We start from the raw sequence: 57,069 nt of genomic DNA on the forward strand, positions 1-57,069 counted from the left end.
CTATGTGATCACCGGGGAGGGCCTCGCGGTCAACACCCGCAGGCTGCCGCGTGTGCGGTCGGCAGCCGACCTCGGCGAACTGGCGGTGCGCCGCGGCGACCGCAGTCGGTTGGACGTCGACGTCGCCGACCTGGCCTCCGGCGCCTGCGACGCGCTGACCGCGCTGGCGCCGGTGCTGGGCGAACTGGTGCGCGACGTGCCCGATGTCGAGGTGGTCGAGCGCGGCCTGTCGGTGGACGAGATCGCGGTCGCCGTCGCGCAAGGCAACACCGCGCTGATGGCGCGCCTGCAGGTGGCGCAGGCCGAGCTGGAGGAGGACGGCACCCTGCAGCGGCTGCGCCGAAAATGGTTCGGCAATCCGTACGTCGACCAGGCGTCGGCGGTGCGGTAGGGCGGTCGCGGGGCAACCGCGCGCGCGGGTGACCCCACGCACTAGGCTGACCCCGAGCACTTGAACGATGAAGAACAGTTGACCGACGACGAGCACTGCACCGACTGTGGGCAGTTCCACGACCGAGTAGGAGAATGACGTGACGATCCGGGTAGGCGTGAACGGTTTCGGCCGTATCGGGCGCAACTTCTTCCGCGCTCTGGACGCGCAGAAGCAGGCGGGTAAGAACACCGACATCGAGATCATCGCTGTCAACGACCTGACCTCGAACGCGACGCTGGCCCATCTGCTGAAGTTCGACTCGATTCTCGGCCGGTTGCCCTACGACGTCAGCCTCGAAGGCGAGGACACCATCGTCGTCGGCGACACCAAGATCAAGGCTCTCGAAGTCAAGGAAGGCCCGGCCGCGCTGCCCTGGGGCGACCTCGGTGTCGACGTCGTCGTCGAATCCACCGGCATCTTCACCAAACGTGACAAGGCTCAGGGCCACCTCGATGCCGGCGCCAAGAAGGTCATCATCTCGGCGCCCGCCAGCGACGAGGACATCACGATCGTGCTGGGCGTGAACGATGATAAGTACGACGGCAGCCAGAACATCATCTCCAACGCGTCCTGCACCACGAACTGCCTCGGCCCGCTGGCCAAGGTGCTCAACGACGAGTTCGGCATCGTCAAGGGCCTGATGACGACGATCCACGCCTACACCCAGGACCAGAACCTGCAGGACGGCCCGCACGGCGATCTGCGCCGCGCCCGCGCCGCCGCGGTCAACATCGTGCCGACCTCGACCGGCGCCGCCAAGGCCATCGGCCTGGTGCTGCCCGAGCTGAAGGGCAAGCTCGACGGCTACGCGCTGCGCGTGCCGATCCCGACGGGTTCGGTCACCGATCTGACCGCCGAGCTGGCCAAGCCGGGCACCGTCGACGAGATCAACGCCGCGATGAAGGCCGCCGCCGATGGACCGCTCAAGGGCATCCTCAAGTACTACGACGCGCCCATCGTGTCGAGCGACATCGTCACCGACCCGCACAGCTCGCTGTTCGACTCGGGTCTGACCAAGGTCATCGACAACCAGGCCAAGGTCGTCTCCTGGTACGACAACGAGTGGGGCTACTCCAACCGCCTGGTCGACCTGGTCGGCCTGGTCGGCAAGTCGCTGTAGGGGCGAGCGAAGCGACGGGAGATTGGGTAGCGCGATGGGAATCAAGTCCCTCGAAGACCTGCTCGCAGAGGGAGTGTCGGGTCGGGGTGTGCTCGTGCGCTCCGACCTGAACGTCCCTCTCGACGGCGACACGATCACCGATCCCGGCCGCATCATCGCGTCGGTGCCGACGCTGAAGGCGCTGGCCGACGCCGGTGCGAAGGTCGTCGTGACGGCGCACCTGGGCCGACCCAAGGGCGAACCGGATCCGAAGTTCTCGCTGAAGCCGGTGGCCGCGGCGCTGGCCGACGAGCTCGGCCGCCACGTCCAACTCGCCGGCGACGTCGTCGGCAGTGACGCGCTGGCCCGGGCCGAGGGCCTCACCGACGGCGACATCCTGCTGCTCGAGAACATCCGCTTCGACGCGCGGGAGACCAGCAAGGACGACGCCGAGCGCGGCAAGCTCGCCAAGGCGCTCGTCGAGCTGGTCGGCGATGACGGCGCGTTCGTCAGCGACGGTTTCGGTGTGGTGCACCGCAAGCAGGCGTCGGTGTATGACGTCGCAGCGCTGCTTCCTCATTACGCCGGCACGCTGGTCGACACCGAGGTCAAGGTGCTCGCGCAGCTCACCGAATCGACGCAGCGGCCCTACGCCGTTGTGCTGGGCGGGTCGAAGGTGTCGGACAAGCTCGCCGTGATCGAGAACCTCGCCACAAAGGCCGACAGCTTGATCATCGGCGGCGGTATGTGTTTCACCTTCCTTGCCGCACAGGGTCTTTCGGTCGGAAGCTCGCTGCTGGAAGAAAGCATGATCGAGACCTGTCGCAAGCTGCTCGACGACTACGGCGACGTGCTGCACCTGCCGGTGGACATCGTCGTCGCGGAGAAGTTCGCGGCCGACTCGCCCGCCGAGACGGTGGCGGCCGACAAGATCCCCGACGACAAGATGGGCCTCGACATCGGCCCGGAGTCGGTGAAGCGCTTCGCCGCCCTGCTGTCGAACGCCAAGACGATCTTCTGGAACGGCCCCATGGGCGTGTTCGAATTCCCGGCGTTCGCGGCGGGCACCAAGGGGGTGGCCGAGGCCATCATCGGAGCGACCGGCAAGGGCGCGTTCAGTGTCGTCGGCGGCGGCGACTCGGCCGCCGCGGTGCGTCAGCTCGGGTTGCCCGACGACGGTTTCTCGCACATTTCCACCGGTGGCGGTGCGTCGCTGGAATACCTTGAGGGCAAGCAACTGCCCGGCATCGAAGTCCTGGAGACCTGATATGGCACGTAAGCCGCTGATCGCCGGCAACTGGAAGATGAATCTGAACCACTTCGAGGCGATCGCGCTGGTGCAGAAGATCGCATTCTCGTTGCCGGACAAGTACTTCGACCGTGTCGACGTGACCGTGATCCCGCCGTTCACCGACCTGCGCAGCGTGCAGACACTGGTCGACGGCGACAAGCTGCGGCTCACCTACGGGGCGCAGGACGTCTCGCAGCACGACTCGGGCGCCTACACCGGTGAGGTCAGCGGTGCGTTCCTGGCCAAGCTGGGGTGCTCGTTCGCCGTCGTCGGCCACTCGGAGCGCCGCACCTATCACCACGAGGACGACGCGCTGGTGGCTGCGAAGGCCGCGGCCGCGCTCAAGCACGGGCTGACACCGATCGTCTGCATCGGTGAGCCGCTCGAGGTCCGCGAGGCGGGCGATCACGTCGAGTTCAACGTGACGTCGCTACGTGGCTCGCTGGCCGGGCTCTCCGCCGAGCAGATCAGCAAGACCGTCATCGCCTACGAACCGGTGTGGGCGATCGGTACAGGCCGAGTGGCCAGCGCCGCCGATGCGCAGGAGGTGTGCGCCGCCATCCGCAAGGAGCTGGGGGAGCTCGCCTCCGCGGAGATCGCGGCGGGCGTGCGGGTGCTCTACGGCGGCTCGGTGAACGCCAAGAACATCGGCGAGCTCATCGGGCAGGGCGATGTCGACGGCGCGCTGGTCGGCGGCGCCTCGCTGGACGGCGAGCAGTTCGCCACGCTGTCGGCGATCGCCGCAGGCGGCCCGCTGCCCTGATCGGAACTACGCCCACACCGACGTTTGGGCGCATTCTTTCGAGACGGGCACGCCATTTCGTCGATCTCGGCACGGCCGGGGCGTGATTGGCTGCCGGCGATCGGCGCCCTGTAGTCTGGCGGCCATGGAATTGGCCCTGCAGATCATCCTGGTCGTGACCAGCGTGCTGGTCGTGCTCTTGGTTCTGCTGCACCGCGCCAAGGGTGGCGGTCTGTCCAGCCTCTTCGGTGGCGGCGTCCAATCCAGCCTCTCGGGCTCCACCGTGGTCGAGAAGAACCTGGACCGGTTGACGCTGTTCATCACCGGCATCTGGGTGGTCTCGATCATCGGCATGGCGCTGCAGATCAAGTACAGCTGACACGGCTCACGCCAGCGCTCTGAGCACCGCCTCGGCGGCTCGTCGCCCGCTGACCAGCGCACCCTGAATCGACGCGGTGTCGCGGTGATCGCCGCACACCCACAGTCCCGACGGATCGCGCACCGGCTTGCGCACGACCAGCGGCGGCGGCTGAGGCGGTAGAGCGTCGGGCACCACATGCCGGATCACCGGCTGCCACTGCGTTCCGGCGACCCCCAGGATCGTGGCCGCATGCGCCCGCATCTGCTCCTCCGTCGGCTCCGGACGTCCGGGACCGAGCAAAGCTGACGCGGCGACCAGGTGCCGGCCCGCCGGCGCGTAACTGGGCGCGGCCGCACTGATGACGGCGGTGTTCACCACCGGCCCGGTCGCGCCGGGCCTGCCGTCCACCCACAGCATGGGTGGACCGTGCCACGGCTCGTCGGTGGCCCACCAGTCTGTGACGACGCCGTGCATCGTGACGGGGGTGCCGCCGACCCACTGCGCGGCCTGCGGCGCGTCGGTGGCGACCACCACCTCGCGGGCGTTCACCCGGCTTCCGTCCTCGGCCCGCACCTGCCATCCCGAGCCGGCCCGCGTGATCTCGACGACCCGGCGGTGCGGGACGACGCGCTCGCCCAGCGGGGCGGCCAGCTGGCGGGGCAGCGCCGCCATACCCCCGGCCGGGAGTGCCGGCACGCCCAGCGCGAACGTGCGCACCAGCAGCAGCGCGAAGGCATTCGACGTCGTCCCGGAATCCTCGAGCACGACCCCGGACAGGAACCGGTCGATCACTCGCCGCAGCTCGCCGGAGACCCCGCTTCGGTCCAGCGCGGCAACCAGCGAGGTGTCGCCGCCCCGCTTGAGATGCCCCGGGCGCAGCGCACCGTGGGCCCAGCGCGTCAGCGCCACCACATCTCGCGGCGCCACCGCACGGCGCGCCAGCATGGCCGGCACCCGCGACGGGGACCGCAGCGGATGCGCCAGAACGACGTCGCCGCGCTCGCGCCGTACCCCCACCCCGGCGCCGAACGCCTGCAACCGCAGCGCGGCGACGTCGACGCACCGGCCCAGTTCCGGGTAGGCGGGATTGAGGACCTGAAATCCTCGGTCGCACCGGAATCCGTCGACGACGTCGGTCCGGATCCGACCCCCGACGTCGTCGTCGGCCTCCCACACCTGCACGTCGCGTCCTGCGTCGGCAAGCATCGACGCACACCGCAAGCCGGCCAGACCTGCGCCGACGACGACGACCTCGGCTTCCGTGACTGCGGTGGCTTCGGGCACGCTCATCCAGCCACGCTACCGTGGCCCCTCAACGTCGTGCGGCCCGCGGATACCAACGCCCCCCGTACACGGTGCCGAGCACCTCGATGTCCTTGAGCCGCAACGGTTCCACCGCATAGGGGTCTTCGGCGAGGACCGTGAAGTCGGCCCGCTTACCCGCTTCGATGCTGCCCAGCTCGTGCTCGAGCCGCCACGAGTAGGCCGCCTCGATCGTCACCGCGCGCAGCGCGTCGTGCACGTCGATACGTTGCTCCGGTCCGGCGATTCGTCCCGACGGCGTCGTCCGGGTGGCGCCGCACCAGGCCAGGGTCAGCGGCGCGGCCGGGCCCATCGGCAGGTCCGAGTGGAACGACAGCGGGATCCCGCGTGCCAGCACCGACGCCGCCCTCACCATTGCGTCGGCCCGCCGCGGGCCGAGCCCGTGGGCGGCGTACTTGTCGGCGAAACCCACGGGGTAGTACGAGTTGGCCGACACGATCGCGCCCAGGGCGCCGATGCGGTCGATTTGCTCTTCGGTCGAGTTGGCGAAGTGGACGATGACCGTGCGGTGGTCGGTCCGGGGGTGCTCGGCCATGCAGTTCTCGATCGTGTCGAGGACGAGGTCCAGCGCGGCGTCGCCGTTGACGTGGATGTGGAGTTGCCAGTCGGCGTTCCAGTAGGCACGGGCGAAGGCGCGGAACACGTCGGGCTGCATCATCCACTCGCCGTGGTGGCACAGGTCCGGATGGCCGTCGTCGTCGAGGTAGGGGTCGCGCATCTGCATGAGCTGGCTGATGATCGCGCCGTCGGCGAACAGCTTCACGTGGCGCGGCAGCAGCCGGCACTTGCCGGTGTCGGCCCGCGCAATCTGGCGTTCGGCGTCGGCGACCGCGTCGTGCGGGTCCATCCCCGCATCGGCCTGGCTGCGGGCGTCGACCAGGAACGTCGACGTCATCGGGGTGTCCTCGGCACCCAGGATCTGCTGATAGAGCTCCCACGGTTCGAGGTCCCACAGGATGCCGGGCTCGTTGAACGCGATCACGCCGTTGCCGTGCAGGTAATCGACCATCTGGCGTAGCCCGGCGGCGAGCCGTTCGGGGGTCAGGAAGTGTGGCGACAGCAGCGGCAGCAGCAGGTTCATGCCCATCTCCCACCAGTGCCCGGCCGCGACGTCGACCATCGCGTCGGCCGGGCCGTGACCGGTCATCGACTCAGCTGTGATGCCCAGCGCGTCGATGGCCGCGGAATTGAGGAACCACTCGTGGCAGCTGCGCTGCCACACCGCGACGGGGCGGACCGCGCTGATCCGGTCCAGTGCTGCGCGATCGAGGGGGCCGTGCCACAGCCGGTGATAACCCCAGCTGAACAGCCATTCGCCGGGTGGAGTCGCGGATTCTGCCTCGTCCAGCCGGGTGCGGTACTCCTGCGGGGTCGTGGCCGCCGGGCAGAAACGTGCGGGCAGATCCCAGTCCTCGGTCGCGATGACCGCCGTGACGAGCGTGGTCGCGCCGAGAACGGGGTGCAGGTGCTGGTCGATCAGGCCCGGCATCAGGACGGCGTCGCCGAAGTCGACGGCCTCGACCCCACTGGGGACGTCGCCCACCACCGTGATGCGATCCCCGTCAACGGTGACGGCCGTCGCCCGGGGGCGGGCGGGATCCATGGTGATCACGGTGCGGGCGCGGAAGACGGTCACGCGCCCATCCTCGCCCCGCGGGGTGGCCTCGCCCTGCGGCGCGCCCGGGCGGGTCGGATAATCGGACGATGTCTCACGCACCCAGCGCGCCCGACGCGGCACTCGAACCCATCGGAGCCGTCCAACGCACCCAGGTGGGCCGGGAGGCGACCGAGCCGATGCGGGAGGACATCCGTCTGCTGGGTGCGATCCTCGGCGACACCGTGCGCGAACAGAACGGCGACGAGACGTTCGGCCTCATCGAGCAGGCCCGGGTCGAGTCGTTCCGGGTGCGCCGCTCGGAGATCGACCGCGCCGAGCTGGCACAACTGTTCGACGGCATCGATGCCCGGCGGGCGATCCCGGTGATTCGCGCGTTCACCCATTTCGCGTTGCTGGCCAACGTCGCCGAGGACATCCACCGGGAACGCCGCCGCGCCGTACACGTGGCTGCCGGGGAACCGCCATTGAACAGCACCCTGGCCGCGACCTACCTCAAGCTGGACGACGCCGACCTCGACAGCACAGAGGTGGCCGACGCACTCGACGGTGCGCTGGTGGCCCCGGTCATCACCGCACATCCCACCGAGACACGGCGACGCACGGTGTTCGACACCCAGCACCGCATCACCGAGTTGATGCGGATGCGGCTGCGCGGGCTCACCCACACCGAGGACGGCCGCGACATCGAGCACGAGTTGCGCCGCCACATCCTGACGCTGTGGCAGACCGCGCTGATCCGGTTGTCCCGGCTGAAGATCTCCGACGAGATCGAGACCGGTCTGCGGTACTACCCGGCGGCGTTCCTGGAGGTCATCCCGCGGGTCAACGCCGAGGTGCGGGCCGCGCTGCAGAGTCGCTGGCCCGATGCGGACCTGCTCCGGGAACCGATCCTGCGCCCGGGCTCCTGGATCGGCGGCGACCGGGACGGCAACCCGAACGTGACCGGCGAGATCGTCCGGATGGCCACCGGCAGTGCGGCTTTCACCGCCTTCACGCACTACTTCACCGAGCTCACCGCACTCGAGCAGGAACTGTCGATGTCGGTCCGGCTGGTCCATGTCAGTGACGAACTGGCCGCCTTGGCCGACGCCTGCACGGAGCCGGCCCGCGCCGACGAGCCCTACCGGCGCGCGTTGCGCGTGGTGCACGCGCGGTTGACCGCCACCGCCGGCCAGATCCTGGACCGGCAACCCGAACACCAACTCGACCTCGGCATGACGCCCTACGAAACGCCCGCGGAGCTGTCCGCTGATCTCGCCGCCATCGATGCCTCGCTGCGGGCCAACGGCAGCGCGGTGATCGCCGACGACCGGTTGTCTCGGCTGCGGGAAGCTGTGCATGTCTTCGGTTTTCACCTCAGTGGTCTGGACATGCGGCAGAACTCCGACATGCACGAGGAGGTGGTCGCCGAGCTGCTGGCCTGGGCGGGCGTCCACTCCGACTACGCCTCGCTGAGCGAGGACGAGCGGGTCGAGGTGCTGGCCGCCGAGCTCGCCACCCGCCGCCCGCTCATCGGCCCGGGTGCGCAGCTGTCCGAGCTGGCCCGCAAGGAACTCGACATCGTGATCGCAGCCGCACGTGCGGTGCACGTGTTCGGTCCCGCCGCGGTGCCCAACTACATCATCTCGATGTGCCAGTCGGTGTCGGACATGCTCGAGGCGGCGCTGCTATTGAAAGAGGCGGGGCTGCTGGACGTTTCGGGTGAGCACCCCTACGCGCCGGTCGGTATCGTGCCGCTGTTCGAGACGATCGATGACCTGCAGCGTGGGTCGGCGATCATGGAGGCGGCGCTGGATCGTCCGCTCTACCGGGCCATGGTGGCCGCCCGCGGCGACAGCCAGGAGGTCATGCTCGGGTACTCCGACTCGAACAAGGACGGCGGGTACCTCGCCGCGAACTGGGCGCTGTACCGGGCCGAGCTGGATCTCGTCGAGATGGCTCGCACCGCCGGAATCCGGTTGCGGCTCTTCCACGGTCGCGGCGGCACCGTCGGCCGTGGCGGCGGACCGAGCTACGACGCGATCCTCGCGCAGCCGCCGGGCGCGGTGAACGGGTCGCTGCGGATCACCGAGCAGGGCGAGGTGATCGGCGCGAAGTACGCCGAACCCCGCATAGCCCACCGCAACCTGGAGACGCTGCTGGCCGCCACGCTGGAGGCCACGCTGCTCGACGTCGAAGGACTCGGCGACGAAGCCGAACCGGCCTACGCCGTCCTCGATGACCTGGCTGCCCGTGCGCAGCGTGCGTACGCCGAATTGGTCCACGAGACACCGGGTTTCGTCGACTACTTCAAGGCTTCGACGCCGGTCAGCGAGATCGGCGCCCTCAACATCGGCAGCCGGCCCACCTCGCGCAAACCCACCACGTCGATCTCGGACCTGCGAGCGATCCCGTGGGTGCTGGCCTGGAGCCAGTCGCGTGTCATGCTGCCCGGCTGGTACGGCACCGGCACCGCGTTCGAGGACTACATCGGCGACGGCCCCGACAGCGATGCACGGCTGGAGGTGCTGCAGGACCTGTACCGGCGGTGGCCGTTCTTCGCGACCGTGCTGTCGAATATGGCTCAGGTGCTGGCGAAGTCGGATCTGGGACTGGCGGCGCGCTATGCCGAACTGGTCGACGACGTCGAGCTGCGGCACCGGGTGTTCGACAAGATCGTCGACGAACACGCCCGCACGATCCGGATGCACAAGCTCATCACCGGTCAGGACGACCTGCTGGCCGACAACCCCGCGCTGGCGCGGTCGGTGTTCAACCGCTTCCCGTACCTGGAGCCGCTGAACCACCTGCAGGTCGAACTGTTGCGCCGTTATCGCTCGGGCGACGAGGACGAGCTAGTGCAGCGCGGAATCCTGCTCACGATGAGTGGACTGGCGACGGCCCTGCGCAACAGCGGCTGAGAGCGGCTAGGTCATCACCCCGCGAGAAGGCCCTTCGCGACGTGCGTCACCTGGATCTCGTTGCTCCCCGCGTAGATCATCAGCGACTTGGCGTCGCGGGCGAGCTGCTCGACCCGATACTCGGCCATGTACCCGTTCCCGCCGAAGAGCTGGACCGCCTCCATCGCCACGTCGGTAGCGGCCTTCGTGGAATAGAGCTTCATCGCCGACGATTCGGCCAGTGACGGGATCTTGCCTGCGGCGAAACTCTCCAGCGCGTTGAACACCATGTTCTGTACGTTCAGCCGCGCGATCTCCATCTCGGCCAGCTTCAGTTGGATCAGCTGGAATCTGCCGATCTCTTGACCCCACAGAGTCCGCGACTTGGCGTAGTCGACGGACAGACGGTGGCACTCGTTGATGATCCCCAGTGACAGGACGGCGCAACCGACCCGCTCCACGATGAAACTCGAACGGGCGCTGTCGCGGCCGTCACCGCCCTTGTGATCCTCGGTCTCTCCGAGCAGCCGGTCCCGCGTGAGCCGGACGTTGTCGAAGAACAGCTCACCCGTGGGGGAGGAGTGCATGCCCATCTTCTTGAACGGCTTGCCCTGCGTCAGGCCCTCCATCCCCGTGTCGAGGACGAAGGTCAGCACCTTCCGATCCCTCTTGTCGGCCTGATCGCCCTCGTCGAGCTTGGCGTAGACGACGATGACGTCGGCGTACGGCCCGTTGGTGATGAAGGTCTTCTGCCCGTTGAGGATGTAGTCGTCGCCGTCGCGGCGGACGTAGGTCTTCATCCCGCCGAACGCGTCGGAGCCGGAGTCGGGCTCGGTGATCGCCCACGCCGCCACCTTGTTCAGCGTGACGATGTCCTTGAGCCAGCGCTGCTTCTGGGCCAGGGTCCCGCGGCTCGCGATCGTCGCCGCACCGAGGCCGAGGCTGACGCCGACGGCGGCCACGCTACCGAGGGTGACGCCGGTGAGCTCACTGATCAGCACTGCGGCCATGCTGCCCTGGGCTGCCAGCGGGTTGCCGCCGGACTTGCCGTTCGACGTGGGTTCGGACTCGCCCGCGGCGATCCGGTCGGCCTTCTCCTGTTCCTTGGCCTGTTCTTTCGCGAGCATCTTGTCGACCGTCTCGTCGATCAACGCATCGAGGCCGAACTCCTTGAAGAGCTTGCGCATGATGTCGTACGGCGGCAGGTCGCCGTGCTCGAGTTCGTCGATGTGGGGACGGATCTCCCGGTCGATGAAGGTGCGCACGGAATCGCGGATCATCTCGTCGGTCTCAGACCATTCGAACATTTTCTCTTCTCCTTGTGATTCAGGGCAGCCGAGCGGCGATGTCGTCGATGGCCCACGCCTCGTCGGTTTCGATGGTCTTGACGTCGTGCCAGCCGGCGAGCTCGCTGATGGCACCGCCCTGCACGGCGAACACCTTGCCCGTGATCGGGCACTGGGCGGTCGCGAGGTACGCGACCAGCGGGGAGATGTTGGCGGGACTGAAGGCGTCGAAGCCACCCTCGGCGTCGGCGTCGGCCGCCTCAGCGGCCATCAACGCGCCCATGCCCGGAGTCGCCAGCGTCAGCCGTGTGCGGGCGATCGGCGCGATCGCGTTGGCCCGCACACCGTAGCGTTGCAGCTCGTCTGCGGCGACCAGCGTCAGGGCAGCGATACCCGCCTTGGCCGCACCGTAATTCGCTTGTCCCGCATTGGGAACGGTCACACCCGATGCCGAGGCTGTGTTGACGATCGCGGCGTCGGGCTGGCGCCCGGCCTTCGACTCGGCCTTCCAGTAGGTCGCGGCGTGCCGGATGACCGAGAAGTGGCCCTTGAGGTGCACGGCCACCACGGCATCCCAATCGGACTCCGCCAGTGCCGGGATGAACCCGTCGCGGAGGATGCCCGCGTTGTTGACCACGACGTCGAGCCTGCCGAACTCGTCGATGGCCTGGGCCACCAGCGCCTCGGCGCCCGCCCAGGTCGCGATGTTTCCGGTGTTCACCACGGCACGTCCGCCGGCGGCGACGATGTCGTCGACGGTCTCCTGTGCGGGTGTGACGTCTGCGCCGTCCCCGCTGTTGCTGCCACCGAGGTCGTTGACCACGACGGCGGCACCTTCGTGGGCGAACAGCAGAGCGTGTTCGCGACCGATACCGCGACCGGCGCCGGTGATGACGGCCACGCGACCTTCCAAGGCCCCCATGTCTTCTCCTTCGATTCACTACTTAGGTTTCGCCGTCACGATCGGGTGTGACACGTGATGGCGGGATCAGTCGGTGATCTCGGCGATGCCGTTGCTCAGTACCACGTCGTCACCGCGGACCGTCTCGAATGCGTATGTGGTCACGCCATTTTCGGTGTCGACGCGCCAGATCCGGGTCGACAGGTCGTCGCCGGGGAAGACGAACTTCGAGAACCGTACGGCCAGGCGCTTCACCCTGGCCACGTCAGAACCGGCGACCTCGGAGACGATTCCCCAGCCCGCCATCGCCATTGTGCACAGGCCGTGGGCGATGATGCCCGGAAGACCGGCGTCCTTGGCGATCTCCTCGTCCAAGTGCAGCGGCACCGGATCGCCCGAAGCCGGTGCGTACCGGAAGGTCTGGTCGTTGTCGACGTGGGCGGTCACGGTCGCCGCCGGCGCCCCCTCCTTGACCTCGGTGTGCGACGCGATCACGGGGATCGCTTCGCCGACCTTCTCGCCCGCGTCGACGCCGCGGAAGAAGCCCGAGAGGTACTGCTCGTTGACGAGGTCACCCGAGACCTCGTCGTGGCAGGTGAGGTGGATGTAGACCAGTGCACCGGTGGACTTGGTCTCCCAGCCGATCACGCGCCCCCGAGCCACCAGCGTGTCACCCGGCGTGATCGGACGGTGAAAGTGGAAATCCTGCTCGCCGTGCGTGATCCGGCCGAAGATGCTCATCGGGACCACGTCCACGGCCGGTGCCATCAACGCGTCGAACGCCGGCACGATGGCGAACACCGGCGAGCCGACGTCGCCGGCGAGGTGCGCGGGGATCGGGTCATTGGTCGCCGCGGCGTACTCCGCGAGCCGTTCGCGAGTGACCTCGAAACGCTCCTCGTCGGACCACAGGTTGAGACCTGCGCGGTCGAATTCGTGCCGATCGCCCACCTCAGGCACCGGTGGCGAGCGCGGCGAGCTTGTCGAGCGACTCCTGGATCTGCTTGGTGCCGTCCTTCTCGACCGCCTTGCCGAGTGCACCCTTGATCAGCGCGCCCTCGAAATCGCCCGCCACCCGCACGTCCGTACTGTCGCCGGACGGTGTCAGTTCGAAGGAGAAGTCTGCCTTCACTCCCGCCATGCCGGTGCCGGACAGGACCAGCTTGTTGTCCGTCACCTCCTCGACGACCCACTCGATCTTGTTCGCCATGCCGAGCATGAAGATCTTCGCGGTGAGGTTGGCTCCGGCGGTCAGCTTGGCAGGCGGCTCCACCATCCAGCGCTCGTGGATGGTGAACCACTCGCCCCACGTGTTCGGGTCGCTGATCACCTCGATCAGTGTGGCCGAAGATGCTGCGAGAGTGGCGGTCTGCTCGATGTGGCCCATGTCGATGGTCTCCTTGTTCTCGGAAATCTGATTGGTGTGTCGGTGGGGCAGTGACGTCGATCAGCGATCAGCGCGTTGGTAGGCGGTGACGACGGCAGCACCGCCCAGGCCGATGTTGTGCTGCAGCGCCGCGGTCACGTCGGTGACCTGACGCTTCTCGGCGGTGCCCCGCAGCTGCCAGGTCAGTTCGGCGCACTGCGCGAGGCCTGTCGCTCCCAGCGGATGTCCCTTGGAGATGAGGCCGCCCGAGGGGTTGACGACCCACGTGCCGCCGTAGGTGGTCTCGCCGGCGTCGATCAGGGTGCCCGCCTCACCGGGTGCGCACAGACCCAACGCTTCATAGAGCAGCAGCTCGTTGGCCGAGAAGCAGTCGTGCAGCTCGATGACCTGGAAGTCCGCGGCCCCCAGACCGGACTGGTCGTACACCTTCTGTGCGGCTTGGACATTCATGTCATAGCCGATGATGCTCTTGCAGCTGCCGTCGAAAGTGGATATGAAGTCGGTGGTCATCGCCTGACCGACGATCTCGACCGCCTGATGAGCAAGGCCGTGCTTGTCGACGAAGTCTTCGCTCGCCAGGACCGCCGCGGCAGAACCATCCGAGGTCGGCGAACACTGGAGCTTGGTCAGCGGGTCGTAGATCATCCGGGCATCGAGTATCTGGTCGAGGGTGTACTCGTCGCGGAACTGCGAGTACGGGTTGTTCACCGAGTGCTTGTGGTTCTTGTGTCCGATCTTGGCGAAGTGCTCGGCGGTGGTGCCGTAGGTCTGCATGTGCTCGCGACCGGCGGCTCCGAACATCCACGGTGCGGGCGGGAAGAGCACCTCGGAGATCTCTGCCAGCGCCTGCATGTGATTCGCGATCGGCTGTTCCCGGTCGTCGTAGGTGGTGCCCAGCGAACCGGGCTGCATCTTCTCGAAACCAAGCGCGAGAACACAGTCGGCCAGACCGCCCCTGATGGACCGCGCACCGAGGTACAGGGCGGTGGAGCCGGTCGAGCAGTTGTTGTTGACGTTGACGACCGGGATGCCGGTCAATCCGAGCTCGTAGACGGCACGCTGCCCCGAGGTGGACTCACCGTAGACGTAACCCACGTACGCCTCCTCGATCTCGTCGTAGGAGATCCCGGCATCGGCGAGCGCCTTGGTGCCCGACTCCCTCGCCATGTCCGGGTAGTCCCACGCGCTGTCGTCGTCGTTGCGCCGTCGGCCCGGCTTCTCGAACTTCGTCATGCCGACACCGACAACGAAAACCCGTTCTGCCACTGAAGTTTCCTCTCGACAGGTCAGCTGATGAGCTTCTCCGGTTCGAGGCTAGGTCGCCCGCCGCGCCCCGACGAGGACCCCGACAGGCGTCTTGGGGGACCGAAACGATCATCGGTAATAGGATCGGAGGCTGATTCGATCGCAGGTCACGCGAAGGGCGTCCGCCGAGCCATGGCACACACCATCCCCGTCCAGTTTCTCCGCGCCACAGTCGAGGCCATGGTCAAGCGCGGCTTCGACGTACAGCGCGCGCTGCAGGAGACCGGGCTCGACTGGCAGCGCTACTCCCTGGAGCGGACCAGGCTCACGCCGGAACAGACCACCGCGGTGATCCGGCACTTCTGGGACGTCACCGACGACGAATTCCTCGGCCTGGGGCCGCGACCCGTTCCGCGCGGCACGCTCCGCCTGTCGGGCTTCACCCTGATCCACAGCCGTGACCTGCGCGCGGCATTGACCCGGATGCTCGAGCTCAGCTCGGTATGGGTCGGGGTTCGCGGCGAGTACGAGGTCGACGACGATGTCGTCACCGTCCGCCAGCTCGACGATCCGGATTCGCCAGTCGACCCGTTCATCGCGTTCACGCTGATGAGCAGCCTCCAGCGGTTCGCGGGTTGGCTCACGGGATCATCACTGCAGTTGCGCCACCTCGATTTTCGTGTCAACGCAGACCATCTCAGTGATGACTACCTGGCGATCTTCGGTATCCGGCCGGTGTTCGGCGCGGCCCAGTACACGATGTCGTTCGACGCAGAGGCGCTCACCCGACCCGTGGTCCGCTCCGAGGCCGATCTCAAGGACTTTCTCCGCGATGCACCGGGGGTCCTGTTCTACGCACATGAGCACACCACCACGATCACCACCCAGATCCGGCTCATCATGGAACGAAACCCGAACGGGCCGTGGATGACTGCCGACGATCTCGCTGATCGACTGTCGATCAGCCCGCCCCACCTGCGCCGACTGCTCCGAGAGGACGGCACCTCGCAGCGCCGGATCCGCGACGAGGTACTCCGGGACCGAGCGGTCCAGGCTCTGGTGCACGGCGACGAGACGATCGCCGACCTCGCCACGCGCCTCGGGTTCTCCGAGACCAGCGCATTTCGGCGCGCCTTCCGCCGCTGGACCGGCGCTGCGCCAAGCGATTACCGCTAGCGGTGTTGAGCGGGCTCAGCGGGGTAGGCCACCGGCACATCGAAGTCGTTGCCGTCGCTCACGACCTCGATCCGCCAGCCGATGCCGGGGCGCGGTGACCCGACCTGCGACCAACCCTGGGCCACAACGGAAGTAGCTTGCCGCGGGCGACTGCAAGCAAGGTCCTCGGTTCGCTCGGGCACCCACGTCGATACGCGTTGGCTTGCTCGACGGCGTCCGCGTAACCGCGGGCACCGTCGATCATGACGACTCGGGGACAGGAGTTGCGCAGCAATTCGGGGAATCCACTGTCGAGGTGGTCACCGAGCGCCCCTGCTGCGTAGTCGTCCATCAGGTGTTCGGCCGCGGCCTCGGCACAGCTCCGGTTGATGCCGATCCCGCCGTTCGGCCCGCGTGCGATCCACCCGGTGGCGTACACGCCCGGGATCACCGCGCCGGTGTCCGGATCGACGACCCGGTTGTCGTCATTGGGGATCGTGCCCGTCTCGATCGAGAAGGGCACGCCCACAATGGGTGTGCCCCGAAAGCCAACGGCCCGCAAGAGCACGGTCGCGTCGACGATGTCGGTCTGACCCCCCGGCGCGGCAAGTGTCACCGAGACTCCACCGTCGTCCGATGGGGTCACTCGTTCGACGACCGTGTTGAACCGCAGGACGATTCGACGGGCGCCGGGCGTGGATGCGGCGGCGGCCGCCGCGCGCAGGAGGTCGACTGTGGCCGATGGCGGTGCACCGACGAGGTCGGCCGGGTCGACCACCACGTCGATACCCCCGGTCTGCATCAGGCCGTGCAGTTCGGCGGCGGTGAATGCGGCGTCGGTGGGACCGCGGCGGCCGACGATCACCACCTCCTCGACGAGCGAGTCCCGCAGCTCAGCCAGCGCACGTGGGGCGATCCCGGTACCGGCGAGCGCGTCGGGGGCGGTGGCGAGGATCCGCGCCATGTCCAGCGCCACGTTGCCGTTGCCGACGATCATCGCGCGCCGTCCGCGCAGGTTCGGCGTGAAGTCCCCGGCGTGCGGATGGTCGTTGTACCAGCTCACGAAAGACAATGCACCGGTGACGAATTCCTCGCCAAGGACGCCGAGCTGGCGTTCCTGCTGGGAGCCGTGCGCGTAGACGACGGCGTGGTGGTGACGCATCAGATCCGCGTGTGTGAGGTCGGTGCCGACGTCGACGTTGAGGCGCAGTCGGAAGCGGGACTGTTGGTCGCGCATCCACCGGAACTGCGCCATGGCGGCCTTGGTGGACGGATGGTCCGGTGCCACCCCGAACTCGACCAGACCGCCGGGGACGGGCAGCTTGTCGAACATCGTCACCTCGACTCCGGGGTGACGGAGTAAGGAACGTGCGGCGTACCAGGCCGCCGCACCGGACCCGACGACCGCCACGCGGAGCCCGTCGACTCCGCGTCTGATCAGCGGGGTCTTCCGCGTGTCCCAAGTCGGGGACATCGGGTGGTCTGCGAAGTACCGCGCGTTGGCTTCGGCGAACCAGCGCTGGTCGTCCCGCAGGCCGGTGTCGGGCAGGATCGCGTCGACCGGGCACACGTCGGCGCAGGCGCCGCAGTCGATGCAGGCCTCGGGATCGATGTGCAAGATCTCGGCGGTGCCGAAGCCCGGCTCGTCCGGGCGGGGATGGATGCACCCCACCGGGCACGCCGCGAGGCACGAGGCGTCGCTACAGCAGTTCTGGGTGATGACGTAGGCCATGACGGGTTCCTCGCTAGATGTCTGTGGTTCCGGCCAGCTCGGCTGCCAGCGGCAGCGGATAGGGGGATGCTCCGGAGCCGAGGATGTGCGAACCGCCCCACGGGTCGCGGTCGACGAGCACCGCGGATACTGCCGGATTGGCTCCGACTGTGATCGTGATCGGCTGGTTCACGGTGCGGTGCAACGTGTTCAGCAGTGGTGTCGGCTGGATCCGACCGGACCAGCGGATGGCGTTGTCGATCGGTTGGAAGACGGCGAGGACGTGGATGTCGACCTCGTATGTGGTCCCGTTCGCGTCGGTGATCATCGCGGGACCGCGGTAGTCGCCGTCGCTCTCCCGGTCGTCGCGGTGGGTGAACTCGAAGTCGTCGAGAACTGGTCGCTTGCGCACCGAGGGATTGAGGCGCTCCAGGTGCAGGTCGATGTAGCGACCCGCCTGCGACTGAGCGTGACCGCGGATCTCGATCCGCGTGGCGTGCCTGCGGCCGAAAGCCTTCAGGCAACGGACGATGTAGCGTGCCGCGTCGCGATCACCGGCCACGAAGTAGTTGGGAAGGCCGTGCCGCGCCACTCCGAGATACCGACGCGGGCCGAAGCGCGCGCGGGCGTCGCCCTCATCGAGTAGACCGCGCCGATCCGCGGCTTCCGTCGCGTCGATCACGATGCGGGCCTCGTATCTACTTCCGTTGTCTCCGGTGAGGATCCACCGGTCTTCTTCGGCATCGAAGGTCATGGGGAGATCGGCAGGCAGGACGATGGGCTCTGTCGTGGCGGCCCGACGGACACGACGCGCGAAGTGCTCGATGCCGGGACCGGCACCACGTACCGCGACATCCACCACGGTGGTGGTGCGTGCGGTCACTCGAGGAACCCCTGTTGACGCCACATCAGCCGGGACACCCAGCCCATCAGGCCGTTGTCCACCAAGAAGTGGTACAGAGGCGCGAATGCCTCGCGCCGGCTCGCGTTCACCGGCTCGTTGGCACGCGCCTGCCGCATCGCCTCCCTGGGGTCCAGGCCCGCGCGGCGGTAGACCTCCTTGTTGTACATGATGCGGCGCAGGACAAATGCCGCGATGCCGTTCATCTGGCGCACGAACGCGCGTTCCCACCATGCGGCGCGCTCCAGCCGGCGCAGGACGCCTTCTCGTGCGTACCGGATGTGGCGTGCTTCTTCGGCGCTGTGGATGCGGAAGATCTGCGCGACGATGGGCTGGATGTCGGGATCGTGCGCGGATTTACGCTGCAGATCGTCGAGGATCTCCTCGCCGCACAATGCGGCAACCCAGAGTGCCAGACCTTTGTACGCGATCGGGAACAGCTGCACGGTGAACGCTTCGAGCTTGGACAGCCGGTACGGCTGAGCGCCGATCGCAGTGGCGCCGCGGCCGAACATGATCATGTGCCGTGTCTCGTCGCCGATTTCGGTCAGCGCGTAGTGCACGTCCCGCGCGGACGGATCCTGGTAGAGCATCGCGCGGAAAAGGCCTTGGTTGAGCGTGTTCTCGAACCAGACGCCGCGGCTCAGCATGTTCGCGACCTCTTGCCGCGACAGCTCGACGCGCTGACGATGCGGCATCGATTCCCACATCGGGGTGCCGAAGAGGGAGATGCCCTCTTCCGGCAGGTAGAACACATCCGGATCCTGCGGCGCATCCCAGTCGATGTCGATCGACGAGTCGTACGAGCGTCGCATAGACCCGTCGAGCAACCGGTCTGCCTTCTGTGCGCGATCGCGCCGGGCATCGGATCGAGTCGACGAGGTGGTCGTCATTGTCTGTCCTCCGAAACGCTGGACGAACGGCCGACGTCGTCGACCGACCTGGTGTCTCGGAACCTAACAGTCATACAGACAAATGTCATCTATGTGTCTGTAATTAATTCCACTGGCTGATGGTGCGGCCAGGGTAAACTCCACGGCATGGCTGCTCGTCCAGGCCCCAGGACCGCATCCGGTACGCGTCGCCGGATACTAGGAGCCACACTTCACTTGGCCGAGACCACCGGGTTGCGCAAGGTCTCGATGGACGAGGTCGCGCGTCTCGGTGGCATTGGGCGGGCCACGCTGTACATGCACTTCAAGGGCAAGGATTCGCTGATCCAGGCTCTGGTTTCGGCAGAGTTGCAGAGATTCTTCGCGGCAATCAGCAGGGCCGTGAGCGATGTCGAGGATCCCGACGAACGCTTGATAGTCGGGTTCAGTGCGGCATACCGATGGCTGCGAGACCACCAAGCGCTTCAAACGACACTCAAGGTCAACCCGGACGCATTGAAGCCGTACATCATCGCTGAGCGCAGCGTTGCCCTCGACCGCGCGCGCGAGTTGATCGAATCGCTCGTCCGCAACGAGACCATACCGGTCGAGATGCAGGCGCCGTTCGCAGAACACATTGCCCGGCAGATTCATTCGCTCGTCCTGATACCCGGGGGCGTCGTCGACATCGACGGCCCGATGGGGCCGGAAAACTACGCACGTCGGTTTCTGGTCCCGGCTCTCGTCGCGCTCCGCGCCGAGTCCTACGCGGCACCGGTCGGCTGAAGTCAGCCCAGGCCCGCGCCACGCCTCACCCTGTCCAGGACGCCGCGCACGACCTGGTCGGTGATCGCCAGCGGCGCGACCAACGACTCGCCGATGTCGACGATGCGCTCGACACGCCCGACGACACCCTCCATGCGCTCCACGACGCCGAACAGCGCCTGCGCCAGATCGTTGATCTGGTTGATGGTGTCGTCGAACCGTTCCAAGGTGGCATCCAGTTTGGACGTGGACCGGTTGAGGTCGTCGAGGGTCTCGCTGAGTCCATCGAGCACCGTGTCGACCTGCTCGACGGTGACGTCGGCGTTGAGCGCGGCCTGCGCCAGCTTGCGGATGCGCTCGCCCCCGGTGCGTACGGGTCTGCCGCTTCGATCTGCCATGTCGGCCAGTATGACCCGCCCGGTCGGATACGGTGGTCAAGATGTCCGTATGAGTGTTCGGGTGGCGCTGTTCGCCGCTTGCTACAACGACCTGATGTGGCCGGAGACGCCGAAAGCCGTTGTCCGGCTGCTGCGCCGCCTGGGTTGCGATGTCGACTTCCCGCGCAGCCAGACCTGCTGCGGGCAGATGTTCACCAACACCGGGTACGCCGCGGAGGCGGTGCCCGCGGTACGGGCGTTCACCGACGCGTTCGCGGGCTACGACGCGGTGGTGGCCCCGACCGGATCCTGTGTCGGTTCGGTACGTCATCAGCACCGCGACGTCGCGGCCCGGTCGGGTGACGACCAGCTCGTGGCCCGGGTGGCCGAGGTGTCGCCGAAGGTCTACGAACTCTCGGAGTTCCTTGTCGACGTGCTCGGTGTCACCGACGTGGGGGCGTACTTCCCCCACCGCGTCACCTATCACCCGACGTGTCACTCCCTGCGGATGCTCGGGGTCTCCGACCGCCCGCAACGGCTGCTGGAGGCGGTGCGCGGTATCGATCTGGTCGAGCTGGCCCAGGCGGAGCAGTGCTGCGGATTCGGGGGCACGTTCGCGATGAAGAACGCCGACACCTCGATCGCGATGGGCTCGGACAAGGCCCGTGCCGTCCGCAACTCCGGCGCCGAAGTGCTTGTGGCCGGCGATAATTCGTGTCTGGCCCACATCGGCGGACTGCTGTCGCGCCAGCGCGCGGGTGTGCGGGTCCTGCACCTCGCGGAGGTGCTCGCGAGCACCGAGGAACACCCCGCATGAGCTCGTTTCTCGGCTTTCCTGCCTTTCCCGTCGCGGCTCGCGCCGCGCTGGGCGATACGGTGTTGCGCCGCAACCTCGCTCACGCGACCGGCACCATCCGGGCCAAACGGTCCGCCGTGGTGGGGGAGCTCGCCGACTGGGAGTCGCTACGACTCGCCGCGGCCGCCATCAAGAACGCTGCGCTGCACCGACTCGACGAGCACCTCGAGGCGTTCGAGGCGAACGCGACGGCGGCCGGGGCCACCGTGCACTGGGCGCGCGACGCGGCGGAGGCCAACCGCATCGTCGTCGGTCTGGTGCGCGCCCAGGGCGCCACCGAGGTGGTCAAGGTCAAATCCATGGCCACCCAGGAAATTGAGTTGAACGAGGCGCTGGCCGAAGCCGGAATCGATGCCTGGGAAACGGATCTGGCTGAACTCATCGTCCAGCTCGGTGACGACTGGCCGAGCCACATCCTGGTTCCCGCCATCCACCGCAACCGCGCCGAAGTGCGCGAGATCTTCCTGCGGGAGATGGGCCGGGTCGGCCGGCCCGCGCCCGACGACCTCACCGACGAGCCGCGCCGCCTTGCCGAGGCGGCCCGTCTGCATCTGCGGGAGAAGTTCCTCCGGGCGACCGTCGCCGTCTCCGGCGCCAACTTCGCGATCGCCGACACCGGCAGCCTCGTGGTCGTCGAATCCGAGGGCAACGGGCGGATGTGCCTCACCCTGCCCGAGACGCTGATCTCGGTGGTCGGCATCGAGAAGGTGCTTCCGTCGTGGCGTGATCTGGAGGTGATGCTGCAGGTGCTGCCGCGCAGCAGCACCGGTGAACGGGAGAACCCGTACACCTCGATCTGGACCGGACCGGCGCAGGGTGACGGTCCGCGCACCGTCCACATCGTGCTGCTCGACAACGGCCGCACCGACGTGCTGGCCGACCCGTCCGGCCGCGACGCGCTGCGGTGCATCCGCTGCTCGGCGTGCCTCAACGTGTGCCCCGTCTACGAACGCACTGGCGGGCACGCGTACGGCTCGGTGTATCCGGGGCCCATCGGCGCCGTGCTGACCCCGCAACTGCGGGGGACCGGCAGCGCCGTCGATCAGTCGCTGCCGTATGCCTCGAGCCTGTGCGGCGCGTGCTTCGACGTGTGCCCGGTGCGCATCGACATCCCGTCGATGCTGGTGCACCTGCGCACCCGGATCGTCGACGAACACCGCGGCGGCGTGCCCTCGCCCGAGCAGGCGGCGATGACGGCGGCGAGCTGGCTGATGGCCGACCACCGGCACCTGGAGGCTTTTGCCGCGGCCACCGGACTCGGGGGAAAAGTGTTACGCAGCAGAGTGTTCGGCGGAAAGGACAGGTTGAGGTCGCTGCCGTGGCCGGCACGCACGTGGTCCGGCGCTCGCGATGCGCCGGTGCCGCCCACAGAGTCGTTCCGGTCCTGGTGGGAGCGCACCGGTGGACAGTGACGCACGAGCCGAGATCCTCGGCCGCGTCCGCGCCGCACTGTCCGACCGGCCGACGCCGGCAGACGTGCCGTGGCGCTACGGCGCCGATGTCGGTACCGGGGCACAGGACCCGGTGGAGCGCTTCTGCGACAGGGTGGCCGACTATCGGGCGCAGGTCGAGCGGGTCTCCGATGCTGATGCGGCGCAGGCGATCACCGCGGCGCTGGGCGATGCGCGCACCGTGGTCGCCGACGGCGCGATCCAGGCGGCCTGGCCGTGCGCCGCATCGTGGGTATCCGACACCGGCCTGAGCGCCACCGAACTCGACGACGTCGACGCCGTGGTCACCACCGCGACGGTGGCGATCGCGAACACCGGCACCCTCGTCCTGGACCACGGCTCGGGACAGGGCAGGCGCGCGCTGAGCCTCGTACCCGACCGGCACGTCTGCCTGGTGCGTGCCTCACAGATCGTCGACGACGTCCCAAGAGCCGTTGCGCGGCTGATCGAACTCGGCGTGCACACCCGACCGTTGACGTGGATCAGCGGACCGAGCGCCACCAGTGACATCGAACTGAACCGCGTCGAAGGTGTGCACGGTCCACGGACGCTGCACGTGATCGTCCTCGTGTAGATCGCGCCGGCTAGAGCTTGCTCGCCGCATCCTTGTCGAGCAGCCACACCGTGGCCTCGCGACCGACCGCGCCTGCCGCGGGCAGGTCGACGGGTGCCGCACCGCCGAGGGCGGCGGCCACCGCCTCCGCCTTGCCCTCGCCGGACACCACCAGCCACACCTCGCGGGACCGCTGAATCGCCGGCAGGGTCAGCGTGATTCGCCGCGGCGGGGGTTTGGGGGAGTCCGTCACGCCCACCACCATGCGCTCGGTCTCCTTGACCGCGTCGGTGTCGGGGAACAGCGAGTTCACGTGCCCCTCTGGTCCCATGCCCAGCAGGTGCACGTCGAACTCCGGTGTGGCAGCGGCGCCACCGACCTCGGCCAGTACCCGCGCATAGGCGTCCGCCGCCGCGTCGAGGTCGTCTCCGAATTCGCCGTCGCTGGCTGCGATCGCGTGCACGTTGGCGGCGGGGATGTCGATGCGGTCGAGGAACGCTTCCCGGGCCTGCTTGTCGTTGCGCTCGTCGTCGTCGTGCGCGACGAACCGCTCGTCACCCCAGAACAGGTGGACCTTCGACCAGTCGATCTCGCCGCCGCGTTCGGCGACGCGCTCGAGCAGTCCGATACCGGTGCCGCCGCCGGTCAGCACGATCGACGCGGAGCCGCGTGCGGCCACCGCGGCGACGATCGCATCGACCAATCGGTCACCGACCGCGCGGACCAGTGCATCTTTGTCGGGGTGGCGCTCGACGATCGCGTTCACACGTACTGCACTTTCTCGATGCCCTGCAGGGCCTCGTGGTAGATCTCGTCGGCATCGAGGCGTCGCATGTCCTCGGCGAGACACTCGCGAGTTTCCCTGCGCGCCAACGGGACAAGTGCCTCAGGTGCGGACGTGCGGGTGAGCCGGGCGGTGACCCCCTCCTGAGGGCGACTCAACGTGATCGTCTCGCTGTCGCGGACCAGCTCCACCTTCAGCTCACCGACGGCGCGACGAACCGGCCCGTCGATGCGGTAGGCCAGCCAGCCGGCGAGCACGTCGAGCGCGGGCTCGGTGGCCAGTCCCGACACCAGCGCCGAGGTGATCGGCTCGTGCGGCGGCAGATCCACGGCCGCCGTCAGCAGTGCCCGCCAGTACGTGATCCGGCTCCACGCCAGATCGGTGTCGCCCGGGGTGTAGCCCTTGAGGCGGCTCTTGATGGAGCCCAGCGGATCGGTGCCGTTGGTGGCATCGGTGATGCGGCGCAGCGCCAGCTTGCCCAGCGGATCCTCGGCGGGAACGTCGGGTGCGACATCGGGCCACCACGTCACCACAGGCGTGTCGGGTAGCAGGAACGGCATCACGACGCTGCTGGCGTGATTGGCCAGCGGCCCGGAGAGCCGAAGGCACACCACCTCGTTCGCGCCCGCGTCCCGGCCCACGCGGAGCTGGGCGTCGAGCCGAGCCTTGTCGGAGAGGCGGTCGCCGGGTGCGACGACCACGACGCGGCAGGGATGTTCGCGGCTCGCCGCGTTCGCCGCCTCGATCGACTGCTCGAGCAGTGCCTCGGTGGTGGGAGCGATGACCAGGGTGAGCACCCGGCCCAACGTGATCGCCCCACCCTCTTCGCGCAGCGCGATGATCTTCTTGTTGATGACGTCCGTGGTGGTGTCCGGCAGGTCGAGGATCATGGCCGTCTCCATTCCCGGCCGGTGCGCCGCAACATCTCGAACGCGGAGTCGGGGCCCCACCCGCCCGATTCGTAGGGGTCGGGTTTGCCGTGGGACGCCCAGTAGTCCAACGCGGGATCGAGGATGCGCCAGGCCAATTCGACCTCCTGGTTGACCGGGAACAGTGACGGTTCGCCGAGCAGGACGTCGAGGATCAGGCGCTCGTAGGCCTCCGGCGATTCCTCGGCGAACGCCGACCCGTAGGAGAAGTCCATGCTGACGTCGCGGACTTCCATCATGTTGCCCGGCACCTTGGACCCGAACCGCAGCGTGATGCCCTCGTCCGGCTGCACGCGGATCACCAGAGCGTTCTGCCCCAGCTCCTCGGTCATGGTGGCGTCGAACGGCAGGTGCGGGGCCCGCTTGAAGATCAGCGCGATCTCGGTGACCCTGCGCCCCAACCGTTTTCCGGTCCGCAGGTAGAACGGGACGCCGGCCCAGCGGCGGGTGTCGACGTCGACGGTGATCGCGGCGAACGTCTCGGTGGTCGAGGTCGTGGAGAAGCCCTCTTCCTCCAACAGCCCGACCACGCGCTCGCCGCCCTGCCAGCCCGCGGTGTACTGACCGCGTGAGGTGGTCTCGTCGAGGGGCTCGGCCAATCTGCTCGCCGAGAGCACCTTGATCTTCTCGGCCTGCAGCTCGTCGGGGGAGAAGCTGACGGGTTCCTCCATCGCCGTCAACGCGAGCAGCTGCAGCAGATGGTTCTGGATCACGTCACGCGCAGCGCCGACGCCGTCGTAGTAGCCGCCGCGCCCGCCCAGGCCGATGTCCTCGGCCATCGTGATCTGCACGCTGTCCACGTAGTGCGAATTCCACACCGGTTCGAACAGCTCGTTGGCGAACCGCAACGCCAGGATGTTCTGGACCGTCTCCTTGCCCAGGTAGTGGTCGATGCGGAACACCGACGACTCCGGGAATACGTTGTTGACGATGGCGTTGAGGTCTTCCGCGCTCTTCAGGTCGTGCCCGAAGGGCTTTTCGATGACCACCCGGCTCCAACTGCCCTCCGGCTTCTTGGCCAGGCCGGTGCGGGAGAGCTGTTCGAGCACCTGCGGGAACGCTTTCGGCGGAATCGACAGGTAGAACGCGTGATTGCCGCCGGTGCCGCGTTCGGCGTCGAGCTTGCCCAGCGTCTCGGCCAGGTTCTCGAACGCCTTCTCGTCATCGAAGGTGCCCTGAACGAAGCGGACGCCTTCGGACAACCGGTCCCAGACCTCCTGGCGGAACGGCGTGCGGGCGTGCTGCTTGACCGCGTCGAGGACGACCTGACTGAAGTCCTGGTCGGCCCAGTCCCGCCGCGCGAAGCCGACCAGGGCGAACGACGGCGGCAGCAGCCCCCGGTTGGCCAGGTCGTAGATCGCCGGCATCAGCTTCTTGCGGGCGAGATCTCCGGTGACACCGAAGATCACCACACAGCACGGGCCCGCGATGCGGGGCATGCGCTTGTCGCGCTTGTCCCGCAGCGGGTTCTGCCATTCGGCCACGGCTGGCGTCACTTCTTGTCGTCGAGCTGGCCCTGCGTGGCTTCGAGCAACTCCTGCCACGACTTCTCGAATTTCTCGACGCCCTCGTTCTCGAGCACCAGGAACACGTCGGTCAGGTCGATGCCCACCCCGGACAGTGCGTCGAAGACCTCCTGCGATTCCGCGCCCGTTCCGGTGATCGTGTCACCGGTGACCACACCGTGGTCGGCGACGGCGTCCATCGTCTTCTCCGGCATGGTGTTCACAGTGTTGGGGGCGACCAGCTCGGTGACATACAGCGTGTCGGAGTAGTCGGGATTCTTCACGCCCGTCGACGCCCACAGCGGCCGCTGCACCCGCGCGCCGTCGTTCTTCAGCTTCTCGAACCGCTCACCGCCGAGGAACACCTCCTCGTAGGCGGTGTAGGCCAGCCGGGCGTTGGCGACACCCGCCTTGCCGCGCAGCGCCAGCGCCTCGTCGGAGCCGATGTCTTCCAGACGCTTGTCGATCTCACTGTCCACACGGGAGACGAAGAACGATGCCACCGAATGGATCCGGGACAGATCGTGGCCCGCCTCCTTGGCCTTCTCCAGGCCCTTGAGGTAGGCGTCCATCACCAGGCGGTAGCGCTCGACGGAGAAGATCAACGTCACGTTGACCGAGATGCCTTCGGCGAGAACGGAAGCGATCGCCGGGACACCCGCCTCCGTGGCGGGGATCTTGATCAGCAGGTTGGGCCGGTCGACGATCTTCCACAGCTCGATCGCCTGCAGGATCGTCTTGTCCGTGTCGTGCGCCAGGCGCGGATCCACCTCGATCGACACCCGGCCGTCGACGCCGTCGGACTGCTCGTAGATCTTGGCGAACACGTCGCAGGCGTTACGGACGTCGTCGGTGGTGACGGTCCGGATCGTCGCGTCGACGTCGGCGCCCCGCTCGGCGAGTTCGGCGATCTGGTCGTCGTAGGCGTCACCCTTGGACAGCGCCGCCTGGAAGATCGACGGGTTGGTGGTCACCCCCACCACGGACTTCGTGTCGATCAGCGACTGGAGGTTGCCGGTCTGCAGCCGTTCGCGGGACAGATCGTCGAGCCATACGGAAACACCCGCAGCGGACAGGTCCGCCAGGTTCTTGTTCTGTGTCATGTCAATTCCTTCGCTGGCTAGTTCGCAATGCTGCGTTCCGCGGCGGCCACCACTGCCTCTGGAGTGAACCCGAATTCGCGGAACAGCGTCTTGTCGTCGGCCGACTCACCGAAGTGCTCGATCGAGATGATCTCGCCGGTGTCGCCGACGATCTTGTACCAACTCTGCGCGACCGCGGCTTCGATGGCCACGCGCGCCGAGACCTGAGGCGGCAGCACGCTGTCGCGGTATTCCTTGGGCTGGGATTCGAACCATTCCAGGCACGGCATCGACACGACATAAGCGTTGATGTTCTTGTCGCGCAACGCCTTCTGCGCCTCGACCGCGATCTGCAGTTCGGAGCCCGTCGCGATCAGGATGACGTCGGCATCGTCGGCGGGGGAGCCACCGCCGAGCACGTATCCGCCCTTGCCGACGCCCTCGGAATCGGTGCCCTCCAGCACCGGGATGCCCTGGCGGCTCAGGATGAAACCGACAGGGCCGCTGCCGTTGCCGCGCGCGATGATGCTCTTCCACGCGTATGCCGTCTCGTTCGGGTCACCTGGGCGCACCACCGACAGATTCGGGATGGCCCGCAGCGCCGCCAGGTGCTCGATGGGCTGGTGGGTCGGCCCGTCCTCACCCAACCCTATCGAGTCGTGGGTCCAGATGTAGATGGTGTCGATGTCCATCAGCGAGGCCAACCGCACCGCGGGACGCATGTAGTCGGAGAACTGCAGGAACGTCCCGCCGAACGCGCGCGTCGGGCCGTGCAGCACGATGCCCGACAGGATCGAACCCATCGCGTGCTCGCGGATACCGAAGTGCAGCACCCGGCCGTACCAGTCGGCCTCGAAGTCCGAGGTCGAGATCGACGGCGGGCCGAACGACTTCACGCCCTTGATGGTCGTGTTGTTGCTGCCCGCCAGGTCGGCCGAGCCGCCCCACAGTTCGGGCAGCTTCGGCGCGACGTCGTTGAGCACCTGACCGAAGGCGGCGCGGGTGGCGACGGCCTTCGAACCGGGCTCCCAGTACGTGATGTCGGAATCCCAGCCCTCCGGCAGTTCCTCGGCGGTGAGCCGGTCGAGCAGCTTCTTGCGCTCCGGCTCCCGTTCGGCCCAGGCGTCGAAGCCCGGCTGCCACTTCTCGTGCGCCTCGCGGCCGCGGTCGACCAGCTTGCGGGTGTGCTCGAACACCTCGTCGCTGACCTCGAAGGTCTTGTCCGGGTCGAAGCCGAGAACCTTCTTGGTGGCGGCGACCTCGTCGTCGCCGAGCGCCGAGCCGTGCACCCCGCCGGTGTTCATCTTGTTCGGAGCCGGATAGCCGATGATCGTGCGCAGTGCGATGAACGACGGCTTGTCGGTCACCTTCTTCGCCTCGGCGATGGCCTGCTCGATCCCGACGACGTTCTCGCCGCCCTCGACCTCCTGCACGTGCCAGCCGTACGCCCGGTAGCGCGCGGCGACGTCCTCGCTCAGGGCGATGTCGGTGTCGTGCTCGATGGAGATCTGGTTCTTGTCGTAGAACACGATCAGGTTGCCCAGCTGCTGGGTCCCCGCCAGCGACGAGGCCTCGCTGGTGACGCCCTCTTCGATGTCGCCGTCGGAGGCGATGACATAGATGTAGTGGTCGAACGGGCTTTCGCCGGCCGGTGCATCGGGATCGAACAGGCCGCGCTCGTAGCGCGACGCCATCGCCATGCCGACCGCCGAGGCCAGACCCTGACCCAGCGGGCCGGTGGTGATCTCCACGCCCTTGGTGTGCCGGAACTCGGGGTGACCGGGCGTCTTGGACTTGAAGGTCCGCAGCGCCTCGATGTCGGAGAGTTCGAGCCCGAACCCGCCGAGGTAGAGCTGGATGTAGAGCGTCAGGCTGGAATGTCCGCACGACAGCACGAACCGGTCGCGACCCAGCCAGTGCACGTCACTGGGGTCGTGGCGCATCTGGCGCTGGAACAGCGTGTAGGCCAGAGGCGCCAGACTCATCGCCGTCCCGGGGTGACCGTTGCCCACCTTCTGGACGGCATCGGCGGCCAGCACGCGGACGGTGTCCACCGCGCGGGAGTCCAGCTCGGTCCAGTCGTCGGGATGGTTCGGTCGGGTCAGTGAAGAGATCTCTTCGAGCGTGGTCACGAGGCGCACTCCTTGGACTTGGTGGGGCGTGTCGATCCGCACCAACCACCCTAGTGCTCACCCACGCCGAGACGCAGGGGTGATACCCGCCGTACCGGGAACCACCCGTAACCACCCCGCGAATTTCGGTGATTGCCCCCCGCGGTCTACCATCGCCTGTAGTAGACGCGGCGTGAAGGAGTTGGTTGGGTGAGGATCCGCGAAGGCGACCTCGTCGGGAATTCGGCCGACGCCGCGCCGCACGGGTTCCGCACCACTCTGCTCGGCTATCTGGCGCTGACCAAGCCGCGCGTCATCGAACTGCTGCTCGTCACCACGATCCCGGCGATGCTGCTGGCCCACCGCGGCAGCGTCGACCCGCTGCTGATCCTCAACACGATGTTCGGTGGCCTGCTGGCCGCCGCCGGCGCGAACACGCTGAACTGCGTGGCCGACGCCGACATCGACAAGGTGATGAAGCGCACCGAGCGTCGGCCGCTGGCACGTGCGACCGTGCCGCGCGCCCACGCGCTGGTGTTCGGTCTGGCGCTGTCGGTCGGATCGTTCTTCTGGCTGTGGTGGACCACCAACATGCTCTCGGCGCACCTCGCGGGCGCCACCATCGCGTTCTACGTGCTGGTGTACACGCTGCTGCTGAAGCGGCGCACCTCGCAGAACGTCGTGTGGGGCGGGGCCGCGGGCTGCATGCCGGTGATGATCGGCTGGTCGGCGGTGACCGGCACGATCAGCTGGCCCGCGATCGTGATGTTCCTGATCATCTTCTTCTGGACGCCGCCGCACACCTGGGCGCTCGCCATGCGCTACAAGGAGGACTACAAGGCGGCTGGCGTGCCGATGCTGCCTGTGGTGGCGACCGAGATCCAGGTCACCAGGCAGATCCTCGTCTACACCTGGCTGACCGTCATCGCGACGCTGGCGCTGGCGTTGGCGACCGGCTGGCTGTACGCCTCGGTGGCGATCCTCGCCGGCACCTGGTTCCTGGTGATGGCCCACCAGCTCTACGCCGGCGTACGCCGCGGTGAGCCGGTCAAGCCGTTGCGGTTGTTCTTGCAGTCCAACAACTACCTCGCGGTGGTGTTCTGCGCGCTGGCCGTCGACTCGGCGCTGGACCTCCCGACGCTGCTGTCCCGCTAGGGGATCAGCACCACCGATCCGACGGTCTTGCGGCCCTGCAGATCGCGATGGGCCTGCTCGGCGTCGCGCAGTGCATAGCGGTTGCTCACGGTCACGGTGAGCGTGCCGTCTGCGATGGCGGTGAGCAGTTCGCCTGCGCGCCACGAGAATTCGTCGGCGGTGCGGGTGTGGTGTGCGAGATTGGGCCGCGTCAGGAACACCGAACCCGCAGCGTTGAGGCGCTGCGGATCGAACGGCGGCACCGGCCCGCTCGCCGCACCGAACAGTGCCAGCGTCCCGCGCACCGCCAGGCTGGCCAGGCTGGCCTCGAACGTCGAGGCGCCCACCCCGTCGTAGACCGCTTCGACGCCGTTGCCGTCCGTCAGCTCGCGGACCCGCGCGCCGAAGGCGGCCGGATCGTCCGGGTAGTCCAGCACCTCGACCGCGCCGGCCTGCCGGGACAGCTCGGCCTTGTCCGGCGTCGACACCGTGGTGATCACCGACGTCGCCAAGCTAGTCGCCCACTGCGTCAGGATCAGCCCGACGCCACCGGCGCCGGCATGCACCAGCACCGTGTCGCCCTGCTGGATCGGATAGGTGGACTTGATCAGGTAATGCGCCGTCATGCCCTTCAGCAGCGACGAGGCGGCCACATCGGGCGCGACGCCCTCGGGCACGTACGCGACGAAATCGGCCGGGGCCAGGCAGTAATCGGCGTAGGCGCCGAGCGCCTGCGCGGTCACCACGCGGTCGCCGACGTTGAGCGCGGCGACCTCGTCGCCGACGGCCTCGATCGTGCCGCACACCTCGGTGCCGACGACGAACGGCAGCTCCCGCGGATACAACCCCGAGCGGAAGTAGGTGTCGATGAAGTTCACGCCGATCGCCTCGGCCTTGATCAGCACCTGATCGGGTCCCGGTGCGGGCTGCGACTTCTCGACGTAAGACAGAACTTCCGGCCCGCCGGTCTCGGCGACTTCGATGGCGTACATAGGTGACATCATGCCCGTCATGAAGCTCGCCCGCCCCGAGGTGTTCCATCCGCGCATCGTGCTCGCGGGATGCCCCGCGCTACCCGACGGCGACGGCGACGACGCCGGGTTGATCGCGGCGCTGCGGACCCGCGGCCTGCACGCCCGGTGGTTGTCCTGGGACGACCCCGCGACGCTCGACGCGGATGTGGTGATCCTGCGCGCGACATGGGACTACACCGAGCGGCTTGCCGAGTTCCTGACATGGACGCGGCGGGTGCCCATGCTCCTCAATGGGCCCGACGTGGTGGCCTGGAGCGCCGACAAACGTTATCTGGCCGACCTGGCCGCAGCCGGCGTCGCGACGGTGCCCACCGCGTTCTTCGCGCCGGGGGAGCAGGTGACCATCCCGCCCGGGGAGGTCGTCGTCAAACCGTCGGTGGGCGCCGGGTCGGTGGGGGCGATGCGGTTCCGCGACGGCGATGCCGCGCTCGGGCACGCGGCAGCGCTGCACGCGGACGGCCGAACGGTGATGGTGCAGCCCTACGACGCGCGGGTGGTCGACGGCGAGACCGCGATGGTGTTCCTGCGCGGCGAGCCGTCGCACGCGTTCACCAAGGGGCCGATGCTGCCCGCGCCGGGGCGAGGACCGGTTCTCGACCCGTCCGGCACGTACGCCGAGGAGAGTCTGCAAAGCGCTGACCCCGTGGGCGAGCTGTGGGACGTAGGCCACGCCGCGCTCGCGGCCGCGGCCGAACACCTCGGCATCGGGGTGACCGACCTGCTGTACGCGCGCGTCGACGTGCTCGGCGGAGCCGACGCTCCGGCGCTGCTGGAACTCGAGTTGGTCGAGCCGTCACTGGGGTGGCGCCAGCTCGACGAGTCGACCCGGAAACAGCAGCAGCGCAGGTTCGCCGTCGCGGTCGAATCAGCTCTCGACGAGCGCGGCCTCGGTCCGTTCGCGAAGGGTCCGTTCGCTCAGCGCCGCCCATAGCGCCGCCGTCGCCGCGGTGCACGCCGCCGCCCCCGCGACGTGGAAGGCCACCAGGACCTCGGGTACCCCGGTCGCGAACTGCACCGCGCCGAGCAACCCCTGCGCGGCGACCAGTACGACGAGCACGCGGAGCCGCCTCATGACCTGCGGGGCGGCGTGGGTCGCGACAAGCCCGAAGCCCAGGCCGACGACCAGCGCCAAATAGGCCACCAGCAGCGACGAGTGCAGGTGCACGAGCGTGGTGATCTCGACCTCGAGCCGCGGTACCGGGCGGTCGATGCTCTTGTCGCCGGCGTGAGGTCCCGCGCCGGTGACCATCGTGCCGGTGATCAGCACGGCTGACAGCGTCAGTGCGCTCAGGGCGGTCAGCCGCCGCAACGCTCGGGGTGCGCGTTCGCGCGTCTCACCGGCGTCGGGCTGGCCGATCTTGACGAACAGCAGGACAGAGAGCCACACCACCAGCATCGATGCGAGCAGGTGCACTGCCACCGTCCACCACAGCAGGCCGGTCAGGACGGTGATGCCGCCGATCACGGCCTGCAGCACCGTCGACGCCGGCATCAGCCAGGCGTAGATCAGGACCTCCCGACGCCGCCGTGCGCGGGTCACCACGATCACCGCGGCGGCGGCGGTCAGCACGACCAGGAACGTGATCAGCCGATTGCCGAACTCGACGGCCTGATGGATGACCGGAACCTCGGCGTGCGGGACGGGGGTGAAGCTGCCGGGAAAGCACTGCGGCCACGTCGGGCAGCCCAGGCCCGATGCGGTGACGCGGACGATCGCCCCGGTCACGGCGATGCCGCCCTGGGTGAGGATGACCGCGGCGGCGACGATGCGCTGCACGCGCAGGCTCGGTTCGGGAAGCAGATCGACGAGCCGCACGAAGAGTCGTGGCAGGAGTCGTCGGCCGGGCACGGTGTCGATGGTAGAGCCCGCCTAACTACGGACCGTAGTAGGGGCCGTGAGAGGTACCAGAACCTCGTCGACGAGGGTGAGCACCAGCTCCTCGTCGATGGGATCGCCGGTGATCAGAAGGTGGTGCCAGAGCACACTCTGGCCGAGTTCCCGGACCACGGCGACGGGAATGTCGGCGCGCACGTCGCCGCGCTCTATCCCGCGCTCCAGCAGGGCCGTCACGTCGGCTTTGCGGCTTCCGATGATGTCGGCGTGAAACGTCTCGGCCAGTTCCGGGTCCGCGGCGACTGCCATCACGATCGAGCGCATCAACGGACCCTGCGGGCCGGCGAACAACTCGGCCCAGCCGCGCAGCACGGCCAGCATGTCGGTGCGGAAGCTGCCGGTGTCGTCGGTGGGAATCGAGGCCGACGCGACCTCGATAAGGGTGTCGCGCAGCAGTGCCCGCCGGTCGGTCCAGCGCCGGTAGAGCACCGGTTTGCTGGTGTGGGCGGCCGCGGCGACCGCCTCCATCGTGACGCCGTCAGGGCCGTGTGCGGTCAGCAGGTCCATGACGGCCGACTTGATGGCGGAGTCCAGCTCGGCGCCGCGTCGACGGGTGGTGGGCATGATCACACTCGATTCCTTGAGAAACGCTTGCGTATCTTATGTCCGAAATCGTACCGTTCTTGGTAAGAAACGCAAACGTATCTTGTGAGGACGGACATGTACCACCCGACACTTCCCGTGCTGTATCCGCTGCGCTCGGTCGACTCCGCATCAGTGCGGTACACAGACTGTGCTCACGGCCGTCGCCGGGTCACGATCGACCACCGGCCGCTCGCCGGGGTCACCCCGGCGATGCTGCTCGACTGGTTCACCCACCTCGACGGCACCATGCGCTACGGCGGACGGACCGTCGACCGCTACCTCGCCTGGCATCCGACCGACCACATCCGATGGGAGCTGTGGCGCCCGGCGCCCGGCGGCGGTGCGGGCGAGGGAGCGCGGTTCCACATCGTCGAGGCATTCGGCGGCGATCCGAACTTCGGCGTCGACGTCGTCGACCGGGTCGAGAAGCTCGACGTCACCGGAATCCGATTGGTCCAGAGGTTCGCCGGGGTGCCGATCTTCGCCCTCGAGCACACCTGGTCGGCCGGCGTGGACGGCACACACTACGTGTCGGTGATGGACATCGGCGCTCGCAGCGCCCTGATGGCGCCGGTCAACGCGGTCCTGCGTCGCCGGTTCCCGTCGAAGATGGTGACGGCGTGGGTGCGGCACAACATCGAGGAAGTGGGGCAGCTGGAATACCTGCTGCCACAGCTGGCGGGCTCAGGTGAAGCGGAACCAGCGCAGCGCGCATAGCCCCGCGGCAGCGCCCCAGATCGCCAGCACCACAAGGCCGAACCAGTCGACCGACAGCGTCATCGCCCGCGTCAGCGCCTCGGTCAGGGCACCTGAGGGCGTCAGCCTCGCGACCCACTGCACCGCGCCGGGCACGATGCCGCCGTCGGAGCCGCCCTCCACGGTCAGCGCACCCACGCCGGCGAACACGAACCACATCAGGTTCGCTACCGCGAGCACGATCTCCGCGCGCAGGGTGCCGCCGAGCAGCAGCCCGAGCGCGGCGAACACCGCGGTGCCGAGCGCGATGATGACCGCGCCCAGCGCGAGGCCGGCAGGCGCGGGCCGCCACCCCAGACCGATACCGATCGCGCCCAGCAGGATCGACTGCAGGAACACCACCGTCACGACGGCCAGCGACTTGCCGGCGATGATGCCCCACACCGGTAACGCGGTGGCGCCGAGCCGCTTCAGCGCGCCGTAGCGCCGGTCGAACGCGACGGCGATCGCCTGCCCGGTGAACGCGGTCGAGATGACGGCCAGCGCCATGATCGCCGGGGCGAACGTCGCCGCGCGGTCCGGGCCGAACGAGCCAAGCGGCAGCAGCGTCAGGCCGACCAGCAGCGTGATCGGGATGAACATCGTCAGCAGCAGCTGCTCGCCGTTGCGCAGCAGCAGCCGCAGTTCCAGGCCGTATTGGGCGGCCAGCATCCGCGGAACCGGCGCGGGCCGCGGATCGGGGGAGAAGGTGCCTGCGGCGAAGCGATTCGAGGTGTTCTTCGAGGTGCTCACTGACGCAACTCCCGTCCGGTGACGTCGAGGAACACGTCCTCGAGGCTGCGCTGCTCGACGCGCATGTCGGTCGCCAGCACGTCGAGCCGGGCGCACCACGCCGTGACGGTCGCCAGCACCTGCGGATCGATACGACCCTCGACGAGGTACTCCCCGGGGGACGTCTCGGTGGCGCGGTAGCTCTCTGGCAGTGCCGCGATCAGCAGCGAGAGGTCCAGCATGCGTGGGGCCCGGAACCGCAGCTGGTTCTCGGCGCCACTGCGCATGAGCTCGGCAGGTGTCCCGCTGGCCACGGCCTGGCCCCGGTCGATGATCAGGATGTGGTCGGCGAGCTCCTCGGCCTCGGTGAGCTGATGGGTTGTCAGCACCACCGTCACGCCGTCGCGCCGCAGTGCGTCGATCAGTTCCCACACGACCAGGCGGGCGTGCGCATCCATGCCTGCCGTCGGTTCGTCGAGGAACACCAGCTCGGGCCGGCCGACCACCGCGCACGCCAGCGCGAGCCGCTGCTGCTGGCCGCCGGAGAGCCGTCGGTAGGTGGTGCGCGCGGAATCGGTCAGGCCCAGGGTGTCCAGTAACCACGCCGGATCCAACGGGTTGGCGGCATAGGAGGCGACCAGGGCGAGCATTTCGCCGGCACGCGCGGCCGGGTAGGCGCCACCGCCCTGCAGCATCACCCCGGTTCGTGCGCGCACCTCGGCGTTGTCGGCCACCGGGTCCAGGCCGAGGATCTCGATGCTGCCGGCGTCGGGGCGGACGAAGCCTTCGCACATCTCGACCGTCGTCGTCTTGCCCGCGCCGTTGGGGCCGAGCAGCGCGAAGATCTCTGCCGCACCCACCTCGAGGTCCAGGCCGGACACCGCCACGGTGGCGCCGTACCGCTTCGTCACGCCACGCACCCGCACGGGCGCGCTACCGGAACGGGAGGTCACGGAGATTCAGCGTAGGCGTCGGTCTTGTCGGCCGTGCCCACCGGCTCGTCGAGACGCCCCGTCGCGGCCTCCGGCACCGCCCGCCACGGCAGCCACCGGTACGTCAGCGCGATCAGCGCCAGCACGATCACGGTGCTCGCCACCGTCGCCAGCACGATCTGGAAGAGCGCGAACCGGTCGCCGTTGGCCGTGGGTCCGAAGATCCCCACGATCAGGGTCACGGCGATGACCGCCGAGCGGAAGCCGGGCCGGGTGGCCCAGGCGGCCAGCGGGATGATCGCCCACAGCAGGTACCACGGCTGCACCACTGGGAACAGCAGCACGGTGACGCCGAGAGCCACCCCGAGCCCACCGACGGGGTGCAGGCGGTTGCGCAGCACAGCGAACAGAAGCCAGGTGACGATCAGGGCGATCAGGGTCACGCCGATCGCACGGGTCAGCGCGAGGACCGCGGTGGTGTGATCGCCGAGCCCCAGCAGGATGCCGACCTGGCCGGTGCCCAGTGCGAGCAGCGTCGGCGGCGACATCCAGCTGCGCACGACGTTGGCGGTGCCGAGGGTGAACAGCCAGCCGAAGCCCAGGCCGCTGGCCCACCCGATCAGCGCCATCACCGCCAGGGACACCGCACCGAGCGCGGTGCCCGCCGTCAGGAACGCCTTGACCGTGCCGCCCCAGCGCGCAGCCAGCGCCATCGCGACGAAGCCGAGCGCCAACAGTCCCGGGAGCTTCACCTGCGACGACATCGTGATCAGCACCGTGCCCGCCAGCAGCATGCCCGGGGCGTACCAGCGGTGCCGTCCCGTCGCGCCGAGAGCGGAGATGCCCCGCAGCGCGAACTCGGTGCCGGCCAGCATGAACCCGAGCATCAGCGCCTCGTTGTGGATGCCGGCGACCAGATGCATGAACAGCAGCGGATTGGTCGCGCCCAGCCACAGCGCGCTGACCTCGGCGACGCCGCACCGGCGCGCCAGCCGGGGCGTGGCCCACACGATCAGGCCGACGCCGAGCAGCACCATCAGCCGGTGGAACAGCACCGCCTCGACGATGTTCTCTCCAGTAATCCGCGAAATACCGCGGCCGATCCACAGGAACAGCGGTCCGTAGGGCGCGGGGGTTTCACGCCAGAGGCTCGGCACCGACAGCGTGAACACGTGATCGAGGCCCAGGCCGGGGGCGGGACCGACGCGATAGGGGTCGCTGCCCTGCAGTGAGATCTCGCTCTGCGCGAGGTAGGAGTAGACGTCTTTGCTGTACATCGGTGGGGCGATCAGCAGCGGCAGTGCCCACAGCAGCAGCGTGCGGTCCACCTGGCTGCGGGTCATGCGGCGCTTGCCCAGCGCGAAGCGGCCCAGCATTAGCCAGGCCAGCGCCATCATCACCGCGCCGGTGGTGGTCATCGTCAGCGAGACCGTCTGGATGCGTGACGGCAGGTTGAGCAGGCGCACCCCGAACGTGGGGTCCTGCACGACGGGTCGGGCGCCGGCGCCGAGCGCGCCGATCGCCATCAGCACCGTGCCGGTCGCGCCGAACAGCCGGGTGCGGTGCAGGGCGACCAGCTCAGCCGGGTCGAGGGGGATGCCGACGGTCCGCTCATCGCCGTGGAGACCGGCGATCGAGGTGCTGAGCGAATGTCGGCGGGCTGCCACCCAGGCAGCGTAGCGGGCTGCTATTCCCGGTTTTGCCGCCCAGACGGTGTGACAAGTATGACGGTTCCGATAAGGGTGACCTTGGTGGACCCGGTCAGGCAATTGCGTCACACTGGTGTTGTGAAAATCCGTCCGGAGGGCACCGCTGTGCCAGTCGAGGGGTCGGCCGCTGTGCTGTCCCCGTCGGCCGCCGACGGTGACACCAGGACGGCGATCGTGCGTCTGCTGCTGGAGTCGGGTTCGACGACGGCGAGCAGCATCGGCGAGCGCCTGGGGCTGTCGGCGGCCGGGGTACGCCGCCATCTCGACGCCCTGATCGAGGCAGGCGACGCGCAGGCCAAGTCGGCGGCGGCGTGGCAGCAGGAGGGCCGAGGACGGCCCGCCAAGCGCTACCAGTTGACTGCGGCCGGCCGCGCGAAGCTCGAGCACACCTATGACGATCTGGCGTCTGCAGCCATGCGGGCGCTGCGCGAGATCGGCGGCGACGATGCGGTGCACACGTTCGCCCGTCGCCGTATCGACACCATCCTCTCCGGCGTGGCGCCTGCGGCGTCTGACCGTGCCGAGGACGTCGAGGCCGCCGCGGACCGCGTCGCCGACGCACTGAGCCGAGCCGGCTACGCAACGACGACCACGCAGGTGCGCGGTCCACTGGGTGGGGTGCAGATCTGCCAGCACCACTGCCCGGTGTCCCACGTCGCCGAGGAGTTCCCCGAACTCTGCGAGGCCGAGCAGCAGGCGATGTCGGAGGTGCTGGGTACTCACGTCCAGCGGCTCGCCACCATCGTCAACGGGGATTGTGCCTGCACCACCCACGTTCCGGCGCACAGCCCGCGCCGGAGCCCGTCAGCTAGCAAAAGGAGTGTGTCGCAATGACACTCACACCGGAGGTCAAGCCAGAAGCGCTGACCCAGGAGGAGACCATCGCCTCCCTGGGCAAGTACGGCTACGGCTGGTCCGACTCCGACGTCGCGGGTGCCAGCGCCCAGCGCGGGTTGTCGGAGGCCGTGGTGCGCGACATCTCGTCGAAGAAGAGCGAGCCGGAGTGGATGCTCGACATCCGTCTCAAGGCGCTGCGCACCTTCGACAAGAAGCCGATGCCGAACTGGGGGTCCAACCTCGAGGGCATCGACTTCGACAACATCAAGTACTTCGTGCGCTCCAGCGAGAAGCAGGCCGCCACGTGGGACGACCTGCCCGCCGACATCAAGAACACCTACGACAAGCTCGGCATCCCGGAAGCCGAGAAGCAGCGCCTGGTCTCGGGTGTGGCGGCCCAGTACGAGTCCGAGGTCGTGTACCACTCGATCCGCGAGGATCTCGAGGCCCAGGGCGTCATCTTCCTCGACACCGATTCCGGTCTGCGTGAACATCCCGAGCTGTTCCGGGAGTACTTCGGCACCGTGATCCCGGCCGGGGACAACAAGTTCTCCGCGCTCAACACCGCGGTGTGGTCCGGCGGATCGTTCATCTACGTCCCCAAGGGTGTGCACGTCGACATCCCGCTGCAGGCCTACTTCCGGATCAACACCGAGAACATGGGGCAGTTCGAGCGGACGCTGATCATCGTCGACGAGGACGCCTACGTGCACTACGTCGAAGGCTGCACCGCGCCGATCTACAAGAGCGACTCGCTGCACAGCGCGGTCGTCGAGATCATCGTCAAGCCCGGCGGCCGCTGCCGCTACACCACCATCCAGAACTGGTCGAACAACGTCTTCAACCTGGTGACCAAGCGGGCCCGGGCCGAGGCCGGCGCCACGATGGAATGGGTCGACGGCAACATCGGCTCCAAGGTGACGATGAAGTACCCCGCGGTCTGGATGACCGGTGAGCACGCCAAGGGTGAGGTGCTCTCGGTCGCGTTCGCCGGCGAGGGCCAGCATCAGGACACCGGCGCCAAGATGCTGCACCTGGCACCGAACACGTCGAGCAACATCGTGTCCAAGTCCGTCGCCCGTGGCGGTGGCCGTGCGTCCTACCGTGGCCTGGTGCAGGTCAACAAGGGTGCTCACGGATCGCGGTCGAGCGTGAAATGCGATGCGCTGCTGGTGGATACGATCAGCCGCTCCGACACCTATCCCTACGTCGACATCCGCGAGGACGACGTCACGATGGGCCACGAGGCCACTGTGTCGAAGGTCAGCGAGGATCAGATGTTCTATCTGATGAGCCGCGGTCTGACCGAGGACGAGGCGATGGCGATGGTGGTGCGCGGCTTCGTCGAGCCCATCGCCAAGGAGCTCCCGATGGAGTACGCCCTCGAGCTCAACCGGCTGATCGAGCTGCAGATGGAAGGCGCGGTCGGCTAGTGGGACAGGCGAATCTGACGGCGGCCCTCGAGGGCGCCAACAAGGGCGAGCTGTTCACATCGTTCGACGTCGACGCCTTCGAGGTGCCCGGCGGCCGTGACGAGATCTGGCGCTTCACCCCGCTCAAGCGGCTGCGCGGCCTGCACGACGGGTCGGCCGCCGCCAGCGGTGAGGCCACCGTCGAGGTCGCCGGTTCCGGTGACGTGCGCGTGGAGCGCATCGCCCGTAGCGACGAGCGGCTCGGCCAGGCCGGCGCACCGGCGGACCGTGTTGCGGCGCAGGCGTACTCGAGCTTCGAGACGGCGACGCTGATCGACGTGCCCGCCCAGGCCGTGATCGCCGACCCGGTCGAGGTGACGATCACCGGCCCCGGCGAGAGCGCAACCGCCTACGGGCACATCCAGATCCGCCTCGGCGAGCTGGCCGAGGCGGTCGTCGTGCTCGACCACCGCGGCAGCGGAACCTACGCCGACAACATCGAATTCGTCGTCGGCAACGGCGCGACGCTGCGGGTGATCTCGATCGCGGACTGGGCCGACGACGCGGTGCACGTCAGCACGCACCACGCCACGCTGGGCCGGGACGCGGTGCTGCGGCACGCCGCGGTGACCCTGGGCGGCGACGTGGTCCGGTTGACGGGTCGGGTCCGCTATACGGCGCCCGGTGGCGACGCCGAACTGCTGGGTCTGTACTTCGCCGACGACGGCCAGCACTTCGAATCCCGGCTGCTGGTCGACCACGCGCAACCGAACTGCCGTTCCAACGTGACGTACAAGGGTGCGCTGCAAGGGGATCCGGATTCGCGGCGGCCCGACACCCACACCGTGTGGGTGGGCGACGTGCTGATCCGCGCCGAGGCCACCGGCACCGACACCTTCGAGGTCAACCGCAACCTGGTGCTCACCGACGGCGCGCGTGCCGACTCGGTGCCCAACCTGGAGATCGAGACCGGCGAGATCGTCGGCGCCGGCCACGCCAGTGCCACCGGCCGGTTCGACGACGAGCAACTGTTCTATCTACGCGCCCGAGGCATCCCGGAGCAGCAGGCCCGCCGCCTGGTGGTCCGCGGCTTCTTCAACGAGATCATCGCCAAGATCTCCGTCCCCGCCGTGCGGGAGCGCCTGACCGACGCCATCGAACGCGAACTAGCGATTACCGAGAGAAGTTGACCATGACCACACTGGACATCAAAGATCTGCACGTCTCGGTGAACACCCCCGAGGGCGAGGAGATCCCGATCCTCAAGGGTGTCGACCTGACCGTGAAGTCGGGGGAGACCCACGCCGTGATGGGCCCCAACGGGTCCGGCAAGTCGACGCTGTCCTACGCGATCGCGGGACACCCGAAGTACACCGTCACCGGGGGCTCCATCACCCTCGACGGTGAGGACGTCCTCGAGATGAGCGTCGACGAACGCGCCCGCGCCGGCCTGTTTTTGGCCATGCAGTACCCCGTCGAGGTGCCGGGGGTGTCGATGTCGAACTTCCTGCGCACCGCCGCGACCGCGGTCCGCGGTGAGGCGCCGAAGCTGCGGCACTGGGTCAAAGAGGTCAAGGGCGCGATGACCGACCTCGGCATCGATCCGTCCTTCGGCGAGCGCAGCGTCAACGAGGGTTTCTCCGGCGGCGAGAAGAAGCGCCACGAAATCCTGCAGCTCGGCCTGCTCAAGCCGAAGATCGCGATCCTCGACGAGACCGATTCGGGTCTCGACGTCGACGCGCTGCGCGTGGTCAGCGAAGGTGTGAACCGCTACGCCGAGGCCGAGAACGGCGGCGTGCTGCTGATCACCCACTACACGCGAATCCTGCGCTACATCCAGCCGCAGTTCGTGCACGTGTTCGTCGCCGGCCGCATCGTCGAGTCGGGCGGTCCCGAACTCGCCGACGAGCTGGAAACCAACGGCTACGAACGCTTCACGCAGGCCGCCGCGGGAGCCTGATCATGACGGCTGCGCGGGTGCTCGATGCGGCCGAAGTGGCCAGAGTCCGAGCAGATTTCCCGATCCTGTCGCGGGTGATGCGCGGCGGCCAGCGGCTCGCCTACCTGGATTCCGGGGCGACGTCGCAGAAGCCGCTCGTGGTGCTCGACGCCGAGCGGGAGTTCCTGCTCACCTCCAACGGGGCGGTGCACCGCGGCGCCCACCAGTTGATGGAGGAGGCGACCGACGCCTACGAGCAGGGCCGCGAGGACATCGCGGCCTTCGTCGGCGCTGACAACGACGAGCTGGTGTTCACCAAGAACGCCACCGAGGCCATCAACGTGGTGGCGTATGCGTTGGGGGACAAGCGATTCGACCGGGCCGTCGGCCCGGGCGACGTCATCGTCACCACCGAGCTCGAGCACCATGCCAACCTGGTGCCCTGGCAGGAGCTCGCGCAGCGCACCGGAGCCACCCTGCGCTGGTACGGCGTTACAGACGATGGCCGGATCGACCTCGATTCGCTGCAGCTCGATGAGCGCGTGAAAATCGTTGCCTTCAGCCATCATTCGAATGTCACCGGCGCCATCGCGCCGGTCGGGGAGTTGGTGGCCCGCGCCCGCGCGGTGGGCGCACTGGTGCTGCTGGACGCCTGCCAGTCGGTACCGCACCAGCCCGTCGACCTGCACGGTCTCGACGTCGACTTCGCCGCGTTCTCCGGACACAAGATGCTCGGCCCCACCGGCATCGGCGTGCTCTACGGCAAGCGTGCCCTGCTCGACGCGATGCCTCCCGTGCTGACCGGCGGGTCGATGATCGAGACGGTCACGATGGAGGCCACCACGTTCGCACCCGCGCCTCAGCGCTTCGAGGCGGGCACCCCGATGACCTCTCAGGTCGTCGGATTGGCCGCGGCGGCACGCTATCTGGACGGGCTCGGGATGCCGGCTGTCGAAGAGCACGAGCGCGACCTTGTGGCCGCCGCGCTGACCGGGCTGGCGGAGATCGACGGTGTCCGGATCATCGGTCCGACCACGATGACCGACCGCGGCTCGCCCGTGTCCTTCGTCGTCGACGGTGTGCACGCCCATGACGTCGGCCAGGTGCTCGACGACGACGGTGTCGCCGTGCGCGTGGGTCATCACTGCGCGTGGCCGCTGCACCGCCGGTTCGGGATCGCCGCGACTGCCCGCGCCTCGTTCGCGGTCTACAACACCGTGGACGAGGTGGACCGGCTGGTGGCCGGCGTGCGCCGCGCCGTGGAGTTCTTCGGGTGAGACTCGAGCAGATCTACCAGGAAGTCATCCTGGACCACTACAAGCACCCGCATCACCGCGGCCTGCGAGAGCCCTTCGCCGCCGAAGTGCACCACGTCAATCCGACCTGCGGTGACGAGGTGACGCTGCGGGTGTCCCTGTCCGACGACGGGGAGAGCGTCACCGACATCTCCTACGACGGACAAGGGTGCTCGATCAGCCAGGCCTCGACGTCGGTGCTGACCGATCAGGTGATCGGCCAGACTGTCGGGGACGCGCTCAAGACCGTGGCGGCGTTCTCGGAGATGGTGTCGTCGCGGGGCACGATCGACGGAGACGAAGACGTGCTGGGCGACGGCGTCGCATTCGCCGGTGTCGCCAAGTACCCGGCGCGGGTGAAGTGCGCGCTGCTGGGGTGGACCGCTTTCAAAGCAGCGCTGGCGCAGGCGCATGGGCCCGATGAGACTTCTGCGGAGGAGAACTGATGAGTGACGCACCGACTGAAGAACAGCTCGCCGACATCGAAGAGGCGATGCGCGATGTCGTCGACCCCGAACTCGGCATCAACGTCGTGGACCTCGGTTTGGTCTACGGCGTCAACGTGGAGAAGGGCGAGCAGGGCGATGTCGCGCTGATCGACATGACGCTGACCTCGGCGGCGTGCCCCCTGACCGACGTGATCGAAGACCAATCCCGCACGGCGCTGGTCGGCGCCGGACTGGTCAACGAACTGCGCATCAATTGGGTGTGGAACCCTCCGTGGGGCCCGGACAAGATCACCGAGGACGGTCGCGAGCAGCTGCGCGCCCTGGGTTTCACCGTCTGATCCCATGCCCCGCCGATGAGCGTGCTGGCGGCTCCGTCTGTGCTGTGGCGGTGGAACGCCGCCGGCCGGGCGCTGGTCGCGGGGATGCTCATAGGAGTCGCTCTCGGCGTCCTGGCCTGGCTGGACTCCGGCACCGCACTGGCCGCTGCGGCGGTGTTCCTCGTCACCGGTGGATTGTCGGGCGTGGTGACGGCGCACCGGATGGCTCGTGACTGGCCGCAGGCGGCCTCGTTGAGTCGCAGCGACAGGGTGGCCGTCGTACGCGCCGTGCGCCGCGGTGAACCGCTTCCGGATGCCGCCCTCGTCGAGGCGGCTCTCAGTTATGCGACGGTGCTACACACAGCGGCCTCGCGTCGGTCGCTGTGGCGCTACCTGCTGGCGATCGTCGTGGTTCCCCTCATCGTCACCGCCATCGCCACTGCGCTCTGGGACGCGCGGTACGGGTCCGTGGGCAGTGCGGTCGCCTCGCTCATCTACCTCGCCGTGCTCCCCCTGGAGTTCCTGTGGTGGCCGCGGTACACCGCGGCACTGCTGCGCCGGGCCGACCGATCGGTGGGCATCACGCCGGCGTCGTGACCGGTTGTTCTTGCCGTCGACGATGCGGCTATGACGCCATTGGCCCATGGCAACGTGCCGACCATGCACATTCGCGGATCTGTGGAGATCGAGCGAATTATCGCAGCTGCGCTGCAAATGCATTTACCGGAATATTCCGCTGCACTGTGAATATGACGATCCAGGTTGTGCGAAAAAATTAACGGGAAAGCAGGGGACTTCCGAGAACCGTGTGTATAACGTTTGCTGAGTACGGGGATTTCACTGCCAGAAGCGCTCTGAACTGGTTCTAGTTACAGGTCTGTTGTTCGCTGATGGTCGCCGAATTCACGTGCTGATTTTGCTTCGCCTTTCGTCAAACGCCTCATCAAGTGAAATGGATTCGGTGATGCAATCCACTCAGCGAACGGGAACGCCGGCCCTCAACGGCAAACACTTTCTGGCTGGCGGCATCGTCGCCGCCGGGCTGATGGCGGCCGGAGTGGCCGGGGCGGGTGCCGCCGCAGCAGCACCCGACGACTCCGGTTCGGCGACGACGCACTCGGTGTCGGCGCCGGACTCGACGACATCGAATGCGGACGCCACACCGTCGCGGCGGACCCCACGCGGGCAGGCCCGGGAGGCCGACGAGCGCCCCGGGGCCACACCCCACCGCCGGACCAACCGGCCGCGGGCCGACAAGGACGAGACGGCAGGGGAGGACAGCCGTCCGCAACAACGCGACCGCACTCGTCGCGCCGAGCGGGAGGCGACCGCCGAGGACTCGCGTCCGGGCCGTAGGGTGAGGTCATCGACCCCGGAACCGGCCCCCGTAACCAGCGAGGTCACCGTCGCCGCCACCGGCGCCACCAAGGCGCTCACGTCGTCCCGCGCCGCAGCCGTCACATCGGCCAGCAGCACCACGCCCGATGCGACGCTGCTGGCCGCGGCGACCAGCACCCGCGTGACCGTCGGGTCCATGATCGTCGACTCGCTCTACTCGAAAGGCATCCGCAGCAAGCGGATGGGAACCGACTGGCTCGACATCCCGGTGTCGACAGCGAAAGCGGAGCGCTGGCTGGTGCGCCGCCAGGACATCTACCGCGACGTACTCAACAGCCAGCCGACCCCACCGCCCGTGGGTCAGCCCGGTCAGCCCGGGCAGCCCGGAACCTCGCAGCCGCGCCTGCTCTGGGAGACGAACTTCAGCAGCCGGGAGGAGGCGCTGAAGTACTGGAGCTCACAGACCGGTCGGTGGGGGCAGTCCGCCGGCGAGAACCAGTACTACACCGACGGGAACAATTTCACCGTCGACGCCGACGGGAACCTGGTCATCCAGGTGCGTCGGGAGCGCACTCCCGACGGACTCGGCGCCCCCTACAACTACACCTCGGCACGCGTCGTCACCTACGGCAAGCAGTCGATCGGCGTCGGCACCCGCGTCGAGGCCCGCATCCAGGTGCCACCGGACTCGGGCCTGCTGCCGGCTTTCTGGACCGTGGGCCTCGAGCCCGGCCACGAGTTCGACTGGCCGCGCCAGGGCGAGATCGACATCATGGAGATCCCCGGCTTCGGCACGCCGGCCTCGCGGCGCATCTGGACCGGCAACATCCACGGCCCCTCGAAGGGCAACAAGAACGTCGACGTGAAGATGGACAACATCGACGCCGACCTCGGTCTCGACCTGTCGGCCGGCTTCCACACCTACGGCATGGATTGGTACGCCGACCGCATCATCTGGCGGGTCGACGGAGTCGAGGTGGGGCAGGTGACCAAAGCGGACTACGAAGCCCGCGGCGGCGACTGGACCCCGTTCTCCGGCGAGTGGGAGCACTACCTGATCCTCAACGTCGCCGTCGGTAATCCCTGGACCGGCGATCCGAGTGCATCGGTGCCGATGAACGCCGAGATGAAGGTCGACTGGGTGCGGGCGTACCAACTCTGAGGCGGGGAACACAGGTCCCGCGTCCGACGTTGACGTCAACATGGCCACGAAAGACATCACCGCCGAAGAGTTCAACGACACCATCACCGAGAACGAGATCGTCCTCGTCGACTTCTGGGCGTCCTGGTGCGGGCCGTGTCGTGCCTTCGCTCCGACCTTCACGGCGTCGTCGGAGAAGCATCCCGACGTGGTGTACGCCAAGGTCGACACCGAGGCCGAGCAGCAGCTGGCGGCTGCCGCCGACATCCGCTCGATCCCGACGCTGATGGCGTTCAAGAAGGGCAAGCTGGTGTTCAACCAGGCCGGTGCGCTGCCGCCGGCGGCGTTGGAAGACCTCATCCAGAAGGTCAAGGAGTTCGACATCGACGCGGCGATGGCCGCGGAGGACGACAGCCAGGCCTGATCCGGCTCGGGCACGCCGGATAGCCTGCTGGCGTGCCTCCGTTCGTTCTCGTCGACACGCCCCGCCCGCACGTCGCGCTGGTGACCCTCAACCGGCCCGAGCGGATGAACTCGATGGCGTTCGACGTCATGGTCCCGCTCAAGGCGGCGCTGGACGAACTCTCCCACGACAACGACGTCCGCGCCGTCGTGCTCACCGGTGCAGGGAGGGGGTTCTCCTCGGGGGCGGACCACAAATCGGCGGGATCGGTGCCGCACGTCGACGGCCTGACCCGGCCCACCTTCGGCCTGCGGTCGATGGAACTGCTCGATGACGTGATCCTGGGCATGCGCAAGCTCCACCAGCCGGTGATCGCAGCCGTCAACGGCGCGGCGATCGGCGGTGGCCTGTGCCTCGCGCTCGCCGCCGACATCAGAGTGGCCTCCACCGAGGCGTATTTCCGGGCTGCGGGAATCAACAACGGACTGACCGCGAGCGAGCTGGGCCTGAGCTACCTGCTGCCGCGAGCCATCGGATCGTCGCGCGCGTTCGAGATCATGCTGACCGGCCGCGACGTCACCGCCGAGGAGGCCGAGCGGATCGGGCTGGTGTCCCGGCAGGTGGCTCAGGAGGATCTGCTCGACACCTGCTTCGACATCGCCGAGCGCATCGGGGCGTTCTCCCGGCCGGGCACCGAGCTCACCAAGCGCACGTTGTGGAGCGGGCTCGACGCCGGCTCCCTCGAGTCCCACATGCAGGCCGAGGGCCTCGGTCAGCTCTACATCCGTCTGCTGACCAGCAACTTCGAGGAAGCCGTCGCGGCCCGCAAGGAGAACCGCGGGGCCATGTTCACCGACGACAAGTGATCGATTGGCGGCGGGGCCGCCGCTGCCATTAGCCTGGTAGCAGTCTCGGCACGGCTTTCTGCCTGCCCATTTCACCTTCAGGAGCATCAGCGTGATCACCGCAACGGACCTCGAGGTCCGCGCCGGAGCGCGCACCCTGCTCGCCATCGAGGGATCGGCTCTGCGCGTGCAACCGGGCGACCGCATCGGACTGGTGGGCCGCAACGGGGCGGGCAAGACCACCACGATGCGCATCCTGGCCGGCGAAGGTGAGCCCTACGCCGGGACGATCTCCCGCACCGGCGAGATCGGCTACCTGCCCCAGGACCCCAAGGAGGGCGACCTCGACCAGCTGGCCCGCGACCGGGTGCTCTCCGCGCGCGGCCTCGACACGCTGCTCTCGGACCTGGAGAAGCAGCAGGCGCTGATGGCCGAGGTCGCCGACGACGCGGCGCGCGACAAGGCCGTGCGCCGGTACGGAGAACTCGAGGAGCGCTTCGCCGCGCTCGGCGGCTACGCGGCCGAGAGTGAGGCGGGCCGGATCTGCGCCAGCCTCGGTCTGCCCGACCGCGTGCTGACCCAGCCGCTGCGCACCCTCTCCGGCGGCCAGCGGCGTCGCGTCGAGCTCGCCCGAATCCTGTTCGCCGCCTCCGACACCGGCTCCGGTTCGGCGACGACGCTGTTACTCGACGAACCCACCAACCACCTCGACGCCGATTCGATCACCTGGCTGCGGTCCTTCCTGCAGAACCACGCCGGCGGGCTCGTCGTGATCAGCCACGACGTCGACCTGCTCGCCGACGTCGTCAACCGGGTCTGGTTCCTCGACGCCGTGCGCGGCGAGGCCGACGTCTACAACATGGGCTGGCAGAAGTACCTCGACGCCCGCGCCACCGACGAGCAGCGCAGGCGTCGCGAACGCGCCAACGCCGAGAAGAAGGCGAGCGCGCTGCGCGCCCAGGCCGCCAAGATGGGCGCCAAGGCCACCAAGGCCGTTGCCGCACAGAACATGTTGAAACGTGCCGACCGGATGTTGGCCGCCCTCGACGCCGAACGCGTGGCCGACAAGGTGGCCCGCATCAAGTTCCCGACGCCCGCGCCGTGCGGCAAGACGCCTCTGATCGCCAAGGGATTGACCAAGACCTACGGGTCGCTGGAGATCTTCACCGGGCTGGACCTTGCCATCGACCGCGGCTCGCGCGTCGTCGTGCTGGGCCTCAACGGCGCCGGCAAGACCACGTTGCTGCGCCTGCTGGCGGGGGTCGAGAAGCCGGACGCGGGAGGGTTGGAACCGGGCCACGGGCTCAAGATCGGCTACTTCGCCCAAGAACACGACACCCTCGACAACATGGCCTCGGTGTGGGAGAACATCCGCCACGCCGCGCCCGACACCGGCGAACAGGATCTGCGAGGACTGTTGGGCGCCTTCATGTTCACCGGACCTCAGCTCGAGCAGCCGGCCGGCACGCTGTCCGGTGGTGAGAAGACCCGGCTGGCGCTCGCCGGCCTCGTCGCCTCCACCGCCAACGTCCTGCTGCTCGACGAGCCGACCAACAACCTGGACCCCGCATCGCGTGAGCAGGTGCTCGACGCGCTGCGCAGCTACGAGGGCTCGGTCGTGCTGGTGACCCACGATCCCGGAGCAGCCGAGGCGCTGGACCCGCAGCGGGTGCTGCTCCTGCCCGACGGCACCGAAGACTTCTGGTCCGCCGACTACAGGGAACTGATCGAGCTCGCCTGATCGTCAGATTCAAGCCCCCCAGCCACGGGTATTCGTGTGCCGCAGATCACTGGAGGGGCTTGATGAAGAAGAACGTGAACGACAGGAACCAGCTCATCACCGAGCTGCGCGCCGCTTACGAAGGCGGCGCGAGCATCCGGACCCTGGTGGCCTCCACCGGCCACTCGTACGGTTCGGTCCACAGCATGCTGCGCGAGGCCGGTGCGACCATGCGCAGCCGGGGCGGGCCCAACCACCGCGGCAGGCGCTGAATCAGGACTGACCGGCCTGCTGGCGCACCGACGCCTCGACCATGTCGAGCACGGCGCCGAGCCGTTGCGGATCATCGCCAGAGGCCAAGCGTGCCACCAGACCGTCGAGAACCAATTCCAGATAGGTGCGCAGCACCTCACCCGGCACGTCGTCGCGTAGCCGGCCCGCCTGCTTCTGGCGCCGCAGCCGTTCCGTGGTAGCCGCGGACAGTTCCGCGGACCGCTCCGCCCAGCCCCGGCTGAACGCCGGGTCATTGCGCAGCTTGCGGGCGATCTCCAATCGCGTTGCCAGCCAATCGAATTGATCGGGTGCGGCCAGCATGTCGCGCATCACCTGGATCAAGCCCTCGCGCGCCGCCACCTCGGCCATCCGCTCCGCGTCCTCACGCGCCAGTTCGAAGAACAGCGTGTCCTTGTCGCGGAAGTGATGGAAGATGGCGCCGCGCGAGAGCCCGATCGTCTGCTCGAGCCGCCGCACCGTCGCACGGTCGTAGCCGTATTCGGCGAAGCACCGGCGGGCGCCGTCGAGGATCTGGCGACGGCGCGCCGCCAGATGATCGTCGGTCACCCGGGGCATCGGTTACGGCCTCGGTTCTACGACTTCAGCATGTTGCGCAGCACGTACTGCAGGATGCCGCCGTTGCGGTAGTAGTCCGCCTCTCCAGGGGTGTCGATGCGCACCACGGCGTCGAACTCGACCTTCGAGCCGTCCTCCTTGGTTGCGGTGACATGGACGGTCTTGGGTGTCTTCCCGTCGTTCAGTTCCTCGATGCCTTCGATGTCGAAGGTCTCGGTGCCGTCCAGTTTGAGGCTGGCGGCCGATTCACCCTTCGGGAACTGCAGCGGGACCACGCCCATTCCGATCAGGTTCGACCGGTGGATGCGCTCGAAGGACTCGGTGATGACTGCCCGCACACCGAGCAGCGTCGTGCCCTTGGCCGCCCAGTCGCGCGACGATCCGGAGCCGTATTCCTTACCGCCCAACACCACCAGCGGGATGCCGGCCTCCTGGTAGTTCACGGACGCGTCGTAGATGAAGGCCTGCGGACCGCCATCCTGGGTGAAGTCGCGGGTGTAACCGCCCGACACGTCGTCGAGGAGCTGGTTCTTGAGGCGGATGTTGGCGAAGGTGCCTCGGATCATCACCTCGTGGTTGCCGCGGCGCGAGCCCAGTGAGTTGAAGTCCTTGGGCTCGACACCGTGCTCCTCGAGATACTGCGCCGCCGGGGTGCCCTTCTTGATGCTGCCGGCGGGGGAGATGTGGTCGGTGGTGACCGAATCGCCCAGTAGCGCAAGAACTCTGGCGCCCTTGATGTCGGACACTGGTTCGGGCTCGGCGGGCATGCCCTCGAAGTAGGGCGCCTTGCGCACGTAGGTGGACTCGTCGTCCCACTCGAAGGTGTTGCCCTCGGGCGTGGGCAGCGAGCGCCACCGGTCGTCACCTTTGAAGACGTCGGCGTAGTTGTCGGTGAACATCTCGCGGTTGATGGAGCTCGCGATGGTCTCCTCGATCTCCTGCGGGGAGGGCCAGATGTCCTTCAGGAAGACGTCGTTGCCGTCGTTGTCCTGGCCGAGCGGATCCGACTCGAAGTCGAAGTCCATCGTGCCGGCCAGGCCGTAGGCGATCACCAGCGGCGGCGAGGCCAGGTAGTTCATCTTGACGTCGGGGGAGATGCGTCCTTCGAAGTTCCGGTTGCCGGAGAGCACCGCCGTCACCGACAGGTCGTTGTCGTTGATCGCAGCCGAGATCTCGTCGGGCAGCGGACCGGTGTTGCCGATGCACGTGGTGCACCCGTAACCGCCGAGGAAGTAGCCGAGCTTCTCCAGGTACGGCCACAGGCCCGCCTTGTTGTAGTAGTCGGTGACCACCTGCGACCCCGGCGCCATGTTGGTCTTGACCCACGGCTTGGTGGTCAACCCCTTCTCGACGGCCTTCTTGGCGAGCAGTGCGGCGCCGAGCATCACCGACGGGTTGGAGGTGTTGGTGCACGAGGTGATGCCGGCGACCACGACGGCGCCGTGGTCGAGCACGAACTCGCCGCGCTCGTCGGAGCGGACCGTGACCGGATTGCTCGGACGTCCCTCGGCGCCGTTGGCCGCCGACGGACGCGCGTCCACCGCGCCGTCGTCGGCGAACGACAGGGACACCGAGTCGCTGGCCGGGAAGGACTCGTCGACGGCCTCGTCGAGTTTGGTCTCCGGCGCCGGGTGGTTCTCCTCGACGTAGTTGTGGATGTCCTTGCGGAATGCATTCTTCGCGTCGGTCAGCTCGATGCGGTCCTGCGGACGCTTCGGCCCCGAGATCGACGGGACGACCGTCGACAGGTCCAGTTCCAGGTATTCGGAGAACACCGGCTCCTTGGCCGGGTCGTGCCACATGCCCTGTTCCTTGGCGTAGGCCTCGACCAGGGCGAGCTGCTCGTCGCTGCGACCGGTCATCCGCAGATAGTTGATCGTCTCCTCGTCGACCGGGAACATCGCTGCGGTGGAACCGAATTCGGGGCTCATGTTGCCCAGCGTGGCGCGGTTGGCCAGCGGCACCTCGGCTACGCCGTTGCCGTAGAACTCGACGAACTTGCCGACCACACCGTGCTTGCGCAGCATGTCGGTGACGGTGAGAACGACGTCGGTCGCGGTGACGCCGGGCTTGATCTCACCGGTCAGCTTGAAGCCGACGACACGGGGGATGAGCATCGAGACGGGCTGACCCAGCATGGCGGCCTCGGCCTCGATACCGCCGACGCCCCAGCCGAGCACGCCGAGCCCGTTCTCCATCGTGGTGTGGCTGTCGGTACCCACACAGGTGTCGGGGTAGGCGACACCATTACGCGTCATCACCACGCGCGCCAGGTACTCGATGTTGACCTGATGCACGATGCCGGTTCCCGGCGGGACGACCTTGAAGTCGTCGAACGCGCCCTGGCCCCAGCGCAGGAACTGGTAGCGCTCGCCGTTGCGCTCGTATTCGAGTTCGACGTTGCGCTCGAACGCGTCGGCGCGGCCGAAGACGTCGAGGATCACCGAGTGGTCGATGACCATCTCGGCGGGCGAGAGCGGGTTGACCTTGTCCGGGTCGCCGCCGAGGGCCGCGACGGCCTCGCGCATGGTGGCCAGGTCGACGATGCAGGGCACGCCCGTGAAGTCCTGCATCAGCACGCGTGCGGGGGTGAACTGGATCTCGATGCTGGGCTCTGCCTCCGGGTCCCAGTTCGCGATCGCCTCGATGTGGTCCTTGGTGATGTTGGCGCCGTCTTCGGTGCGCAGCAAGTTCTCGGCGAGCACTTTGAGGCTGTAGGGAAGTTTCTCGGTGCCCGGCACCGCGTCGAGGCGGTAGATCTCGTAGCTGCTGTCCCCGACCTCGAGCGTGTCCTTGGCTCCGAACGAGTTCACGGATGAATTCTTGCTGCTCACATCAACTCCCGGCTTGAATCATCGCCGCGACGGGCTGTGTCGACGGCGCTTGTCACCCTAACAGTACGCTTGTCCTGTATGGAATCCCAGGGCGCTTCCCATCCTTGTCGCCCACGGCGCGGCACGCCACCCTCTGAACCGGGTCCGCGGTCGGCTACCGTGCTCGTGTGACCGGACCGCAGGTGATTCCGTTCCTGCCGGCGTACATCCCGCCGTCGATCGACATGGACCAGGTGCAGGCCGACGTCTCCGACGACGGCATCAGTGTGCCGCCCGCCGATCAGGCCGACGTGCCCGCTCTGCGCGACATCGTCGCTCAGGCCCAGCAGCAGGGGATCGACCTCAAGGTCGTCGTCATCGCCGAGAACCCGCCCATCGACACGCCACTTCGCGACATCGCTACCGAGGTCGGTGCCGCGCACCCGGGTTCGACCGTGCTGGCGCTCAGTCCGTCGTTCGCCGGAACCTTCAGCACCAGCTTCGACCGCACCACTCTGGAAGCCGGTCAGGACATCGCCCGCACCGGCGACCCCGTCCAGTCGACGAAGAATTTCGTGGGGGAGTTGACGACCCCGCACTTTCCGTGGACTGCATTCACGATTGCGCTTGTTTTTCTGGTGCTGATCGGCGCCGTCGCGACGCGTGCGCTGCAGAAATGGAGCAAACGGTCGACCGGCTCCGAGGCAGCCTTCACCAGCGTCGATTAGGGAATTGCCGCGCACTGCGCGAATGAAAACATCACCGTTTGATAACGGCAATTGCAATTACATTGCTGTAATTCGTGACTAAAGTTTCTTTAGCGTCAGATGTGACGTACGGTGCAATCGGTGCCTGTAGTTGCAGTTGTGCAAGATGTGACTTCTGCGCGAAGCCTGAGGAGACCTGAGTCGAATGAGACGCCCCCTTGGCGGCGCGCCCGCCACCCGGTTGTGCGCCGTATCGCTCGCGTTCGGCATGGTGCTCACGACACCGCAGCTGGCCCACGCGACGCCCGGCGACAACCTCGCTGAGTTGGTGACTGAGGTCGCCAACGTCAACCAGAAGCTGCAGGATCTCGGCGCGGCCATCCAGAGCCAGCAGGAGAGCGTGAACAAGGCGATCCTCGACGTGCAGACGGCCAGGGACGACGCCTCGGCGGCACAACGTGACGTCGAGGCCAGCGCTCAGAGCGTCAAGGATGCCGACGCCGCGATCTCCGCCGCCCAGAACCGGTTCGACCAGTTCGCGGCCGCGATGTACGTCCACGGCCCGTCGAGTTCGTACCTGACGGCCAAGGACCCGATCGACATCCTCGGCACGGCCGCCACCGGACAGGCCCTGTCGCTGTCCACCCAGAAGGTGATGTCCGATCTGGCGCGCGCCCGCACCGAGCAGGTGAACAAGGAATCGAGCGCCCGGCTGACCAAGCAGCAGGCCGACGACGCGGTCAAGGCCGCCGAGCAGAGCCAGCAGACCGCGGTCGAGGCGCTGACCAACGCGCAGCAGACCTTCAAGTCCCAGCAGGCCGACCTCGATCGGCTGACCGCCGAACGTGCCGAAGCTCAGACCAAACTGCAGGCGGCACAAGCAGTCTCGGCGTCTTCCGCACCCGCCGGGCGGTCCGGTGGGGCCGCCGCGCCGGCAAGTCCTGGCGCCAAGCCTGCCCCGTCGGGCCTCAACCCCGACTGGGATGCCGACCCGAGCACCGGCAACCGCAACACCGCCTGGGACATGACGCTGCCGCAGATCCCGAGCGCCTTCGTCAGCGGCGACCCGGTCCAGATCATCAATGCCGTCCTCAAGATCATCGGCACCTCCCTTCAGGTGACCCAGGACCTCGGTCGCAAGTTCCTGCAGAGCATCGGGTTGCTGCCCACTCCGACCGGGATCACCAACGGCGCCATCCCGACGCTGTACGGGCGCCAAGCCACCGAGTACGTCATCAAGCGCGGCATGTCGCAGATGGGCGTGCCCTACTCGTGGGGCGGCGGAAACGCCTCGGGCCCCAGCCGCGGCATCGACTCCGGCGCGGGCACGGTCGGCTTCGACTGCTCGGGCCTGATGCTGTACATGTTCGCCGGTGTCGGCATCAAGCTCGACCACTACTCGGGCTCGCAGTACAACGCCGGCCGCAAGGTGCCGTCGTCGCAGATGCGCCGCGGCGACATGATCTTCTACGGGCCGAACGCGAGCCAGCACGTCGCGATGTACCTCGGCGACGGTCAGATGCTCGAGGCGCCCTACACCGGGTCGGTGGTCAAGATCTCGCCGGTGCGTACCAGCGGAATGACGCCCTACGTCACGCGAATGGTCGAGTGGTGATCGTCCTGCGCCGTGTTCTCTTCGCGCTGACGGTCGCGGTTGCCGTGCTGATCGGTGCCGCCGGCCCAGCTGCCGCGCAACCCGAGGCCGGCCAATGGGATCCGACCCTGCCCAAGCTCCTCAGCGCCGGCGCCCCCGGCGACCCGCTGGCCATCGCCAACGCGTCGCTGGCCGCCACCGCGCAGGCCACCCAGGTCACGATGAACCTCGGGCACAAGTTCCTGCAGAGCCTCGGACTCGCGCCGGCCGACCCGACCAGCGTCGCGCCCGGTGTGGTGCGTGGACCCGCGGCGATCGAGTACGCGATCAGGCGCGGCGGCAGCCAGATGGGCGTGCCGTACTCCTGGGGCGGCGGCAAGCCCACCGGCCCCACCCGCGGCATCGAGTCCGGCGCCAACACCGTCGGCTTCGACTGCTCCGGGCTGACGCAGTTCTCCTACGCCGGGGTCGGGGTCCTCATCCCCAAGTACTCCGGCGACCAGTACAACACCGGTCGCAAGGTGCCCATCTCCCAAGCCAAGCGCGGCGACCTGCTGTTCTGGGGACCTGGCGGCAGCCAACACGTCGCCATGTACCTCGGCGGCGGCAGGATGCTCGAGGCGTCGGGCAGTGCCGGCAAGGTCACCGTGAGCCCGGTGCGCACCTCGGGTCTGCAGCCGTACGCGGCACGCATCATCGAATCCTGAGTAGCGGCTGAGTTAATTCGGGCGGCGTCGACGGATTCAGACCCGCCTGGAATAGTTGACAGCGGGTGCCGCGCGACAAGCCGCGAGAACTAGAGCGCGCGCCGCACAGACCAGCAGGTACTGCGCATGTGGAAGGAATTGTTGATGACCTCACCGAGTGGGCCGCCGCAGGGCTCTGGAGGATTCCCCGGACAGGCTCCGAGCCCCGGCTACTCCGCGGGTGCGCACGCCGCGCCCGCCCCGTCGGCACCCGCGCAGTCCAACGGCGGCCTGCAGGGCGAGGTGCACACGCTGGAACGGGCGATCTTCGAGGTCAAGCGGATCATCGTCG

Annotated in this window: 55 protein-coding genes (2 of these 55 only partly in view); 31 read left to right on the plus strand and 24 right to left on the minus strand. The window is 67.9% G+C overall.

Going from position 1 to position 57,069, the window contains the following annotated elements; translation table 11 throughout:
- From PGN37_RS18415 to secG, 5 genes are all read left to right on the plus strand, one after another.
- On the plus strand, nt 1-391 hold the 3' portion of the coding sequence (locus PGN37_RS18415; protein ID WP_335332445.1) for a transporter substrate-binding domain-containing protein. It extends 257 nt beyond the left edge of the window; 391 of the gene's 648 nt are visible here — the last part of the coding sequence; its start codon lies beyond the left edge, outside the window; it ends in the stop codon at nt 389-391.
- Between the two features lie 139 nt (nt 392-530).
- Nucleotides 531-1,553: a type I glyceraldehyde-3-phosphate dehydrogenase gene (gene gap / locus PGN37_RS18420; protein WP_335332446.1), complete on the plus strand. Its 1,023-nt coding sequence runs from the start codon at nt 531-533 to the stop codon at nt 1,551-1,553.
- A gap of 34 nt (nt 1,554-1,587) precedes the next feature.
- Nucleotides 1,588-2,799, plus strand: coding sequence for a phosphoglycerate kinase (locus PGN37_RS18425; RefSeq protein ID WP_335332447.1), 1,212 nt, complete (start codon nt 1,588-1,590; stop codon nt 2,797-2,799).
- 1 nt (nt 2,800) lies between these two features.
- Nucleotides 2,801-3,586 carry a triose-phosphate isomerase gene (gene tpiA / locus PGN37_RS18430; RefSeq protein WP_335332448.1) on the plus strand — a complete coding sequence of 262 codons (786 nt, stop codon included), beginning with the start codon at nt 2,801-2,803 and terminating at the stop codon, nt 3,584-3,586.
- A 124-nt stretch (nt 3,587-3,710) separates the two neighbouring features.
- A complete protein-coding gene (gene secG, locus PGN37_RS18435; protein ID WP_046361928.1) occupies nt 3,711-3,944 on the plus strand; it encodes a preprotein translocase subunit SecG in 234 nt (77 codons plus the stop codon).
- A 6-nt stretch (nt 3,945-3,950) separates the two neighbouring features.
- Here secG and PGN37_RS18440 read toward each other — a convergent pair whose 3' ends face one another.
- Both PGN37_RS18440 and PGN37_RS18445 read right to left on the minus strand, forming a co-directional pair.
- Nucleotides 3,951-5,216 (minus strand): FAD-dependent oxidoreductase, encoded by a 1,266-nt coding sequence (locus PGN37_RS18440; protein WP_335332449.1) that lies wholly within the window; start codon nt 5,214-5,216, stop codon nt 3,951-3,953.
- A 22-nt stretch (nt 5,217-5,238) separates the two neighbouring features.
- The gene (locus tag PGN37_RS18445; RefSeq protein WP_335332450.1) at nt 5,239-6,885 is read right to left on the minus strand and encodes an amidohydrolase; all 1,647 of its coding nucleotides are present in this window, start codon (nt 6,883-6,885) and stop codon (nt 5,239-5,241) included.
- Nucleotides 6,886-6,953: 68 nt separating this feature from the next.
- On the opposite strand from PGN37_RS18445, the gene ppc reads away from it, so the two are divergent.
- On the plus strand, nt 6,954-9,767 hold the full coding sequence (gene ppc / locus PGN37_RS18450; protein ID WP_335332451.1) for a phosphoenolpyruvate carboxylase: 2,814 nt from the start codon (nt 6,954-6,956) through the stop codon (nt 9,765-9,767).
- A 14-nt stretch (nt 9,768-9,781) separates the two neighbouring features.
- Here the strand turns inward: ppc and PGN37_RS18455 are convergent, their stop codons facing one another.
- The 5 genes from PGN37_RS18455 to PGN37_RS18475 all read right to left on the minus strand — a co-directional run bounded on the left by PGN37_RS18455 (nt 9,782) and on the right by PGN37_RS18475 (nt 14,586).
- Nucleotides 9,782-11,053 carry an acyl-CoA dehydrogenase family protein gene (locus PGN37_RS18455; protein WP_335332452.1) on the minus strand — a complete coding sequence of 424 codons (1,272 nt, stop codon included), beginning with the start codon at nt 11,051-11,053 and terminating at the stop codon, nt 9,782-9,784.
- A 19-nt stretch (nt 11,054-11,072) separates the two neighbouring features.
- A complete protein-coding gene (locus PGN37_RS18460; RefSeq protein WP_335332453.1) occupies nt 11,073-11,954 on the minus strand; it encodes an SDR family oxidoreductase in 882 nt (293 codons plus the stop codon).
- A 66-nt stretch (nt 11,955-12,020) separates the two neighbouring features.
- Complete coding sequence (locus PGN37_RS18465; RefSeq protein WP_335332454.1) at nt 12,021-12,884, minus strand: MaoC/PaaZ C-terminal domain-containing protein; 864 nt, start codon at nt 12,882-12,884, stop codon at nt 12,021-12,023.
- A 1-nt stretch (nt 12,885) separates the two neighbouring features.
- Entirely contained in the window at nt 12,886-13,320 is a 435-nt protein-coding gene (locus PGN37_RS18470) for a type II toxin-antitoxin system Rv0910 family toxin (RefSeq protein WP_335332455.1), read from the minus strand.
- A 60-nt stretch (nt 13,321-13,380) separates the two neighbouring features.
- The gene (locus tag PGN37_RS18475; RefSeq protein ID WP_335332456.1) at nt 13,381-14,586 is read right to left on the minus strand and encodes a lipid-transfer protein; all 1,206 of its coding nucleotides are present in this window, start codon (nt 14,584-14,586) and stop codon (nt 13,381-13,383) included.
- Between the two features lie 171 nt (nt 14,587-14,757).
- Between PGN37_RS18475 and PGN37_RS18480 the strand changes: the two genes are divergently transcribed.
- Nucleotides 14,758-15,741 carry an AraC family transcriptional regulator gene (locus PGN37_RS18480; RefSeq protein WP_335332457.1) on the plus strand — a complete coding sequence of 328 codons (984 nt, stop codon included), beginning with the start codon at nt 14,758-14,760 and terminating at the stop codon, nt 15,739-15,741.
- Nucleotides 15,742-15,799: 58 nt separating this feature from the next.
- On the opposite strand, the gene PGN37_RS18485 is transcribed toward PGN37_RS18480, so the two are convergent.
- The 3 genes from PGN37_RS18485 to PGN37_RS18495 are packed head-to-tail and all read right to left on the minus strand — an operon-like array spanning nt 15,800 to nt 19,225.
- The gene (locus tag PGN37_RS18485; protein ID WP_335332458.1) at nt 15,800-17,452 is read right to left on the minus strand and encodes an FAD-dependent oxidoreductase; all 1,653 of its coding nucleotides are present in this window, start codon (nt 17,450-17,452) and stop codon (nt 15,800-15,802) included.
- Nucleotides 17,453-17,465: 13 nt separating this feature from the next.
- On the minus strand, nt 17,466-18,314 hold the full coding sequence (locus tag PGN37_RS18490) for a DUF4873 domain-containing protein (RefSeq protein WP_335332459.1): 849 nt from the start codon (nt 18,312-18,314) through the stop codon (nt 17,466-17,468).
- On the minus strand, nt 18,311-19,225 hold the full coding sequence (locus PGN37_RS18495) for an AurF N-oxygenase family protein (RefSeq protein ID WP_335332460.1): 915 nt from the start codon (nt 19,223-19,225) through the stop codon (nt 18,311-18,313). The genes PGN37_RS18490 and PGN37_RS18495 overlap by 4 nt, the downstream gene beginning before the upstream one ends.
- 147 nt (nt 19,226-19,372) lie before the next feature.
- On the opposite strand from PGN37_RS18495, the gene PGN37_RS18500 reads away from it, so the two are divergent.
- A complete protein-coding gene (locus PGN37_RS18500; RefSeq protein ID WP_335332461.1) occupies nt 19,373-19,990 on the plus strand; it encodes a TetR/AcrR family transcriptional regulator in 618 nt (205 codons plus the stop codon).
- Between the two features lie 2 nt (nt 19,991-19,992).
- Here the strand turns inward: PGN37_RS18500 and PGN37_RS18505 are convergent, their stop codons facing one another.
- Entirely contained in the window at nt 19,993-20,367 is a 375-nt protein-coding gene (locus PGN37_RS18505) for an ATPase (protein ID WP_335332462.1), read from the minus strand.
- Nucleotides 20,368-20,416: 49 nt separating this feature from the next.
- Here PGN37_RS18505 and PGN37_RS18510 point away from each other — a divergent pair, with 49 nt between their 5' ends.
- From PGN37_RS18510 to PGN37_RS18520, 3 genes are read left to right on the plus strand one after another with little or no spacing between them, the layout of a single operon-like run.
- Nucleotides 20,417-21,163, plus strand: a complete 747-nt coding sequence (locus PGN37_RS18510; protein WP_335332463.1) for a (Fe-S)-binding protein — start codon at nt 20,417-20,419, stop codon at nt 21,161-21,163.
- Nucleotides 21,160-22,614 carry a lactate utilization protein B gene (locus tag PGN37_RS18515; RefSeq protein ID WP_335332464.1) on the plus strand — a complete coding sequence of 485 codons (1,455 nt, stop codon included), beginning with the start codon at nt 21,160-21,162 and terminating at the stop codon, nt 22,612-22,614. Before PGN37_RS18510 ends, PGN37_RS18515 begins: the two co-directional genes overlap by 4 nt.
- Nucleotides 22,604-23,227, plus strand: a complete 624-nt coding sequence (locus PGN37_RS18520; protein ID WP_335332465.1) for a LutC/YkgG family protein — start codon at nt 22,604-22,606, stop codon at nt 23,225-23,227. The genes PGN37_RS18515 and PGN37_RS18520 overlap by 11 nt, the downstream gene beginning before the upstream one ends.
- A gap of 10 nt (nt 23,228-23,237) precedes the next feature.
- Here PGN37_RS18520 and pgl read toward each other — a convergent pair whose 3' ends face one another.
- Genes pgl through tkt form a run of 5 tightly spaced genes read right to left on the minus strand, consistent with a single transcriptional unit; the run spans nt 23,238 to nt 29,638 of the window.
- Nucleotides 23,238-23,972, minus strand: coding sequence for a 6-phosphogluconolactonase (pgl, locus tag PGN37_RS18525; protein ID WP_335332466.1), 735 nt, complete (start codon nt 23,970-23,972; stop codon nt 23,238-23,240).
- Nucleotides 23,969-24,880, minus strand: coding sequence for a glucose-6-phosphate dehydrogenase assembly protein OpcA (opcA, locus tag PGN37_RS18530; RefSeq protein ID WP_335332467.1), 912 nt, complete (start codon nt 24,878-24,880; stop codon nt 23,969-23,971). The genes pgl and opcA overlap by 4 nt, the downstream gene beginning before the upstream one ends.
- Nucleotides 24,877-26,358, minus strand: a complete 1,482-nt coding sequence (zwf, locus tag PGN37_RS18535) for a glucose-6-phosphate dehydrogenase (protein ID WP_335332499.1) — start codon at nt 26,356-26,358, stop codon at nt 24,877-24,879. Before zwf ends, opcA begins: the two co-directional genes overlap by 4 nt.
- A 53-nt stretch (nt 26,359-26,411) precedes the next feature.
- Nucleotides 26,412-27,527 (minus strand): transaldolase, encoded by a 1,116-nt coding sequence (gene tal / locus PGN37_RS18540; protein ID WP_335332468.1) that lies wholly within the window; start codon nt 27,525-27,527, stop codon nt 26,412-26,414.
- A gap of 17 nt (nt 27,528-27,544) precedes the next feature.
- Nucleotides 27,545-29,638: a transketolase gene (gene tkt, locus PGN37_RS18545; protein WP_335332469.1), complete on the minus strand. Its 2,094-nt coding sequence runs from the start codon at nt 29,636-29,638 to the stop codon at nt 27,545-27,547.
- Nucleotides 29,639-29,833: 195 nt separating this feature from the next.
- Between tkt and PGN37_RS18550 the strand changes: the two genes are divergently transcribed.
- A complete protein-coding gene (locus PGN37_RS18550) occupies nt 29,834-30,772 on the plus strand; it encodes a heme o synthase (RefSeq protein ID WP_335332500.1) in 939 nt (312 codons plus the stop codon).
- Here the strand turns inward: PGN37_RS18550 and PGN37_RS18555 are convergent.
- Nucleotides 30,769-31,743 (minus strand): quinone oxidoreductase family protein, encoded by a 975-nt coding sequence (locus tag PGN37_RS18555; RefSeq protein ID WP_335332470.1) that lies wholly within the window; start codon nt 31,741-31,743, stop codon nt 30,769-30,771. The two genes, PGN37_RS18550 and PGN37_RS18555, sit on opposite strands and share 4 nt — an antisense overlap.
- 19 nt (nt 31,744-31,762) lie before the next feature.
- Here PGN37_RS18555 and PGN37_RS18560 point away from each other — a divergent pair, with 19 nt between their 5' ends.
- Nucleotides 31,763-32,716: an ATP-grasp domain-containing protein gene (locus PGN37_RS18560; RefSeq protein ID WP_335332501.1), complete on the plus strand. Its 954-nt coding sequence runs from the start codon at nt 31,763-31,765 to the stop codon at nt 32,714-32,716.
- On the opposite strand, the gene PGN37_RS18565 is transcribed toward PGN37_RS18560, so the two are convergent.
- Together PGN37_RS18565 and PGN37_RS18570 are read right to left on the minus strand one after the other, a co-directional pair.
- Nucleotides 32,651-33,634, minus strand: coding sequence for a COX15/CtaA family protein (locus PGN37_RS18565; RefSeq protein WP_442932960.1), 984 nt, complete (start codon nt 33,632-33,634; stop codon nt 32,651-32,653). The genes PGN37_RS18560 and PGN37_RS18565 overlap by 66 nt on opposite strands.
- A 21-nt stretch (nt 33,635-33,655) precedes the next feature.
- On the minus strand, nt 33,656-34,243 hold the full coding sequence (locus PGN37_RS18570) for a TetR/AcrR family transcriptional regulator (protein WP_335332471.1): 588 nt from the start codon (nt 34,241-34,243) through the stop codon (nt 33,656-33,658).
- A 96-nt stretch (nt 34,244-34,339) separates the two neighbouring features.
- Here PGN37_RS18570 and PGN37_RS18575 point away from each other — a divergent pair, with 96 nt between their 5' ends.
- A complete protein-coding gene (locus PGN37_RS18575; protein WP_335332472.1) occupies nt 34,340-34,981 on the plus strand; it encodes a hypothetical protein in 642 nt (213 codons plus the stop codon).
- Here the strand turns inward: PGN37_RS18575 and PGN37_RS18580 are convergent.
- From PGN37_RS18580 to mptB, 3 genes are read right to left on the minus strand one after another with little or no spacing between them, the layout of a single operon-like run.
- Nucleotides 34,949-35,752, minus strand: coding sequence for an ABC transporter permease (locus PGN37_RS18580; RefSeq protein ID WP_335332473.1), 804 nt, complete (start codon nt 35,750-35,752; stop codon nt 34,949-34,951). The genes PGN37_RS18575 and PGN37_RS18580 overlap by 33 nt on opposite strands.
- Entirely contained in the window at nt 35,749-36,684 is a 936-nt protein-coding gene (locus PGN37_RS18585; RefSeq protein WP_442932961.1) for an ABC transporter ATP-binding protein, read from the minus strand. Before PGN37_RS18585 ends, PGN37_RS18580 begins: the two co-directional genes overlap by 4 nt.
- A complete protein-coding gene (gene mptB, locus PGN37_RS18590; RefSeq protein WP_335332474.1) occupies nt 36,681-38,330 on the minus strand; it encodes a polyprenol phosphomannose-dependent alpha 1,6 mannosyltransferase MptB in 1,650 nt (549 codons plus the stop codon). Before mptB ends, PGN37_RS18585 begins: the two co-directional genes overlap by 4 nt.
- Before the next feature lie 48 nt (nt 38,331-38,378).
- Here mptB and PGN37_RS18595 point away from each other — a divergent pair, with 48 nt between their 5' ends.
- The 13 genes from PGN37_RS18595 (at nt 38,379) to PGN37_RS18655 (ending at nt 50,340) form a co-directional block, all read left to right on the plus strand.
- A complete protein-coding gene (locus PGN37_RS18595) occupies nt 38,379-39,206 on the plus strand; it encodes a helix-turn-helix transcriptional regulator (protein ID WP_335332475.1) in 828 nt (275 codons plus the stop codon).
- The gene (sufB, locus tag PGN37_RS18600) at nt 39,203-40,642 is read left to right on the plus strand and encodes a Fe-S cluster assembly protein SufB (RefSeq protein WP_335332476.1); all 1,440 of its coding nucleotides are present in this window, start codon (nt 39,203-39,205) and stop codon (nt 40,640-40,642) included. The genes PGN37_RS18595 and sufB overlap by 4 nt, the downstream gene beginning before the upstream one ends.
- Nucleotides 40,642-41,811, plus strand: a complete 1,170-nt coding sequence (sufD, locus tag PGN37_RS18605; RefSeq protein ID WP_335332477.1) for a Fe-S cluster assembly protein SufD — start codon at nt 40,642-40,644, stop codon at nt 41,809-41,811. Before sufB ends, sufD begins: the two co-directional genes overlap by 1 nt.
- Nucleotides 41,812-41,813: 2 nt before the next feature.
- Nucleotides 41,814-42,581, plus strand: coding sequence for a Fe-S cluster assembly ATPase SufC (gene sufC / locus PGN37_RS18610; RefSeq protein WP_335332478.1), 768 nt, complete (start codon nt 41,814-41,816; stop codon nt 42,579-42,581).
- Between the two features lie 2 nt (nt 42,582-42,583).
- On the plus strand, nt 42,584-43,837 hold the full coding sequence (locus PGN37_RS18615; protein WP_335332479.1) for a cysteine desulfurase: 1,254 nt from the start codon (nt 42,584-42,586) through the stop codon (nt 43,835-43,837).
- Nucleotides 43,834-44,301: a Fe-S cluster assembly sulfur transfer protein SufU gene (gene sufU, locus PGN37_RS18620; protein WP_335332480.1), complete on the plus strand. Its 468-nt coding sequence runs from the start codon at nt 43,834-43,836 to the stop codon at nt 44,299-44,301. The genes PGN37_RS18615 and sufU overlap by 4 nt, the downstream gene beginning before the upstream one ends.
- The gene (locus PGN37_RS18625; RefSeq protein WP_046361951.1) at nt 44,301-44,642 is read left to right on the plus strand and encodes a metal-sulfur cluster assembly factor; all 342 of its coding nucleotides are present in this window, start codon (nt 44,301-44,303) and stop codon (nt 44,640-44,642) included. Before sufU ends, PGN37_RS18625 begins: the two co-directional genes overlap by 1 nt.
- Nucleotides 44,643-44,657: 15 nt before the next feature.
- The gene (locus PGN37_RS18630) at nt 44,658-45,218 is read left to right on the plus strand and encodes a hypothetical protein (RefSeq protein ID WP_335332481.1); all 561 of its coding nucleotides are present in this window, start codon (nt 44,658-44,660) and stop codon (nt 45,216-45,218) included.
- A gap of 367 nt (nt 45,219-45,585) precedes the next feature.
- The gene (locus PGN37_RS18635; protein ID WP_335332482.1) at nt 45,586-47,121 is read left to right on the plus strand and encodes a family 16 glycosylhydrolase; all 1,536 of its coding nucleotides are present in this window, start codon (nt 45,586-45,588) and stop codon (nt 47,119-47,121) included.
- 40 nt (nt 47,122-47,161) lie between these two features.
- Nucleotides 47,162-47,524 carry a thioredoxin gene (gene trxA, locus PGN37_RS18640; RefSeq protein ID WP_335332483.1) on the plus strand — a complete coding sequence of 121 codons (363 nt, stop codon included), beginning with the start codon at nt 47,162-47,164 and terminating at the stop codon, nt 47,522-47,524.
- A gap of 32 nt (nt 47,525-47,556) precedes the next feature.
- Nucleotides 47,557-48,369 carry an enoyl-CoA hydratase gene (locus PGN37_RS18645; RefSeq protein ID WP_442932962.1) on the plus strand — a complete coding sequence of 271 codons (813 nt, stop codon included), beginning with the start codon at nt 47,557-47,559 and terminating at the stop codon, nt 48,367-48,369.
- A 91-nt stretch (nt 48,370-48,460) separates the two neighbouring features.
- Nucleotides 48,461-50,089 carry an ABC-F family ATP-binding cassette domain-containing protein gene (locus tag PGN37_RS18650; protein ID WP_335332484.1) on the plus strand — a complete coding sequence of 543 codons (1,629 nt, stop codon included), beginning with the start codon at nt 48,461-48,463 and terminating at the stop codon, nt 50,087-50,089.
- Nucleotides 50,090-50,151: 62 nt separating this feature from the next.
- Nucleotides 50,152-50,340: a helix-turn-helix domain-containing protein gene (locus PGN37_RS18655; RefSeq protein WP_335332485.1), complete on the plus strand. Its 189-nt coding sequence runs from the start codon at nt 50,152-50,154 to the stop codon at nt 50,338-50,340.
- A gap of 1 nt (nt 50,341) precedes the next feature.
- Here PGN37_RS18655 and PGN37_RS18660 read toward each other — a convergent pair whose 3' ends face one another.
- Both PGN37_RS18660 and PGN37_RS18665 read right to left on the minus strand, forming a co-directional pair.
- Nucleotides 50,342-50,917, minus strand: a complete 576-nt coding sequence (locus PGN37_RS18660; RefSeq protein WP_335332486.1) for a TetR/AcrR family transcriptional regulator — start codon at nt 50,915-50,917, stop codon at nt 50,342-50,344.
- 17 nt (nt 50,918-50,934) lie between these two features.
- Nucleotides 50,935-53,751, minus strand: a complete 2,817-nt coding sequence (locus PGN37_RS18665; protein WP_335332487.1) for an aconitate hydratase — start codon at nt 53,749-53,751, stop codon at nt 50,935-50,937.
- A gap of 167 nt (nt 53,752-53,918) precedes the next feature.
- Between PGN37_RS18665 and PGN37_RS18670 the strand changes: the two genes are divergently transcribed.
- The 4 genes from PGN37_RS18670 to moxR1 form a co-directional block, all read left to right on the plus strand.
- Complete coding sequence (locus PGN37_RS18670) at nt 53,919-54,458, plus strand: Rv1476 family membrane protein (RefSeq protein ID WP_335332488.1); 540 nt, start codon at nt 53,919-53,921, stop codon at nt 54,456-54,458.
- A 175-nt stretch (nt 54,459-54,633) separates the two neighbouring features.
- A complete protein-coding gene (ripA, locus tag PGN37_RS18675) occupies nt 54,634-56,052 on the plus strand; it encodes an NlpC/P60 family peptidoglycan endopeptidase RipA (protein ID WP_442932964.1) in 1,419 nt (472 codons plus the stop codon).
- Entirely contained in the window at nt 56,052-56,738 is a 687-nt protein-coding gene (gene ripB / locus PGN37_RS18680; RefSeq protein ID WP_335332504.1) for an NlpC/P60 family peptidoglycan endopeptidase RipB, read from the plus strand. The genes ripA and ripB overlap by 1 nt, the downstream gene beginning before the upstream one ends.
- 144 nt (nt 56,739-56,882) lie before the next feature.
- Nucleotides 56,883-57,069, plus strand: partial view of a chaperone MoxR1 gene (moxR1, locus tag PGN37_RS18685; protein ID WP_335332490.1) — the start only. Its footprint extends 971 nt past the window's final position; only the first 187 of its 1,158 coding nucleotides appear in the window; the start codon lies at nt 56,883-56,885; its stop codon lies beyond the right edge, outside the window.

Origin of the sequence: Mycobacterium kyogaense (assembly GCF_036946525.1) — a bacterium.
Classification (GTDB): Bacteria; Actinomycetota; Actinomycetes; order Mycobacteriales; family Mycobacteriaceae; genus Mycobacterium; species Mycobacterium kyogaense_A.

Bases quoted from the DNA above. Each gene is read 5' to 3' on its own strand.
- PGN37_RS18425 (WP_335332447.1), top strand. From the start codon at position 1,588: ATGGGAATCAAGTCCCTCGAAGACCTGCTCGCAGAGGGAGTGTCGGGT.
- tpiA (WP_335332448.1), top strand. From the start codon at position 2,801: ATGGCACGTAAGCCGCTGATCGCCGGCAACTGGAAGATGAATCTGAAC.
- secG (WP_046361928.1), top strand. From the start codon at position 3,711: ATGGAATTGGCCCTGCAGATCATCCTGGTCGTGACCAGCGTGCTGGTC.
- PGN37_RS18440 (WP_335332449.1), bottom strand. From the start codon at position 5,216: ATGAGCGTGCCCGAAGCCACCGCAGTCACGGAAGCCGAGGTCGTCGTC.
- ppc (WP_335332451.1), top strand. From the start codon at position 6,954: ATGTCTCACGCACCCAGCGCGCCCGACGCGGCACTCGAACCCATCGGA.
- PGN37_RS18455 (WP_335332452.1), bottom strand. From the start codon at position 11,053: ATGTTCGAATGGTCTGAGACCGACGAGATGATCCGCGATTCCGTGCGC.
- PGN37_RS18460 (WP_335332453.1), bottom strand. From the start codon at position 11,954: ATGGGGGCCTTGGAAGGTCGCGTGGCCGTCATCACCGGCGCCGGTCGC.
- PGN37_RS18470 (WP_335332455.1), bottom strand. From the start codon at position 13,320: ATGGGCCACATCGAGCAGACCGCCACTCTCGCAGCATCTTCGGCCACA.
- PGN37_RS18480 (WP_335332457.1), top strand. From the start codon at position 14,758: ATGGCACACACCATCCCCGTCCAGTTTCTCCGCGCCACAGTCGAGGCC.
- PGN37_RS18485 (WP_335332458.1), bottom strand. From the start codon at position 17,452: ATGGCCTACGTCATCACCCAGAACTGCTGTAGCGACGCCTCGTGCCTC.
- PGN37_RS18495 (WP_335332460.1), bottom strand. From the start codon at position 19,225: ATGACGACCACCTCGTCGACTCGATCCGATGCCCGGCGCGATCGCGCA.
- PGN37_RS18500 (WP_335332461.1), top strand. From the start codon at position 19,373: ATGGCTGCTCGTCCAGGCCCCAGGACCGCATCCGGTACGCGTCGCCGG.
- PGN37_RS18505 (WP_335332462.1), bottom strand. From the start codon at position 20,367: ATGGCAGATCGAAGCGGCAGACCCGTACGCACCGGGGGCGAGCGCATC.
- PGN37_RS18510 (WP_335332463.1), top strand. From the start codon at position 20,417: ATGAGTGTTCGGGTGGCGCTGTTCGCCGCTTGCTACAACGACCTGATG.
- PGN37_RS18515 (WP_335332464.1), top strand. From the start codon at position 21,160: ATGAGCTCGTTTCTCGGCTTTCCTGCCTTTCCCGTCGCGGCTCGCGCC.
- opcA (WP_335332467.1), bottom strand. From the start codon at position 24,880: ATGATCCTCGACCTGCCGGACACCACCACGGACGTCATCAACAAGAAG.
- zwf (WP_335332499.1), bottom strand. From the start codon at position 26,358: ATGCCCCGCATCGCGGGCCCGTGCTGTGTGGTGATCTTCGGTGTCACC.
- tal (WP_335332468.1), bottom strand. From the start codon at position 27,527: ATGACACAGAACAAGAACCTGGCGGACCTGTCCGCTGCGGGTGTTTCC.
- PGN37_RS18555 (WP_335332470.1), bottom strand. From the start codon at position 31,743: ATGTACGCCATCGAAGTCGCCGAGACCGGCGGGCCGGAAGTTCTGTCT.
- PGN37_RS18560 (WP_335332501.1), top strand. From the start codon at position 31,763: ATGAAGCTCGCCCGCCCCGAGGTGTTCCATCCGCGCATCGTGCTCGCG.
- PGN37_RS18570 (WP_335332471.1), bottom strand. From the start codon at position 34,243: ATGCCCACCACCCGTCGACGCGGCGCCGAGCTGGACTCCGCCATCAAG.
- PGN37_RS18575 (WP_335332472.1), top strand. From the start codon at position 34,340: ATGTACCACCCGACACTTCCCGTGCTGTATCCGCTGCGCTCGGTCGAC.
- sufB (WP_335332476.1), top strand. From the start codon at position 39,203: ATGACACTCACACCGGAGGTCAAGCCAGAAGCGCTGACCCAGGAGGAG.
- sufC (WP_335332478.1), top strand. From the start codon at position 41,814: ATGACCACACTGGACATCAAAGATCTGCACGTCTCGGTGAACACCCCC.
- PGN37_RS18615 (WP_335332479.1), top strand. From the start codon at position 42,584: ATGACGGCTGCGCGGGTGCTCGATGCGGCCGAAGTGGCCAGAGTCCGA.
- PGN37_RS18625 (WP_046361951.1), top strand. From the start codon at position 44,301: ATGAGTGACGCACCGACTGAAGAACAGCTCGCCGACATCGAAGAGGCG.
- PGN37_RS18630 (WP_335332481.1), top strand. From the start codon at position 44,658: ATGAGCGTGCTGGCGGCTCCGTCTGTGCTGTGGCGGTGGAACGCCGCC.
- PGN37_RS18635 (WP_335332482.1), top strand. From the start codon at position 45,586: ATGCAATCCACTCAGCGAACGGGAACGCCGGCCCTCAACGGCAAACAC.
- trxA (WP_335332483.1), top strand. From the start codon at position 47,162: ATGGCCACGAAAGACATCACCGCCGAAGAGTTCAACGACACCATCACC.
- PGN37_RS18655 (WP_335332485.1), top strand. From the start codon at position 50,152: ATGAAGAAGAACGTGAACGACAGGAACCAGCTCATCACCGAGCTGCGC.
- PGN37_RS18660 (WP_335332486.1), bottom strand. From the start codon at position 50,917: ATGCCCCGGGTGACCGACGATCATCTGGCGGCGCGCCGTCGCCAGATC.